Origin of the sequence: uncultured Aquimarina sp. (assembly GCF_947492965.1) — a bacterium.
Classification (GTDB): Bacteria; Bacteroidota; Bacteroidia; order Flavobacteriales; family Flavobacteriaceae; genus Aquimarina.
Genome location: NZ_CANLOZ010000003.1, coordinates 576,717 through 634,387, shown reverse-complemented (window position 1 = coordinate 634,387; position 57,671 = coordinate 576,717). Strand labels below are relative to the sequence as shown.

At 33.5% G+C, this 57,671-nt stretch carries 51 protein-coding genes and 17 tRNA genes (2 of these 68 cut by a window edge); 29 read left to right on the top strand and 39 right to left on the bottom strand.

Going from position 1 to position 57,671, the window contains the following annotated elements; genetic code table 11:
* Positions 1–445: the end of a hypothetical protein gene (locus tag Q1B37_RS10800; protein WP_299898558.1), read on the top strand. Its footprint begins 872 nt before the window's first position; only the last 445 of its 1,317 coding nucleotides appear in the window; its start codon lies off the left edge, out of view; its stop codon occupies positions 443–445.
* A gap of 18 nt (positions 446–463) precedes the next feature.
* Positions 464–1,771: a hypothetical protein gene (locus Q1B37_RS10795; protein WP_299898556.1), complete on the top strand. Its 1,308-nt coding sequence runs from the start codon at positions 464–466 to the stop codon at positions 1,769–1,771.
* On the opposite strand, the gene Q1B37_RS10790 is transcribed toward Q1B37_RS10795, so the two are convergent.
* The 10 genes from Q1B37_RS10790 to Q1B37_RS10745 all read right to left on the bottom strand — a co-directional run bounded on the left by Q1B37_RS10790 (position 1,763) and on the right by Q1B37_RS10745 (position 13,633).
* On the bottom strand, positions 1,763–2,671 hold the full coding sequence (locus Q1B37_RS10790) for a 2OG-Fe dioxygenase family protein (RefSeq protein WP_299898554.1): 909 nt from the start codon (positions 2,669–2,671) through the stop codon (positions 1,763–1,765). The genes Q1B37_RS10795 and Q1B37_RS10790 overlap by 9 nt on opposite strands.
* Positions 2,668–5,385, bottom strand: coding sequence for an AAA domain-containing protein (locus Q1B37_RS10785; RefSeq protein ID WP_299898553.1), 2,718 nt, complete (start codon positions 5,383–5,385; stop codon positions 2,668–2,670). The genes Q1B37_RS10790 and Q1B37_RS10785 overlap by 4 nt, the downstream gene beginning before the upstream one ends.
* An 11-nt stretch (positions 5,386–5,396) precedes the next feature.
* Positions 5,397–7,301 carry an AAA family ATPase gene (locus Q1B37_RS10780; protein ID WP_299898551.1) on the bottom strand — a complete coding sequence of 635 codons (1,905 nt, stop codon included), beginning with the start codon at positions 7,299–7,301 and terminating at the stop codon, positions 5,397–5,399.
* A gap of 23 nt (positions 7,302–7,324) precedes the next feature.
* Complete coding sequence (locus Q1B37_RS10775; RefSeq protein ID WP_299898549.1) at positions 7,325–7,852, bottom strand: hypothetical protein; 528 nt, start codon at positions 7,850–7,852, stop codon at positions 7,325–7,327.
* Between the two features lie 96 nt (positions 7,853–7,948).
* On the bottom strand, positions 7,949–8,758 hold the full coding sequence (locus tag Q1B37_RS10770; protein WP_299898548.1) for an ABC transporter ATP-binding protein: 810 nt from the start codon (positions 8,756–8,758) through the stop codon (positions 7,949–7,951).
* Position 8,759: 1 nt separating this feature from the next.
* Entirely contained in the window at positions 8,760–9,728 is a 969-nt protein-coding gene (locus tag Q1B37_RS10765; RefSeq protein ID WP_299898546.1) for an ABC transporter permease, read from the bottom strand.
* Positions 9,728–11,281, bottom strand: a complete 1,554-nt coding sequence (locus Q1B37_RS10760; protein ID WP_299898544.1) for a phosphate ABC transporter substrate-binding/OmpA family protein — start codon at positions 11,279–11,281, stop codon at positions 9,728–9,730. Before Q1B37_RS10760 ends, Q1B37_RS10765 begins: the two co-directional genes overlap by 1 nt.
* 22 nt (positions 11,282–11,303) lie before the next feature.
* A complete protein-coding gene (locus tag Q1B37_RS10755) occupies positions 11,304–12,317 on the bottom strand; it encodes a hypothetical protein (protein WP_299606275.1) in 1,014 nt (337 codons plus the stop codon).
* Positions 12,318–13,001 carry a hypothetical protein gene (locus tag Q1B37_RS10750; RefSeq protein WP_299898543.1) on the bottom strand — a complete coding sequence of 228 codons (684 nt, stop codon included), beginning with the start codon at positions 12,999–13,001 and terminating at the stop codon, positions 12,318–12,320.
* A gap of 128 nt (positions 13,002–13,129) precedes the next feature.
* Positions 13,130–13,633, bottom strand: a complete 504-nt coding sequence (locus tag Q1B37_RS10745; protein ID WP_299898541.1) for a hypothetical protein — start codon at positions 13,631–13,633, stop codon at positions 13,130–13,132.
* Positions 13,634–14,444: 811 nt separating this feature from the next.
* Here Q1B37_RS10745 and Q1B37_RS10740 point away from each other — a divergent pair.
* From Q1B37_RS10740 to Q1B37_RS10685, 12 genes are all read left to right on the top strand, one after another.
* Positions 14,445–14,517, top strand: a tRNA-Lys gene (locus tag Q1B37_RS10740).
* Between the two features lie 12 nt (positions 14,518–14,529).
* Positions 14,530–14,672, top strand: a tRNA-OTHER gene (locus Q1B37_RS10735).
* A 4-nt stretch (positions 14,673–14,676) separates the two neighbouring features.
* A tRNA-Ser gene (locus Q1B37_RS10730) sits at positions 14,677–14,763 on the top strand.
* Positions 14,764–14,849: 86 nt separating this feature from the next.
* Positions 14,850–14,922: transfer RNA gene (locus Q1B37_RS10725), tRNA-Cys, on the top strand.
* Positions 14,923–14,931: 9 nt separating this feature from the next.
* Positions 14,932–15,014, top strand: a tRNA-Tyr gene (locus Q1B37_RS10720).
* 13 nt (positions 15,015–15,027) lie between these two features.
* A tRNA-Trp gene (locus Q1B37_RS10715) sits at positions 15,028–15,098 on the top strand.
* A gap of 55 nt (positions 15,099–15,153) precedes the next feature.
* Positions 15,154–15,226: transfer RNA gene (locus tag Q1B37_RS10710), tRNA-Asp, on the top strand.
* 223 nt (positions 15,227–15,449) lie between these two features.
* Positions 15,450–15,521, top strand: a tRNA-Pro gene (locus Q1B37_RS10705).
* An 89-nt stretch (positions 15,522–15,610) separates the two neighbouring features.
* A tRNA-Leu gene (locus Q1B37_RS10700) sits at positions 15,611–15,683 on the top strand.
* A gap of 86 nt (positions 15,684–15,769) precedes the next feature.
* Positions 15,770–15,841, top strand: a tRNA-Arg gene (locus tag Q1B37_RS10695).
* A 5-nt stretch (positions 15,842–15,846) separates the two neighbouring features.
* Positions 15,847–15,917, top strand: a tRNA-Gln gene (locus Q1B37_RS10690).
* A gap of 5 nt (positions 15,918–15,922) precedes the next feature.
* A tRNA-Met gene (locus Q1B37_RS10685) sits at positions 15,923–15,994 on the top strand.
* A gap of 114 nt (positions 15,995–16,108) precedes the next feature.
* Here the strand turns inward: Q1B37_RS10685 and Q1B37_RS10680 are convergent.
* On the bottom strand, positions 16,109–16,963 hold the full coding sequence (locus Q1B37_RS10680; protein WP_299898539.1) for a bile acid:sodium symporter family protein: 855 nt from the start codon (positions 16,961–16,963) through the stop codon (positions 16,109–16,111).
* 76 nt (positions 16,964–17,039) lie between these two features.
* On the opposite strand from Q1B37_RS10680, the gene Q1B37_RS10675 reads away from it, so the two are divergent.
* From Q1B37_RS10675 to Q1B37_RS10625, 11 genes are all read left to right on the top strand, one after another.
* A tRNA-His gene (locus Q1B37_RS10675) sits at positions 17,040–17,113 on the top strand.
* Between the two features lie 6 nt (positions 17,114–17,119).
* Positions 17,120–17,192, top strand: a tRNA-Phe gene (locus tag Q1B37_RS10670).
* 22 nt (positions 17,193–17,214) lie between these two features.
* On the top strand, positions 17,215–17,535 hold the full coding sequence (locus Q1B37_RS10665) for a hypothetical protein (protein ID WP_299898537.1): 321 nt from the start codon (positions 17,215–17,217) through the stop codon (positions 17,533–17,535).
* 23 nt (positions 17,536–17,558) lie between these two features.
* A complete protein-coding gene (locus Q1B37_RS10660; RefSeq protein ID WP_299898535.1) occupies positions 17,559–17,711 on the top strand; it encodes a hypothetical protein in 153 nt (50 codons plus the stop codon).
* A gap of 274 nt (positions 17,712–17,985) precedes the next feature.
* Positions 17,986–18,073: transfer RNA gene (locus tag Q1B37_RS10655), tRNA-Asn, on the top strand.
* Between the two features lie 24 nt (positions 18,074–18,097).
* A tRNA-OTHER gene (locus Q1B37_RS10650) sits at positions 18,098–18,159 on the top strand.
* 3 nt (positions 18,160–18,162) lie between these two features.
* Positions 18,163–18,264 (top strand) — tRNA-Pro (locus Q1B37_RS10645).
* A gap of 418 nt (positions 18,265–18,682) precedes the next feature.
* Positions 18,683–19,783 (top strand): slipin family protein, encoded by a 1,101-nt coding sequence (locus Q1B37_RS10640; RefSeq protein WP_299898533.1) that lies wholly within the window; start codon positions 18,683–18,685, stop codon positions 19,781–19,783.
* A gap of 1,008 nt (positions 19,784–20,791) precedes the next feature.
* On the top strand, positions 20,792–20,974 hold the full coding sequence (locus tag Q1B37_RS10635; protein WP_140592049.1) for a hypothetical protein: 183 nt from the start codon (positions 20,792–20,794) through the stop codon (positions 20,972–20,974).
* 41 nt (positions 20,975–21,015) lie between these two features.
* The gene (locus Q1B37_RS10630; RefSeq protein ID WP_299898532.1) at positions 21,016–22,107 is read left to right on the top strand and encodes a DUF1611 domain-containing protein; all 1,092 of its coding nucleotides are present in this window, start codon (positions 21,016–21,018) and stop codon (positions 22,105–22,107) included.
* Entirely contained in the window at positions 22,089–23,882 is a 1,794-nt protein-coding gene (locus Q1B37_RS10625) for an alanine racemase (protein WP_299898531.1), read from the top strand. Before Q1B37_RS10630 ends, Q1B37_RS10625 begins: the two co-directional genes overlap by 19 nt.
* A 76-nt stretch (positions 23,883–23,958) precedes the next feature.
* Here the strand turns inward: Q1B37_RS10625 and Q1B37_RS10620 are convergent, their stop codons facing one another.
* The 7 genes from Q1B37_RS10620 to Q1B37_RS10590 form a co-directional block, all read right to left on the bottom strand.
* Positions 23,959–24,261, bottom strand: a complete 303-nt coding sequence (locus tag Q1B37_RS10620) for a co-chaperone GroES (protein WP_299605912.1) — start codon at positions 24,259–24,261, stop codon at positions 23,959–23,961.
* A 22-nt stretch (positions 24,262–24,283) separates the two neighbouring features.
* Entirely contained in the window at positions 24,284–24,469 is a 186-nt protein-coding gene (locus Q1B37_RS10615; protein ID WP_299898529.1) for a hypothetical protein, read from the bottom strand.
* 17 nt (positions 24,470–24,486) lie between these two features.
* Positions 24,487–25,524 carry a beta-1,6-N-acetylglucosaminyltransferase gene (locus Q1B37_RS10610; protein ID WP_299898527.1) on the bottom strand — a complete coding sequence of 346 codons (1,038 nt, stop codon included), beginning with the start codon at positions 25,522–25,524 and terminating at the stop codon, positions 24,487–24,489.
* Between the two features lie 234 nt (positions 25,525–25,758).
* Positions 25,759–26,109, bottom strand: coding sequence for a cupin (locus tag Q1B37_RS10605; protein WP_299898525.1), 351 nt, complete (start codon positions 26,107–26,109; stop codon positions 25,759–25,761).
* Between the two features lie 366 nt (positions 26,110–26,475).
* Positions 26,476–27,015, bottom strand: coding sequence for an AraC family transcriptional regulator (locus Q1B37_RS10600; RefSeq protein WP_299606361.1), 540 nt, complete (start codon positions 27,013–27,015; stop codon positions 26,476–26,478).
* A gap of 85 nt (positions 27,016–27,100) precedes the next feature.
* Positions 27,101–27,448, bottom strand: coding sequence for a hypothetical protein (locus tag Q1B37_RS10595; RefSeq protein ID WP_299898523.1), 348 nt, complete (start codon positions 27,446–27,448; stop codon positions 27,101–27,103).
* 195 nt (positions 27,449–27,643) lie between these two features.
* The gene (locus Q1B37_RS10590; protein ID WP_343909296.1) at positions 27,644–27,892 is read right to left on the bottom strand and encodes a cold shock domain-containing protein; all 249 of its coding nucleotides are present in this window, start codon (positions 27,890–27,892) and stop codon (positions 27,644–27,646) included.
* A 2,602-nt stretch (positions 27,893–30,494) separates the two neighbouring features.
* Between Q1B37_RS10590 and Q1B37_RS10585 the strand changes: the two genes are divergently transcribed.
* The 3 genes from Q1B37_RS10585 to Q1B37_RS10575 all read left to right on the top strand — a co-directional run bounded on the left by Q1B37_RS10585 (position 30,495) and on the right by Q1B37_RS10575 (position 34,663).
* Positions 30,495–31,007 carry a sigma-70 family RNA polymerase sigma factor gene (locus Q1B37_RS10585; RefSeq protein ID WP_299898521.1) on the top strand — a complete coding sequence of 171 codons (513 nt, stop codon included), beginning with the start codon at positions 30,495–30,497 and terminating at the stop codon, positions 31,005–31,007.
* Between the two features lie 90 nt (positions 31,008–31,097).
* Positions 31,098–32,018, top strand: a complete 921-nt coding sequence (locus Q1B37_RS10580) for a FecR family protein (RefSeq protein ID WP_299898520.1) — start codon at positions 31,098–31,100, stop codon at positions 32,016–32,018.
* Positions 32,015–34,663 (top strand): TonB-dependent receptor plug domain-containing protein, encoded by a 2,649-nt coding sequence (locus Q1B37_RS10575; protein ID WP_299898518.1) that lies wholly within the window; start codon positions 32,015–32,017, stop codon positions 34,661–34,663. The genes Q1B37_RS10580 and Q1B37_RS10575 overlap by 4 nt, the downstream gene beginning before the upstream one ends.
* A 55-nt stretch (positions 34,664–34,718) precedes the next feature.
* Here the strand turns inward: Q1B37_RS10575 and Q1B37_RS10570 are convergent, their stop codons facing one another.
* Complete coding sequence (locus tag Q1B37_RS10570) at positions 34,719–35,150, bottom strand: lipocalin family protein (protein ID WP_299606216.1); 432 nt, start codon at positions 35,148–35,150, stop codon at positions 34,719–34,721.
* Positions 35,151–35,342: 192 nt separating this feature from the next.
* Here Q1B37_RS10570 and Q1B37_RS10565 point away from each other — a divergent pair, with 192 nt between their 5' ends.
* On the top strand, positions 35,343–37,985 hold the full coding sequence (locus Q1B37_RS10565) for a TonB-dependent receptor plug domain-containing protein (RefSeq protein WP_299898516.1): 2,643 nt from the start codon (positions 35,343–35,345) through the stop codon (positions 37,983–37,985).
* Positions 37,986–38,039: 54 nt separating this feature from the next.
* On the opposite strand, the gene Q1B37_RS10560 is transcribed toward Q1B37_RS10565, so the two are convergent.
* From Q1B37_RS10560 to Q1B37_RS10465, 20 genes are all read right to left on the bottom strand, one after another.
* On the bottom strand, positions 38,040–38,459 hold the full coding sequence (locus tag Q1B37_RS10560) for a lipocalin family protein (protein ID WP_299898515.1): 420 nt from the start codon (positions 38,457–38,459) through the stop codon (positions 38,040–38,042).
* A gap of 793 nt (positions 38,460–39,252) precedes the next feature.
* Positions 39,253–41,343, bottom strand: a complete 2,091-nt coding sequence (locus tag Q1B37_RS10555; protein WP_299898513.1) for a thiamine pyrophosphate-dependent enzyme — start codon at positions 41,341–41,343, stop codon at positions 39,253–39,255.
* 86 nt (positions 41,344–41,429) lie between these two features.
* Positions 41,430–42,503, bottom strand: coding sequence for a branched-chain amino acid aminotransferase (locus Q1B37_RS10550; protein WP_299898511.1), 1,074 nt, complete (start codon positions 42,501–42,503; stop codon positions 41,430–41,432).
* A gap of 143 nt (positions 42,504–42,646) precedes the next feature.
* Positions 42,647–43,969 carry a dihydrolipoamide acetyltransferase family protein gene (locus Q1B37_RS10545; RefSeq protein ID WP_299898509.1) on the bottom strand — a complete coding sequence of 441 codons (1,323 nt, stop codon included), beginning with the start codon at positions 43,967–43,969 and terminating at the stop codon, positions 42,647–42,649.
* Positions 43,970–44,015: 46 nt separating this feature from the next.
* Positions 44,016–44,789 carry a DUF3050 domain-containing protein gene (locus Q1B37_RS10540; RefSeq protein ID WP_299898507.1) on the bottom strand — a complete coding sequence of 258 codons (774 nt, stop codon included), beginning with the start codon at positions 44,787–44,789 and terminating at the stop codon, positions 44,016–44,018.
* Positions 44,786–45,385 carry a transferase hexapeptide repeat family protein gene (locus Q1B37_RS10535; RefSeq protein WP_299898505.1) on the bottom strand — a complete coding sequence of 200 codons (600 nt, stop codon included), beginning with the start codon at positions 45,383–45,385 and terminating at the stop codon, positions 44,786–44,788. The genes Q1B37_RS10540 and Q1B37_RS10535 overlap by 4 nt, the downstream gene beginning before the upstream one ends.
* 90 nt (positions 45,386–45,475) lie before the next feature.
* Positions 45,476–46,228: an enoyl-CoA hydratase/isomerase family protein gene (locus tag Q1B37_RS10530; RefSeq protein ID WP_299898503.1), complete on the bottom strand. Its 753-nt coding sequence runs from the start codon at positions 46,226–46,228 to the stop codon at positions 45,476–45,478.
* Between the two features lie 51 nt (positions 46,229–46,279).
* Positions 46,280–48,778 (bottom strand): phenylacetic acid degradation bifunctional protein PaaZ, encoded by a 2,499-nt coding sequence (paaZ, locus tag Q1B37_RS10525; protein WP_299898501.1) that lies wholly within the window; start codon positions 48,776–48,778, stop codon positions 46,280–46,282.
* Between the two features lie 164 nt (positions 48,779–48,942).
* Complete coding sequence (pcaF, locus tag Q1B37_RS10520) at positions 48,943–50,151, bottom strand: 3-oxoadipyl-CoA thiolase (RefSeq protein ID WP_299898498.1); 1,209 nt, start codon at positions 50,149–50,151, stop codon at positions 48,943–48,945.
* A 6-nt stretch (positions 50,152–50,157) separates the two neighbouring features.
* A complete protein-coding gene (locus tag Q1B37_RS10515) occupies positions 50,158–50,709 on the bottom strand; it encodes a hypothetical protein (RefSeq protein ID WP_299898497.1) in 552 nt (183 codons plus the stop codon).
* A gap of 31 nt (positions 50,710–50,740) precedes the next feature.
* Positions 50,741–51,175 (bottom strand): hotdog fold thioesterase, encoded by a 435-nt coding sequence (locus Q1B37_RS10510; RefSeq protein ID WP_299898495.1) that lies wholly within the window; start codon positions 51,173–51,175, stop codon positions 50,741–50,743.
* Between the two features lie 25 nt (positions 51,176–51,200).
* Positions 51,201–52,427, bottom strand: a complete 1,227-nt coding sequence (locus Q1B37_RS10505) for a 3-hydroxyacyl-CoA dehydrogenase NAD-binding domain-containing protein (protein WP_299898493.1) — start codon at positions 52,425–52,427, stop codon at positions 51,201–51,203.
* A complete protein-coding gene (locus tag Q1B37_RS10500) occupies positions 52,428–53,207 on the bottom strand; it encodes an enoyl-CoA hydratase-related protein (RefSeq protein ID WP_299898492.1) in 780 nt (259 codons plus the stop codon).
* Positions 53,208–53,264: 57 nt separating this feature from the next.
* The gene (locus Q1B37_RS10495) at positions 53,265–53,633 is read right to left on the bottom strand and encodes a VOC family protein (protein ID WP_299898490.1); all 369 of its coding nucleotides are present in this window, start codon (positions 53,631–53,633) and stop codon (positions 53,265–53,267) included.
* Positions 53,634–54,137 carry a 1,2-phenylacetyl-CoA epoxidase subunit PaaD gene (gene paaD, locus Q1B37_RS10490; RefSeq protein WP_299898488.1) on the bottom strand — a complete coding sequence of 168 codons (504 nt, stop codon included), beginning with the start codon at positions 54,135–54,137 and terminating at the stop codon, positions 53,634–53,636.
* Positions 54,138–54,201: 64 nt separating this feature from the next.
* Positions 54,202–54,957 (bottom strand): 1,2-phenylacetyl-CoA epoxidase subunit PaaC, encoded by a 756-nt coding sequence (gene paaC, locus Q1B37_RS10485; protein ID WP_299898486.1) that lies wholly within the window; start codon positions 54,955–54,957, stop codon positions 54,202–54,204.
* 73 nt (positions 54,958–55,030) lie between these two features.
* A complete protein-coding gene (gene paaB / locus Q1B37_RS10480; RefSeq protein WP_299606151.1) occupies positions 55,031–55,315 on the bottom strand; it encodes a 1,2-phenylacetyl-CoA epoxidase subunit PaaB in 285 nt (94 codons plus the stop codon).
* Positions 55,316–55,325: 10 nt separating this feature from the next.
* Positions 55,326–56,282, bottom strand: a complete 957-nt coding sequence (paaA, locus tag Q1B37_RS10475) for a 1,2-phenylacetyl-CoA epoxidase subunit PaaA (RefSeq protein WP_299898485.1) — start codon at positions 56,280–56,282, stop codon at positions 55,326–55,328.
* Positions 56,283–56,338: 56 nt separating this feature from the next.
* Positions 56,339–57,412, bottom strand: a complete 1,074-nt coding sequence (locus tag Q1B37_RS10470; protein ID WP_299898484.1) for a 2Fe-2S iron-sulfur cluster-binding protein — start codon at positions 57,410–57,412, stop codon at positions 56,339–56,341.
* A gap of 77 nt (positions 57,413–57,489) precedes the next feature.
* On the bottom strand, positions 57,490–57,671 hold the final stretch of the coding sequence (locus Q1B37_RS10465; protein WP_299606144.1) for a TetR/AcrR family transcriptional regulator. It continues 388 nt past the right edge of the window; only the last 182 of its 570 coding nucleotides appear in the window; the start codon falls outside the window, past its right edge — the gene reads right to left on this strand; it ends in the stop codon at positions 57,490–57,492.

Sequence of the window (57,671 nt, the reverse complement as noted above, 5' to 3'; positions counted from 1 at the left end):
GAATGCTTATAAAATACAAATGTTGCATTTTATTAAAAAAGCCTCTTTATTCAAACCTAAAATGAGCAATCTGAGGGTTGAAAAAGTAACGTATAACACAGGAAAAGAAGTAAGATATAATTGTCAATACATTAAAAAAGAGAACATAACAATTCTCAAAAGTATTATCATTTCATTAGCGGATTTCAAACACAAAAAAAGTGCAATCCCTCATCTTCTTAGAATTACCGAACGTTCTTTTTCTAATGCTAATGCAGTGCGGCTAGGCCAAACCTCTCAGTCATTAGGCAAGCTATGTGTCTATACATTAGCAAATCATTATGAAGAAACCGGAATACAAAAAATTAAAAATCTCTATCAAGAAACTACCTATAAACAGATAAAGCAAACAATAGAAAAAGAGTCAAAAATACTTAAAGAACAAATGGGGATTAGTTTGATTTAAAATTCATAAAGAATAGGTTTGGCTATAAACATTAAGAACATATTATCATTCTTTGGAATCAAAAAAACATTTGAAATATCTAAGGAAGAATTAGAACATTTAAGTTCTGAAACTTCCTCCCAAGAAAAGAACGTCCCCTATATTATAGATCTTGATTTTTCAGTTGAAGACTCTCCTATAGCAGAAGAAATGCTAACGAATATTTATGAAGATGCTACTTCGCTTTTTGATTACAATCATGACAATCTAGAAAAGGTAATTTTCAACTCTTTGGAGCATCATAAAACCTTACTAGGTTCTCATCCCGAAATTAAAAAAGAGGTATTGTATTATCTTTTAAAAGAACGCTCTAAAAACAGAAGATCCTCTTCCAAATCTGAGAGTAAATTAGTTGATAAAATCCCACAAGATTTTAAACACGCCATTGGATATCACTTATTAAATTCTAAAATGCGTCTTACCAGTCAGGACTTTACTTATTTCTTCCATAAATGGAAAGACACCTACGCATACGATTATCCGCTTCGGCCATTATTGAGGCAACTAAAAAAGCATTCCGTTAATTATAAGATAAGTCCTGAGTTAAATGTGAGTTTACATTCTTTCTTACGCTCTAGATCGATACAATATCTTTCTATAAAGCAACATATGGATGCTAAAAGTATTATTCATAGAGTTATTCTGGAAAACAGTAAAATCAATTTAATCCCTTCGGCATATGTTTTTCAGTTATTACCAGATCCGTTTGGAGTTCATGTAAACAAATTGATCTCTAATATGAGTGAGAAATACCAACATAATATTTCGAAAATCCTTAAAATTCTCTCCAAAAACATTCATCAAAAATCCTTTATACAGATTAATGAATGTTTAGAAAAGATACATCAAAAGAAGTTCGATGATTTTAGCTACTCAATACTCCGAAAATTTGCTTATTTACGATTACGAAATGTAACACTTAGGCAAAAAGAGGACAATAACGAAAAAGATATTATCTATGGTGTTTATGAGCATGTTTACCAAGAGAATATAAATCTGATCAAGGGATTGATACAACTACATGGATACAGAAACAATCAAAGCTGTATTAAACTTATATCCAATATTCTAGAACGATGCTATGCTGTTTCCATAGGTTCTAATTACGGTGCCACATCACAATCATTAGGAAAAATTTGTATTCAAACACTTGCGTTTCAGTTTGAAGATGCTGGGAAAGATGAATTAAAAACTGTATATGAGAATACCAGCTTTAGACTCATTAAAAAACAAATTGAAATCATCTCTCATAAATTACAAGAAGAAACAGGAATATCTTTACTCTAAAATATCAATATCAAATCCGATAATATCTCGGATTCCAGGTTTAGAAATATCTTCTGGTTCTATAGGTGTTACATAATGCCATAGATCATTTCCGAAAGTAAATTCTTCTCCCGTATCTGCTTGAAAAATAAGTTCTCCTGGTTGTAGTACTTTTTTAAAGATCAGCTCATTGGTTTCTGCCATTGTCTTTTCGTAAATCTGACTCTCAGCACCAGTTATATTTTGTCTATTGACCACTAAAGCAGACATGATATATTGAGCTCCATCTTCATGAACACCTTCTGGAGCGTTTTCTCCTTTTATTTTTTCATGAGAAATAGTTCTCATAAAATGACTGGTGATTTGAATCTTTCGAACTTCGGGATGTATGTGTTTTACCAATCTTGCCATTCGCTTCAATAACTCAAAAAACATCTCATTTTCTACAGCTGATCTGGATGCTTGTTTGAAAACACGTTTCCAAACACGAAAATCATCTACATCTTGTTCAAAACCTTGCTGTATGATCCGTTCTACAAAATATTGATCATCCCAAATTTCAATCAAAAAACTTGAGATATTGCGTTGTCTGGTAATGGTAGATAATTGCTCGAATTCCCTTTGTTGGTTATCGGTAAGTTGTTGTAACCAATAGGCTAACGCATCCAAGGTCTTAGTCCCTTCAAAATACGCTTTATGTAACTTCTCTATTGATACGGAATCCTCTGGAAAAACTTCTTTTAAAAAGGCGATTTGTTTTCCTCTAACTACATATGCATCGTCTTGTAGCTCTGAAAAGAAAGGTCTAAAAAAATGTAAAAAAGAACTAACATCAATCTTTAAATCAGTAACACTTCCAACTCTGATAGGTGATTTTACTACTCTTCCGATTTGTTTTGATATTTCTTTCTCGGTAATCATTTGGCAATTCTTACTTTCTTAGTAATATGATGTAAACATTCTTTTTTATTATGTAACCAATATACGTAAGGTATCGTAATAATTGGTATTTGTGTTCTAAATAACGTTTTATATTGATCTATTGAAAATGTCTTTTCCAATGCTCCTGGATACCCAACCAAGTCTATACAAATGGTGCGTTGTTTATGTGTTACCAAAATATCCATTACATAACCTGCGATAGGATAATTTACAATAATATCTTCTTGCTTAATTCCCAACTGGATTAGCTCTTCTAATACTTCTTCGGCAAAATTATCCATATATTCCTCCACAGAATTTTGAGGATATTGGATCCTTGTTTCCGATAAATAATCGATTACTAAATGTTTGTTTTTAAAATTCTTAGGATCAAAAGAATAGTATAGAAATTGCTGCTGCTTGGCACGTGTTATACTAACGTTAAAAACATCTTCTCTATCTAGATATTGGAACACCGAAGTACTTGTTTGGTTATCTATAGTGAAGGTAATATACATCTGATCACGTTCTTCTCCCTGAAATTCAAAAGGCGTACCTACAGCAATTTTATGTTTTTTGATAGCAGCAAGATCAAGCTCTTCGATTTTATCTTTCAAGTAATTTACCTGATCTCTAAATGGTGACAGAATTCCAATCGTTGTAGCTACTCCAATAGCTACTTGATGTTCTTCATCGATAACTTTTTGTATATCTTCTAATAATTGTTCTGCCTCCTGTAAATTGGTTCCGTTTTTCAATTTTTCACCTTCACAGAAAACCCAATGTACTGCAGAGGTTTTATGATGGATTTGTAAGTCCGACATCACCTTTAGCTTCTCAAAATAAAATTTTTGATTGCTATATCTTATGATGCTTGGAACACTTCGGTAATGCTCATCTAAAAAATGCACATTGCTCTGAGAAGGCAGTCGCTCCAAAGCATAATCTAGAAAACTAGTTTCTCTGTAATTCATCACTTCTTCGCCTTTCAACAAACCATAAGCATTGGCTGTATCTTGCATAACTTGTTTAGACAAAAATGAAACGTGTCTTAATTGTTTTGTATCTCCAACAACTACTACCTTCTTCGCTCTAGCTAGTACTGGAATCATCGTAGCAATATCACACTGGGAAGCTTCATCTATGATCGCTACATCAAAAAGATCATTTTGTAATGGAAAAACATCGCTAACATCGGTAGATTTTGTTATCCAAATCGGCAAACATTGCAATACAGATTGAAAATCGACTTCCTGAAACAAACGCTCTCGCTCTTCGATATTTCTGGTCTTTACCAATTTTGAAAACTTAGATAGTGTTTGATCCTTTGATAACAAATCAGAAATCTTATCTCTATATTTTAAAGAAATGATTTCTTTAATTAATTTATTTTTTTGATGAATATAATGTTCCAACAATTCTATTAACTGCCAAAATGGATATTCTTTTAAGACTTGCTTAGAAACATATTTACGTTTTAATCTCTTAAAAAAAGAAGGGTTGTAATCTAAAAACAACTCAGCGTTTTTAATTTCTCTCTCCTCTCGATCTCGAATTTCATCACTAATTTCCTTGATCTTATTTACAGCATGATCAATCTCTTTTTGTTTTTTAGGGATGAAGTAATCCTTCCCTCCTTTTTGAAAAACATTAATTGATTCTAGTTTCTTTTTTAATTTCGCTTTATGACTACGGCCAGATCCAGCGCGTATAGAAAGCCCTTTTACGCCCAAGTCTTGTACTATTTTTTCTTGCAGTACATCTACTGCCTGATCAGATTTAGAACATATTAAAACACTTTTGTTATGATATACCTGATCCAATGCTAATGAGGCTATTGTGTACGATTTACCAGTACCTGGAGGTCCTATCACCACTGTTATATCATTGGTCTTTACAGCTTGAATAATCCCAAGTTGTGAACTACTTAAATTAGACGGCACATAAACTCCTTCCTTAGATATTGCATCAGTGTTAATCTCAGTTTTCCTTCTGGAGAAAAACCCACGAAGCATATCATTGAATAAATGACCTTCTTTGATTTCATCAATCTCATGCAAAACGTCACGACTCGATTTTGATTTTTCTACAATCCCTAAAGCTATAGCTGGGAGTAGTTGTAGAGTAAGAGATTTTGAATGTTCCCTAATTTTTTGCCCTTCTAAAAGTACTGGTAAAATTTCTAATTCGCTGGTATGAATAGGTATATATTCTTCTAGCTTTTTTGCAATTCCTTGGATATCTTGTTTAGAAGGTTCCTGATCATTAATTAGTGATTTTATCTCTAGAGAAAAGGAATCATCTAGATTAAAGTTTGATTTTAATACATTTAATAAAGCTTCATTTACTCTATTTTCTTCAAAATTATAGTTGATGTGATAGAGTGCATCACTATTAATCTCTAGGGTAGCAGGAGTTACTATTAATGGAGCACATATTGTTCTTTTTCTCCCTAAAAAAGTGAGTTTCCCTGTTATAAAAAAACTACACGCGACAAAGGTTTTCTCTTTTCGGTAAATTTCTAGATACTTATATAAATCCTCGCCAAAATCGATTTTCATAAACGTAGGATCCTCTTCTCTATATAAGCCTGTGCTATTTTTTAAGAAAAACCGTTTATCGACCTTTGTTCCTAAGAAATTAAGGACATCGTTATCTCTAAATTCTTGTTTGTAACAATCCTGATAATAGGATAAGACTTTTTCAATATGCATTGCGTGCTAATTTAAGCTTCTTCTTCATCTTTTTGAAATCTAAGATAATCGTCCACCGTTTGATTAATTGGTGGAATATCTTCTTCAACAATTGTCTTTAGCAATTGTTCGGTAAGTGGTGTAATAGCTACAATGCGATTCGCTTGATACTCTATAATTTTTTCGAATAAATTACGTGCTACTCTGGCGTTTCCAAAACTTTTATGTCTTTTTTCGTAAAGTTTATCAAAAATAAACTCCAATTTTTCTTTTGCTTCTTCCGCTAACACAAAATCATTTTTGAGACAGAATAGTTCAAAAATACCTATTAACTCTTTGGGTTTATAGTGATCAAAGGTGAAATATCGATTAAATCGTGATTGTAGTCCTGGATTAGATTCAATAAATTCTTCCATCTCATCTGGATATCCTGCTACAATCACTACTAGTTGATCTCTATGATCTTCCATTTTCTTAAGCAATACCTCAACTGCCTCGTTACCAAAGTCTTTTTTGTTATCCTTGGCTAAAGAATAAGCTTCATCAATAAATAAAACTCCGTCCAGTGAAGTTTTGATTACCTCTTCGACCTTCAGGGCAGTTTGACCTACGTAACCGGCTACCATTCCTGTCCTGTCAGTTTCCACCAGATGTCCTTTTTCTAGATATCCTAGGTGTCGGTAGATTTTAGACACCAAACGCGCAACAGTGGTCTTTCCTGTTCCAGGAGGTCCCATAAATACAGAATGTAACGAATTGTTTACATTTTTAAGCCCTTTTTCTTCTCTCAGCTTTTGCACTTTCAAGAAATTAGACAACTCTTTAACAGCCGTTTTTATATTATCTAATCCTATTAGTTCATTGAGCTCATCCATTACATCATCCAAGGTCTCATTTTCATCAATCTCAGTTTGCTTTACACCTTCTAATTTTTCTTTGGGGTGTTGCAACTTATCATTAATCTTCTTTAGCAAGGTTTTTTCCTCTTCAGAAATAGTATCATCTACCTTTGCAATTAACGAAGCAATCCGATATAAAAAAGAGGCTGAATTCGCAAAATGCTGACTATCTAATCGTTTTAATAAAGATGGCAATAAAAATTCGTTCTTATAATCTTCTCCTAAATCAAAAAGACTAGCTGTTTTTATGATTTCGATATTCTCTTCAAACTTTTCTGACTGCACAAATTTGTTGATACGCTCTATAGAAAGTGAAGCTATGATATCATTGCCTTGCAACTTTTCGAACATGAATGCAAGTAAAAATTTCACTTTGGCATCGGCAACTGTATTTTCTTTATCCGTTAAAGGATAAATCATATTAAATACCTTAATAATATCCTGCAAAATCACATGTTCTGCCTGAAACTCTATCGCATCATCGGTCTTATGAACAATAGCATTGATCGTATTCGAAAAACGTTTGTTATTATTTAAATCCTCAGCAAGGTTTTGAATTTTTTCACCTTCGTTTTTTAAGATCTGTAGAAACTCATAATCCACATCATAATCTTTCGCTACATCTTCTTTTTGATTGACAAAATCTTTGAATTTATTTGTGAAATCAGCTAAAGTCTTTTTCTCGTCTTTTTTAGTAAGCAAAAGATCTTCCATCAAAGAATCTAATAATACTATGTGCTCTTTTGGAAAAGCACTAAATTTTACATCCTTAAAAATATCCTTATCTAGAGAAAGTGTTGCACCAGCAATATGAATATGCTGAGTAGTAATGATAAAATCTAATTCATCTATAGATTCCTTTAGAGAATACAATAGTAGTAAGTCTTCATCTTTTATTTTTAAGGAAGGAAACGCTTCAGTGATCGATAGTATTTTTAAAGGATTAATAGACTTTCCTTTAAAAAAAGAAGCTTTGTGTTTTTGATCTAATTTAGAAAAAAACTGGTCTGTGGCTTTATGATATTTTCTGTTGGTCATAAGATTTTTTCAAGAAAAATGAATTATGCTTTTAATTGTTCTTCGGATTTCTTTTTAGCCTTTTTATCGGCTTCTATGGCAATTAGTACGAAACCGATCAACAATGAAAATAAGGCTGTTGTTATCAAAAATCCCCATAACTTATTATCAGGATAAACCGCTAATCCTTTTGGAATTGTCACCTTTGTTTTCTTACCTGTATCCAACAAAGTTTCTCTAAGCTTTATAAGTACATTGGTTCTTTCTAAGGCGCTTTCGGATTTTAAATTCTGTAACTCATTTTGACTTGCTTTTAAGTTTTTATACCAAAATCCAATATCTTCATTTGGAGTTTCCCACATCATTGAAGTATATCCACTTGTTAAATTATTAGCTTCTAAATACGTAATTACCTTAGTCAGTTCTTCATTTGCAATCTCAATTGTACTTGCATCAGCTGCCCTTTTTAAATATCCTGATACATTTTGCTTGAACTGTATTTTTTTAGAAATTCTAACTCCAAATATCACTAATGATACCGTAATCAAAAATATCCCTATTACACTTTTCATTTCCTTGTAATTTTATTTTAATAGGTTAAAAAATACCAAACTTTTAACCCTTATTGAAGTAGGAGTAGAACAAAAAGATTTTGTAAAAAGCAAAAATCAATTACCTGCGTCAATTTGCATCATAGCATCCTCAACTTCATGAACCAATTCATCAAAATGTGCTAATCTTTTCGTTTCACGTGTTCTATTAAAAGGTAAATCAATATCGATATGCTTTACAAAATTCGATGGTGCATGCTTCATAATATAAATATCATCTGCTAAATACACTGCCTCTTGAATATCGTGGGTAACAAATAAGATCGTAGGACTAAACTTTTCCCAAATACCAATTAATAGATCTTGCATTTGCAAGCGAGTTTTAATATCTAAAGCTCCAAAGGGTTCATCCATCAATAAAATCTCTGGGTTAGACATTAGGCTTCTGGCGATAGCTACTCGTTGTAATTGCCCACCAGAAAGGGTTGGATATTGGGCATATTTCCTGTGATGACCTTCCAGGCCAACTAACTGGATCATTTCCATCGCTTTTTCGTCGCGTTCCTTCTTTGAAATTCCTTTAAAACGCAATCCTAACCCTACATTGTCTAATACAGTCATCCAGGGCAAAGAAGAATACTGTTGAAACACCATACTCACTCTATTCTCCTTACTTACTGGTTTCCCATTAACCAATACCGTTCCAGAGGTAGGCTTTTGCAAACCAGCAATATATCTCAATAAAGTAGACTTACCACATCCAGACATACCTAATATAACAGTAAACTGACCTTGCATAGGCTTATCTTCTACCAGCAAATCCAAATTTTCTATAATCTTGGTTTTCCCTCCATCATAAGATTGGGATATCCCTCTAAGTTCAATCACATTATGTGCCTGAGGAGCATCTGTAAACTGTAATGCCATACTAGTGTTTATTTCCTTTATTAATATGCTTGAAAGAGAATAATATTTTATCAATCAATACAAAAAGTCGATCTTGCAGAATTCCAATTACTACGATGATTATAAGAATCGCAAAAGCTTTATCGATTCTACTCTGTCGTTTCGCAGTCCAGATTAATTCTCCAATCCCTCCTCCTTTATTCAACATTTCTACGATAGTTATATAGGTCCAAGATATTGCTGTTAAAACCCGAATATCGTCAATGATCTTAGAAAACACATACGGCATATATACGGTTCTAATGGTTTGCCATGATGTAGCCCCTAACGTAAAAACAGTATTGAGATACACATTCTGTACCTCATCGATCCGCTGAATGACGACAGGTATCAAATAGACAATGATACCAAAAGCTAAAAAGGATACCTTCATATCACTTCCTAATCCCAACCACATTATAAAAATACCAGTTACAGCAGTAAGTGGTATAAATCGATATGAGTTTATGATCTGACTAAACAATCCTCTAAACAATGGGATCAATCCTAATAAAAAACCGATTGGTATTGATACTAAAATAGCTACTAGATACCCTAAAAAGTTTAGTTTTATAGAGTAGAATGTATTCCCAACAACGTCATCATTCTTATGTAAATCAGGAAACGCTTTAATTACCTTTACGGGTGATGGTAGTAAAGGATATACTTTGTTTTTCTTAAGTCCAAAAGAAGTCAATTCTTCTAAACTCATCTTTTCTAGTGCATCATAATTGGCTACCAACAAAGAATCACTTTCGTAATATTTTCGCTCACTCTGCGCTATTTTCGAAATATCAATGGATTCATCTTGAGTAATTACAGATGTGGACAGAAATTCAGCTAAGAGGAACCATAAACCGATAAGGATTATGGCTCCGATTGCTGTTAGTATTGCTTTGTCTTTGGATGCTAAATTTCCTCTAAGCTCAAAAAGTTTTTTGATCCCTGCCATTAGTCTACTACCAATTCAAAGTCTGTTCTTCTGTTCTTAGATTTACAATCTGCATTTTGGTTACGCTCACAACCAGGAACTGGTTTATCTGGACCATTTCCTAAAATGATAAATCGGTTATGAGGCATTTGATGTTCTTTCTCTAAATAATCAGCTACCGACTGTGCTCTTTTCTTAGATAAAGCAATGTTGGATGCACGATTTCCTACATTATCTGTATTTCCTTCAATTCTAATTCTCGCATTGGCAAATGCCTTTGCAATTGGAGTGAACTGTAGGTCTATTAATTGTTTTGAATTTTCATCTAATTGAAATTCTCCTGTTCTAAAACTAATACTTACTTTCTTAGAAGATAAGGACTCTTTTTTCTCTAATGTTTCATCCACAGCGGTAAACTGTTTCTGTTGCTCTGCATTGTGAGAATTACCAGAAAGTGTAGTTCTATTTACTAAGTCTTTTGTAGATAACAATCTCCAACTTTTTGCACCCGCTGTACTATAACCAAGGTTATTATATTTCACTTTCATTTTATTGTATAGATCTTCTCCAGTAACTCCACTATAGCTAGGATTTAATCCAAAGAAATCTTTATTATCTCCATGAGTAGCTAATCTAACATTATTAATGGCATCGTAGCAGAAATCTTCTGGCTGCGATAATCCTTGTGCTAAAATTTTAGCTGCTTTTCTCTTATTGATATCTGAACTATTTAATTCTGAAGCTCCAATCATCCATCCTTCATACAGATCTTGTAGTTGTTCTTTATGAGTTTCTACAAATTCCTTTTTAGACACAAAAACATCTGCAATAATATGGGTAGCATTCTTAGTACTTTCCAACACTTTTGCTCCTGCCACTTTAGCTACACAATCCGCATCGTCTGGACTCCAAACTACTGCAGCATCTACTGTATTACTTTTAAAAGAATCTGCCGCATCAATAGCACTAGGAACTTCTACTAATTGTACATCTTTTGTAGTCATATCACTAGCTTCTAATAACCAGATCAAGAAAGAATGTGAAGGTGTCATTGGTGCCACTGCAATTTTCTTTCCTCTTAAGTCACTTACCTTATTTATACCTCTTGCTGCGACAATAGCATCTCCTCCTCTACTCCAATCTGCCTGAAATACTACTTGAGGTTGATATTGAGATAATCCTTCTACCTCTGTTGGGAACGCATCAATCGTAGCCCACATTAAATCTATGGAACCATTTTTAAAAGCATCTCTAGAAGCATCGAAATCATCGATTACTTCAAAATTTACTTTAAATCCGTAATCTTTATAAAATCTAGAGTTGGTATTTGCCTTAAATCCTTCATTGAAATACTGTCCACCAGCATATCCACCCCAAGTCACGACTCCAACATTGATTACATCTTTATATCCCTCTTTTGTTTTTCCTTCTTTGTCTTTAGAAGTGAGTTTCTCTATTTGTTCTTTAGCATCTGGATTATTGGTTACAAATTTAGTTATAAGAAAATATAGCCCTCCGAGGATAAGTGCTACAATTAAAAGTTTCGAAAATGGAGTTAATTTAGCTCTTGCCATAATATTTGATTAGTTATTACTATTAATCTTCGAAATTGAATAAATCCGAATATTGATTATTTTGTGTTTTAGTTTTTACAATTGGTGCATCTAAATCTACGCTATGCTGATCATGCACTAATAAATCTTTTTGATTTCCTAAGATAAGAGAAACGCCTTCTTTTTCCCATTTCTCCAATAGCTCTAGCCCTTCTTCTTCAAAAATTCCATTTTGCAAATCAATAGAATCCATGAAATTAGTAGACATATCCATAAAACGTTCCATCTCACCTATTTTCATACTCACGTCTTCGGCAATTACCTCAAGAGCGCGATCGAACATTTCTTTTTTATCATTATTACCAGAAATAATATTCATGGCAGATTTCATTGCAGAATGACTGGCTCTTATCGCTTTTCTTTCCTGCTCTTTCACCATTACTTGATCTTCGATATCTTCTAATAGAATTTCAGAATTCTCATACATTTTAATAAGAACTCTATATAGAACTTCCATTTTTTTGTAGAGCCCATCTAGCTTAAGATTAGATTCTTGTAAACGTCCTGCTTTTCTAGATTTAAGGATCATAATTCCTTTTTTATCTTTTTCTTTTGCAGCACTTGCTAGTTTTAGATTGCTATTGATACTTTTCTTATTGTCATAGATGATTTGCTGTAATCGCTTCATTTGTCCTTTTAACACAGCGATCTGCTTATTCATCTTTCTAAGATTATTCTTTAAATCATCTATATAACTTTTTAGAATACCTATTGGATCTATTTGAATAAAAATACCTGTAATCCAGCGCATAAAAGATTTATACATATAGAAAATTAGGTTTCGCATCTTAGGATCTAATACCATATAGATTAAAGCTCCCAAAACAGCTAAAAGCACCCCTAAATACAGAGTGTTTTCTGCAATTTGTATCAAAAAGGGCAGCACTTTATACAAACCATATAATCCTCCGGCTCCTAAAAGCCCCATAAATAACATCCCTGTTTTACCTTCGGGTTTTTTCCAAAATGATTTTGGTTTTAATGAGTTGTCGTCCATTTACTTTAAATATTTCTGCATTTTAACAATATCTTCCTCAAACTGTTTCTTCAAATGACTGTAAGATACTTTAAAATCGTTCTGTGTTTTATTGATTTTATTATTACTCTCCTCTACTTTGGCTTTTAAATCACTAATCTGTTGCTGATGCTTCGTAATTTCTTCAGTCAATTTTTTAATCTGCTCTGACTTCTCTTTAATGATAGATTCGAACTGAGCAATTTCTCGTTCTCTACCGGATACCTTACTATCAAATTGATTTTTAAATGCCCCTAAAAACTGCTCATTTTCTTTATCTAAAACACCAATATAAAAATTAGTCGTTTGCAAAAGCTTATCTAGCGTTACTCCCATAGTAGATGCTGTAGCAAAAGCAGAGCGATACTTTGTAGCTTCGTCCATTGGCATTTTTTCTAATGCTTTTAGCGATTTCTTATATTCTAAATAGTCAAAGCCGTCTAGATTATTTTTTTCTATCGCTTGCAATAATTTTTCAACTATTTTATTATCAAGTGTTCCTTCAGAAGAAACAGGCACAGGATTATTTGGAAGCGGCGGTGGAGTCGAAGCCGCTGGAGCTGCTTTTTTTTCATTGGTACCCGTATTATTCGCTTTGGGTTCTGAAGCCTGCTTATTCTCTGCTTCATCTTCTACTATAAATAAAGACTTTAAGTTTTTTAGCATGGTTAGTGAATTTAAACAAATTTATAAAAATAAGTGTTCGGTAAGGTTTTAAAATATGTATTTCCTACTTCCCCTATATTATATTGGTATCATTTGACTCTAAAATGTTACAGTTATTACAGCATCTGCTATCTTACAATACGATCCCAAGCAATTTTTATACCTATTAATAATAACAAGAAGAATCCTATTAAATACTGGAATCTACCGACAAAGAAAACTCCAAAAAACATTCTTTGTAATATGTAGGTGATCACAAAGGTTATCATAATCAACATAAAAAGTCCAGACAATTTACCAAAACCTGGTATCTGAGACATGGCTACCGTTTTATTAATGATTATTAAACTAGCTATCATTCCGATTAAAGGAACAAAATACGTAACCAAATCTAACTGAAGTAGATTCGTTTTTAGAAAGAAAAAACTATAGAGAAGTAAAATTAATGCTAATAATCCAGGAATGGTAACTGCGTAAATAAGAACCCCATAAAAATAATTAATAGGGGCTTTGAAGTTTGAGGGTTTTACAAAGAGTAAACCTATTAGAGAAATTATGATCACTATCGCAAAATATCCTAATACTAAATTAGGATGGTTACCGAACCAATTAATAAAATCTTGAACTGTCATTTATAAGAGAATAAATAGATTTTCGTATATATTTTGGTAATATAGAGAATAAATTCAGAAAAAATAATACTCATAAGTCTGAAAAATGCAAGTAAAATTTGGATTATCTAACAAGATTATATAATATTTGTGATAGAAATGATGAAAAACAAAGCACATATTACGCCGAGATCACTGTTTAGTCAGTGTGATTATCGATGGATAGGAGAATTATCCCATCGAAAACGGACGTTGTGTAGCTAATTTTAATCCTTATATATGAAGTGATTTAAATAAAAACTATATAAAACCACAAGCGTCCAAGAAATTGGGCGCTTTTTTTATTGAAATTTTTTAGAAAAAATGAATAGAGCTTAATTAAGACATAAAGAATAGCATTTGGAAAGTAAGCATCAGGGAGACAGACAGTTGCCAAAAAATCCAAAATTCGTTGAGAAACGAACAGGCATTCTTATGCTTAAATTTTAACATAACTAACTGATAATCAATAAAATAAATTGAAAAAATATTTGGAGATTAAAAAAAAGTTTTGATCTTTGCACCGTAATCATAACGAAACAACGAAGCGATTGCCTAATTTACAAGAATATAAAAATTAAGAAATGATACCGAATAATTTAAAACATAGTTTAATCCAACTCTTTAGCGAACAAAGAGGATATTGTTCCGATTGGAATAGTAGTGGTGTCTATTATATAGAAAAGAAGTGTATGCGAACATAATTCGACATACCATCAAGATATATAAAAGGCGCCTGAATCAGGCGCCTTTTTTTATTCAAATAGTTCATTGACATACTGAAAGCCAAAATTGACACGTAGCTTAATTGGAAAAGCACTCGACTTTTAATCGAGGTGATGTGGGTTCAAGTCCCTCTGTGTCAACTATAATGATAAGGAAGAGCAAGCCAATTGGCGGTGGCCGCAGTCTTGACCCGAGCCGGGCAGGCAAACAGATGAACTCTTAAACAGATAAAACTGATGTGAATAAAACTGTTAGGAGTTAATGACTCGTGTGGGTTCGACTCCCACTTCTTCCGCTATGGAGGATAGGCAAATATTGGTTTGTTGCGCCTGTCTGCTAAACAGGTCTGCATAATTGCAGTGAAGGTTCAATTCCTTTGTCCTCCGCAATATTGATACTGTAGGGTAATGGTCACTTATTTATAGTGTTGTTAACTCTCGAGATGTAAGTTCGAGTCACTGGTATCGCAAAAGACAAGATGGCTGAAGGGTTAAGGCTACGGACTGCAACTCCGTTTTTTACAGGTTCGAATCCTGTTCTTGTCTCTAATATCTGGAAGTATTGAGCAATTGGTTGGCTCCCCAGACTGTAAATCTGGTCTCTTCGGAGCTTGTAGGTTCGAGTCCTACTACTTCCACTAACTCATGCTTGCGCTTTTAGTGTAAAGGTAGCACGAAGGTCTCCAACACCTTTAGTCTGGGTTCAAATCCTGGTGAGCGCGCAAAATTCAATATTGAATTTGTTTAAAATATTCCCTCTTTTCCAAGGGAATTTATAGTATCGTAGCACAACGGCTAGTGCATCCGACTGTCTCTCGGAAGGTTGCGGGTTCGAATCCCGTCGGTACTGCAAAGAAGAATGAAGGAATTGGACTTTATTCAACAAATGTTGTCAATCATTTCTCATTGACAATAAAAATACGGAAGAGCAAGCCAATTGGCGGTGGCCGCAGTCTTGACCCGAGCCGGGCAGGCGAACAGATCAACTCTTAAACAGATAAAACTGATGTGAATAAAACTGTTAGGAGCTAATGACTCGTTTGGCTTCGACTCCTACTTCTTCCGCTTTTATTCTAGAGATATAACAATGGTAGTTTACCCGCCTTGGACGCGGGAGGTTGTAGGTTCGAGTCCTGCTCTCTAGACAAACTGCTCTGTTCGTATAATGGTTTAGTACACCTCACTTTCTATGAGGAAATAGGAGTTCGATTCTCCTACAGAGTACAATTTTAATGCAGGAATGGCGGAATGGCATACGCGCTTGACTTAGAATCAAGATCCTGAGAGTTCGAATCTCTCTTCCTGTACAAACGCTCCGCTAGCCCAAATGGCAGAGGTATCCGGTTTAAGCCCGGTTCAGTCTTGGTTCGAATCCAAGGTGGAGTACAAATTTAGGCTCATGGTGTAAATGGAAGCACCCAAGGTTACGACCCTTGAAGTATAGGTTCAAGTCCTATTGAGCTTACAAACTGACCTGTGATGTAAAGGTAGCATCCAAGACTTTGACTCTTGGTGTAAAGGTTCGAATCCTTTCGGGTCATCAAACTAAGGTATAACTCAGTGGTAGAGTACCGCGGCCATATCGCGGGAGTCTTGGGTTCGATTCCCAATGCCTTTGAAATAACTCTAGAATAGTGGAACTGGCAGTCACTCTCTACCAAGATTTAAGGTTTTGAGAGTGTACTGTCCAAGTTAAGTTTACATCTATTCTTAGTGTAAATATGAAGTATTTTTATTTATTACCTCTAATCCCTAAAAAAATTGCTAATCCACCAGTAAAGAACATTAATAAACTATAAACAGCTGGAGCAATTGCATACGAAGTATTATGTAGTATAGCAATGGCAATTGATATCGCAAGAGTTCCATTTTGAATACCTGACTCAATTCCTATGGAAATAGCACCTTTATGATGAACTTTGAAAAGCTTTGCGGAATAATATCCAATAGCCATTGTGAGAATATTTAATAAAAAGGCCACTAAGCCTGCTTCTTGTAAATAAGAAACGAAATTATCTTTTTCTTTTACCAAAATACCAACAATCACCAAGGCTAATACAACAGCTGAAGCAATTCTTACTGGTTTTGCCATTTTAAGAGCGAAAACCTCATTATATTTTCTGATTATCATCCCTACTGCAACTGGTATAATTATAATCACAAAAATTTGAATAATTGTTTCTACAACATTCAGTTGGATTGTTTGATTCTCAGACAAAAAATGAAGTAATGAAAAATTGACAATAAAGGGTATGGTAATAATAGTAATCAAACTACTAAAAGCAGTAAGTGTAACAGATAATGCAGTATCACCATGTGCCAAATGAGAGATCAAATTAGAAGTTGCTCCACCCGGACAAGCAGCTAATATCATAATCCCAATTGCAATTTCTGGTTCTAGCGATAGTATAGATACCAAAGTAAAACCTACTAAAGGTAAAATAATAAGTTGATTTATAAGTCCAACTAAAATAGCCTTGGGGTAGATCAATATCCTTTTGAAATCAGATATAACTAAAGATAATCCCATCCCCAGCATAATAATGATTAGGGATGCTGCCAATATAATAGTTGAAATGTTATCCATTTAGGTTGTTTTCGAATGTATAGCCTAATATAAAGATTTATTATCAATATCCTGAAAATCAAACAATCGTATATATGGTGTCTCTAGCTTATCAGGTAAAGCGTCTCACTGTGAATGAGAGGAACAGGGTTCGAGTCCCGGAGTACACCCAAAAAAGGAATAGTAGCAAAGTTGGTCAATGCAACGGATTGAAGATCCGAAGATACAGGTTCGATTCCTGTCTATTCCACTAACAATTAAATTTTACAACTATGAAAAATCAATTATTACAAAGGTTTTTATGCAAAACTGAAGACACAGGCAGATTCATAGTTCAATCCAAAATTACTGGTATTACCTATTTCGTAGAACCAATAGATCATGGTAAACCAGATAAACTTTGGGGTGATCTGGATCCTGCAACAAAAAAACTTACTGGTGATTACGGAAACACCAGAAGAGGTGCCATTAAAGAGGAAGATTCTTTAATCTCCAAAGAAAATGGATTTCGCAACATCTCCACTTTTAAAGGAAGCCCTTTGGGAGAAATTGACAGACGTGATCGCGAATATGAAACATTATATAATCCGTGAGACATTTTTAAAAATTTAAAATCATGAAAAAACAACTAACAACTACCATAAAACAAACCAAAAACAACTTACTTAATAAGTTGATCATTAATTATATCAATAATATAACAACAACACTGTTTTATGAAACCGATTATCCTATTAAGAATAATAGAAATCGAATTTTTTACAAATAAATAATTACTACGCAAATACATTGCGCTAATACATTACACATTTGCATAGTAATTAAAACAAACCCTTTTACATGGGGGAAACAATTGGGGTTTGAAGTTGTGCCCTGCTATAAAGTGAGGATGAAAAATAGCAGGGCTTTTGATAAAAATAAAGCCGAAAAGCGTAATTGATTAATAAGATTCCAGCCTTCGCTGGAATGACAGTATCAATCAGGTCTTGTTGAGTGTTTCTGTATAGCACTACTGTATGAAGAATTGCAGTTTTTGTATGATTGCTTCATATGCAACTTGATTTGAAGGTTTGGCTATTAACCAAATAATAGTCTCTCTATAGGTCGTGGGTTCGAATCCCACCGGGACCACTACATCATATTAATCATGGTCCCGTAGCTTAGTGGTTAGAGCGATAGATTTTTTGTTCATGTGGGTTCGAGTCCCACTATCTCCAAGAGATATGGCGGAATTGGTAAACGCACTAGATTAGGGATCTAGCGAACAAGGCACTGAAAATGCCTTTTACGTTGCACGGGTTCGAATCCCGTCGAGATCACCAACTTAGGTTTCGTAGCTCAGTTAGGTAGAGCACTACACTCATAATGTAGGATAAAAGCTAATCATCTTGTAAAACTGATTCACAAAAACCGTGATTGCAGATCTGTTTTTATAATACTCTTGCTATAAAAACAATCTTAAAAGTACTTTGAGATTTTAGCCATGTTACTATTAAACATGGGTACTTTTTTGAATCCAAATATTAGGTGATGATATAATTTAGAATATCTAGTCTTCTATTTCGATACTAAAAACTACTTATCAATAATATAGCATCCTACAATTTCCGTATTGGAAAGATGATTTGCTTTCACTGTTTTTTATAAAATAAACTGAAATCGATAATACCTCCGTTACAGGGTTATCATCCAATTAATGTTAAATCTGTCTGTATAGTTACGGACACAAAAATTAAGAAAATGAAACGAGTACGAATCAATGCTGGTACAATAGGCTTGGTTTTCAGAAAAGGTGACTACAATCGTGTAATTACACAAGGAACACATTGGTTAGGATGGAATGAACGTATTACAATATACGATCTTTCCAAACCATTTACAGCTCCTGTAGCACTAGAAATCTTATTGAAAGATAAAACATTGGAAGATATGTTACATGTGATTGAAGTAAAAGATAACGAGATTGTTTTAGTATATGAAAATGGTAACTTTAAAAATGTATTCTCTGCGGGAAGATATACGCTATGGAATGGTTTATATACTTATGAATTTACAAGAATAGATCTTAGCAAAATCTATATTACTGAAAAAATTGAAAAGTCTTTGTTTAGTAATTATGCTTTAAGAAACTATATCAGAACGTTTGAAGTAGCTGCTTACGAAAAAGCAGTACTTATAGTCGATGATGTATATAGCAAAACATTAGATAGTGGTACCTATCGTTTTTGGAAAAATGACACTACTATTAAAATTGCGAAGGTAGATCTGCGTCAACTACAACTTGAAGTAGCTGGTCAGGAACTACTAACAAAAGATAAAGCTGCTATTCGTATTAATTTCGATGTTCAGTATAAAGTGATAGATATAGAAAAAGCATTATTGGATAATAAAGACTATTCGAGACAATTATATATCGCGATGCAATTAGCACTAAGAGCTTTCGTAGGAAATTATACCTTAGATGAATTGCTGGAACGTAAGGAAAATATGGCTACTGCTATATTAGAATCTACTAAAAACCAAGCAAATAAACTAGGTGTAAAAGTATTGAATTGTGGTATCAGAGATATCATTCTTACTGGTGAGATGAAAGAAATCATGAACCAGGTTTTGATAGCACAAAAGAAAGCTCAAGCTAATACTATTACTCGACGCGAAGAAACTGCATCAACCAGAAGTCTGCTAAATACAGCAAAACTTATGGAAGAAAACACTATGCTCTACAAACTAAAAGAAATGGAGTATGTAGAGAAAATCGCAGATAAAATTGGTGAAATTACAGTTTCTGGAAATGATGGAGTTTTAGGACAGCTGAAGGATATATTCTCTACGAATAAGTAATTAAAAAAATGTGTGGATATGTATTATCTGCACATTTTATTTCTATGGGAACGGTATATCAGTTTATCTTGCAAATTATAAAAATAAAAAAGAGCGTCTCCACGCTCTTTTTCTTCACACAAATCATCTTAATTTTTGTGAAATTATATAACTACTTGATTTCAAGCATTTAGAGAATTAAAGTTTAAAAATAACTATCAATATCTAGTAAAAACCCCTCTTCAAAACCCCGCTTAATTTTAAATAAAATTTAGATAATTTAAGTAGAATTTAGAACTATGATATTACAAAAAGAATTATGTGTCTATTTAAAATATTGGGTTTTCGTATATAAAAAATAACTATTTCCATAAATGGCTTTAATAGTAGCGGGAGCAGGACTCGAACCTGCGACCTTCGGGTTATGAGGACAGATCAAAAAAACCACAACACTTTGTATCAGAGTTTTTTATATTTTTTGGAGCATGCAAACCGATACATTTAACAACAATTCCGTACTAAAAAACCATGCTCCAAAACGGAGCATGGTTTATATTTCTTTCTAGAAGCAAAAAACGCAGTACTGAAATGCTTATAATTCCAAATATTATGTTAATAAATCAATAGGTTTTTAAACATTTTAGACAAAAACGTAGTAAATAAAACATATAAGTGATTATAAACCATGTTCTGAAATCTTAAATTTTATTACTTTTCCTATAATAATATCAAATAGTACCAAAACTGTGATTTATGTAACATTCAACTCTTATTATACAACCTTTAATTAATTAATTATAAAGATATTTACATTTTGAATTATGATTCTTTTTTAAAGAAAGACTATTCTCTTACAACCATTTTTCTGTTTCTTTTTATTAGTAATTTACTAATAAAACTTTAGGTTCCGGCGATTATGATCCTCCAAGTATGATCTCCGGAATTTAAAGAAACTTAACAACTCTAAGAATAAGATTAGAAGGATCAAATTTTATTAAGGAGGTATTAAAAAATTATAATATAGTAGATATGAAACTTGATAATAAGGTAATTGGTAAATACAAAATAGGAGATACAGTATTCACTAAAATCAATCCCAATATTTCCCTTATCGTTCGAAGATATATTAATGGAGTTTATTACTGTGGATTTCAAAATGACCCCGATAGATGGGAATTAGGTTTGACCGCCAGAGCATTGGTGGGAAGTTAAACTATTCCAAGATCTATTTTTTATCTTAAATCGCACAAATTATGAAAACATCAGCAATAGTTTATTGCGAAAATGAATTTGGCAAATTAGATGGTAAAGTCGCAAATGGTCTTGTCAGGCATTCTGGAAAGTATAAAATCGTTGGGATTATAGATAGCACTAAATCAGGTCTTGATGCCGGAGAGTATTTGGATGGAATTAAAAATGAGATACCAATATTCCAAAATTTTAATAAAGCGATTGAGATATTAGATAGCGTTCCAAAATACTTTATCTATGGGATTTCTCCACTCTCACCATTACTTAATAATGAAGAGAAAAAAGTTATTTACACAGCCATTAAATCTGGAATGCATATTGTAAATGGACTACCAGAGTTTCTTTCGGATGATCCAGTTTGTATAGAGCTTGCAAATAAATACAATGTATCTATTTTTGATGTAAGAAAACCACCTTCAAAAGAAAACCTTCATAATTTTACAGGGCAAATCAGAGACGTTCAAACTCCTGTCATAACAGTATTTGGTACAGATTGTGCGGTTGGTAAGCGAACTACGACACTTAAGCTAGTAGAAGCCCTAAAGAAAATAGGTTTAAATGCGATCTTCATAACTACAGGTCAGACAGGAATACTTCAAGGTTCCAAATATGGTGTTGCCATAGATGTACTAAGCTCTGGTTTTGCAACCGGAGAAGTTGAAAATGCTATTCTGGAAGCAATCAAGGAACAACCCGATATTATTGTAGTAGAAGGACAAGGAGCACTGAGCCATCTGGCATTTACCTCTTCAAGTGCGATCCTAAGAGGTGCTATGCCTAAGGCTATTGTCCTTCAACATCCACCAAAAAGGCGCAACAGGTGTGATTTTTCAGATATTCTAATGCCAACACTTGAGAGTGAAATAAAAATGTTAGAAACCTTCACTGGGTCTAAGGTAATTGCAATCACAATCAATCACGAAGATATGAATGACGAAGAAGTTGAAAATATAATAAAGGCTTATGAAGTAAAATATCAATTACCTGTTACTGATGTCCTAAAAAACGACTGTGGTAAGTTGGTAGAAAAACTTCAAGAAATATTTCCTGATTTAAATCGTATCAATCCACTACTATGCCAACCCCAAGAATAGATATTAATCTTAACAAAATTGCTAATAACGCTAAGGGTTTAAGTTCCCTTTTTCGGTCAAAAGGTATAGATATCATTGCTGTTACTAAAGGAGTTTGTGCGGATCCTCATATTGCTAATATTTTGGTAAAGAGCGGGATTAAAATTCTTGCTGACTCCAGAATATCAAATATCAAAAAAATGCGTATTGCTGGAGTCAAAGCAAATTTCCTGTTGATTAGAACTCCAATGATCAGTCAAACGGAATCAGTAGTATTAGATACTGATATGAGTTTAAACTCGAAATTATCTGTAATAAAAAAACTTTCAGAATATGCTATCCTACACCGTAAGATCCATAAAATTATACTAATGGTAGAATTAGGAGATTTACGTGAAGGAATATTACCGTTACAATTGGAAAACACTATCAAAAAGGTACTAACTCTAAAAGGTATTAAACTTGAAGGTATAGGTACAAATCTTGCCTGCTTTTCTGGAGTTAAACCCACCGCGGAAAAAATGGACATACTATCCTCTATTGCTAATAGTATTGAGAAGAAGTTCAACATAAAGCTATCTATAATCTCAGGAGGGAACTCAGCTAATTATAATTGGTTTAATACTACAAAAGATTTAGGCAAGATTAATAATTTGAGACTTGGAGAGTCTATATTTTTAGGTTATGAACCTTTAACCGGAAAGCCGATTCCAAAACTTTATCAAGACGCCTTTATGTTGACAGCCAAGGTTATCGAACTGAAAAACAAATCATCAGTACCAGATGGCGAAATTGGTCTTAACGCTTTTGGTAACAAACCAAATTTAAAAGACCAAGGCATGATAAAACGAGCTATCTTAGCCATGGGGGTTCAAGATGTAATGGTGACTGGATTAACCCCAAAATTAGATATTGAAATCCTAGGAGCGGGTGGGGATCACATTATAATCAATGCCAAAAAAGAAGATTTAAAAGTTGGAGACGAGGTGTCATTTACATTAAAATATGGAGCATTAGTTACCGCTATGAATTCACCCTATATTTTTAAAAACATCAAGACTCCAATAAGCGCAAAAGATTATTGTCTTGTAGTCGAAGAGAAAAATAGGTCGCACAAAAAGAAAGCAGCCATTATGACTATCAAAGATGATCTAAGCCCATTGATAAGTCTTCAGGATTCTAATTTTAATTTAATATTCGAAAAGTCCATTCAAAAAAACTATCGTTATTTAGTTAGAAAAGAGGTCTACGAAAAAATAGGTCGAATAAGTAAGCTTCTGGATGATCAGGACAAAAGGTTAATTATTAGATCTGCCTGGAGATCATTTGAGCATCAGCAGAAACTATGGGAGCAAAAAGCAAGTTTTATGAAAAAGAAATATCCAAAAAAAAACGCAGAAGAAATTAATGAGCTAGTATCAAGGTTTATCGCCCCAAGAAAACAATCTACCCATTCAACTGGAGGCGCGGTTGATGCTTTGATTTATGATTTGCGAAAGAAATGTGTCCTGGATTTCGGAACTAACGATGGCCTACATATAGATTTAAATGAAAAATGTTACCCCAAACATCCTAGCATTAGTGAGGAAGCAAGGAAAAACCGTAAGCTACTTATGAAACTTTTCGAGAATGAAGATTTTGTGTGTGATCATAAAGAATATTGGCATTTTGACTATGGCAATATTGGTTGGGCAGTAGAAAAAAATAAAAAATATGCTCACTATGCCATTTTAGAAGAGTCTTATGTACAATCAACTGTTTTTAAATACCCTGACAAAACTCCCTTTTATCTTTAGGATATACTGATTTGTTAATCTTCATATCTATACATAACTCATCATCTTAGTTTCAACATATATTTGTTAAATCTTTTTATATGAGTTCTAATCTGACTGGCCGAATAATGCCAAAGATATCTGACTCTTTCATAATAAGTGCATCAATTCCTTCAACCGTAATTTCTGTGCCCGAATATTTATCATATAATACGGCATCACCAATTTTTACGGTCATGGGTTCATCTTTCTTTCCCTTTCCGACGGCTAGTACTATACCTTTTTGAGATTTCTCCTTAGCAGTATCCGGTATAATGATACCTCCTTTTGATTTTTCTTCTGCGATGTCTGCTTTTACAAGCACCCTATCAGAAAGAGGTTGTATTTTAAATTTATGCATGATTATTTTTGTTAAGTATAATTCAATAGGTTTGTAATTCAGCAAAAAGTACTTCTAGCTCTGTTCTTGTTTTTTTAAGTTTAACAGCAAGATTATCAAGCATTGCTTCTTTTTGTCCATCTTTAAAATCAAAATCCCCGTCCGATAGAAAAGAAAACCTTCGTTTTAGCATCACCTTTTGCTCCTTCCAACTTCTCGTAATATTCATTTTAGCCATTTTACTATTTATTTATTGCCATTAAGTTTTCTTAATTGAGTAGGAGGATTTATAATTGTTTCTGGGCTTAATACGACACTTTTTTTTGTATCCATATTATGAGTTGGAATAAGATTAAAATCTATATTAATAGCATTATTTAGTATTGGATCTGCTTTTATAGATTCTTCCAAAAAATCCAATACCAACACATCAATATTCTCATCAAATTCTCGGGCGAATAAGTTGTCTCCTTGCATCAAAAAGTCAATATCTGATCCAGTCAAAGTTTTAGGTTTCAATTTCATCCCTTCGTCAGACATCCATATAATAGCTCTTTTATCATCATTTACGATTGTTTCTTTGAATGAAGTATTCATTAGTACTGTTTGAAAAAATGATTCATCTGCCAACCATATATTGTGATAGAAATCTTCAAATTTTTTTACTTCAGGGTTATAGCAGATAAATTCACAGCAAGTCCTAGTCAAGATCATCCATTGCCCTCCTATATATGGGGTTACATTTTTCATGAAGGATCTTTGATAAGGTATGCCCGAAAAACCAATATCAGTTTCGTGAAAATAGTTTTCAATTCGATTCATCGTATCTGGGCGATCTCTAATCTGATTAGCAATCTTCATGAAGTTTTTACCGATGTTCTTGCCCAAAAAATCAAATATAAAATTGTTAGATTTCAAAGGAAAATCCTGATCGCTTAGATTAATAAAAAAATCCCATTTGAGGCAACGTTTTAAGAGATACTTCATTCCATTAATTTCAGACTGTACTCGACTGTATCCTCCACACACTACATTCTCACTTCTTAAAATATAAGCATTAGAATAATCTTCTAAAAAAGTTTTAATACCCTTTTTAGTAGAAGCATCGGATTCTTGATCAATATGGATTAAGTAGTGATTTCCTGGGTGATAAATTGTCTTAAATAATCGTCTGAATTGTTTAGGGAAACGATGTGCCAATATGAAGTAAGCAATCTTCGGTTTACTTTTCGGGATATTGAAATGAAAACTTTGCTTTTTTGCTATGTGTATTTTTTTTGTCATTTATATGTATGTCATTTAATTCTTAATTTTTATTATTTTTAACATTCATTGAACAAGCTCTCTTTCAAAAAATACTACTTCCTTTTTCTTAGGATCTTCAGCAAACGTACAATAGTATATTCGCCGGTAATATAACCGTACGACCAATTTGACTTCAGGGTTTACTTTGGCATAAACGGTATCGCCCGGTTTGAATTTACTTTCTTGCCTTTCCATATACTTTATTTTCAAATTTTAGATACTTACATCTTCATAACCACTTTTAATGATAATCGATATCATTTTAAATCGTTTATTTGCCATCATTATATTTATTGCATGAGCAGGGATAATAATTGCGTGACCTGTTTCAACAATATTTGATTCTTCATTAATAATAATCTCAGCTTCCCCATCAATAATTTGAATAAAATTGTCAAAAGGAGAAGTTGTAAAAGTCAAGGCTTCTCCCTTATCAAATGATGATATGGCTACTATTCCCGTGTTTTTCTTTAGAATTGTTTTCATCACCACAGATCCAGGCACATAATCAATGGTATCAACCAATTTATACTTATAGGATTTTTCTAATTCTTTATTCTTCATAAAAGATATTATGGATGATTAATGTTAAATTAGAATACGTCAGCAACGATTTGTATTTACTAATTATTCCTCGCTCCGTTTCTCCTTTCTTTTTGCAGCTTTTGCAGCTCTCTTTTCTTTCAAACTTTTTACAGGTGCTTTTTTACCTAACTTAGATTTACCTTCTTTTCCTTTTGCCATGGTTTTTGTTTTTAGATAATGAATACCTCTTCATCTATAAAAAAGAGTTCGTTATGGATACGAAATTCAGTTAATTAATACTTTAATGTGTTACACTAGTTTAAGCCTACATTACATATATCACACTTTTCTGCAGTATCAAACATTTTGAACATCGAACAAGCTATATGAATTTATGTTTATTTATCATAAATCCTCTAGACTTTGTTTACGTTTTTCCTTCAGTTTTTTATAAAAAGTGGGTGTTAAACCTGTGATTTTTTTAAATTGATTAGATAAGTGAGCAACACTGCTATAATGAAGTTTATAAGCTATTTCTGTAAGATTTAGTTCATCATAAATAAGTAATTCTTTAACTTTTTCTATTTTGTGGATAATGATGAATTGCTGAATAGTAATTCCCTTCACTTCTGAAAATATATTTGCTAGATATGTGTAATTATAACCAACTTTTTCACTTATATAATCAGAATAATTAACTTTGGGAATTTCATTTGTATAATGAATCATTTCAACGATAACATTTCTTATCTTTTCAATTAGAATGCTTTTTTTATTTTCCATCAGTTCTAAGCCAGATTTACTTAGATTTTTCTTCAGTTCAAGGCGTTGGTCTTTAGTTATATCTTCCAAGAGCTCAACAACACCTAATTCTAAAACCAAATAATGCAATCCAAGTTTTTTTAACTCTTCTTTGACCATCAGTTTGCATCGTAAACTAACCATGTATTTTATGAATAGTTTTGTACTCATATTTGTAATCGTTTATATGTAAGGTATTTATTTATACGTTAGGAATTAGGATTTTATATCATTCTAGAAGATATTGTCCAGGTACAAGCTTTTGTAAGCGTAATATGGTTGACACTTCTATACTCTTTTTTTTCTCAATAATTATATCCTTAGTAAACGAGATGATAAAATTTTCTCCAATATTTTTATCCGTATGTAATGGATATTTTTCAAGTATAACAGACAAAATTTCATTAAAAACCAATATCTCATCAAATCCAGATACGGTTTTATAACAAAACGAATAACCTCCTTTAATACGTCCTTGATACACTCCCTCTAGTTGTTCTATTCGATTTATTTCTTGGGAATAGCCAATCGTAAAAAAAATCAGTGCTATTAAGGAAAGTTTTATCTGTATTGTCATTTTTTTGTTTTTTGTATGGAGTTTTACTTTGGGAACATATTTTTAAGCATTCTCATACGATCACAACACCTCTATTATATTTGAGATTAGATATTAGATACTCAAAATTTAAGTGTATTGTCAGTATAGGATATAAGACATAAAAAGCCATCTTCAATAGATGGCTTTTCAACATTTTTAGAGAGGTAGGACTTGTTATTTAATCAATTCAACATTGACTGCGTTCATTCCCTTTTGACCTCTTTCCATCGTAAATTTTACGTTATCGTTCTCACGAATTTCATCTATAATACCGCTTTGGTGTACAAAAATATCTTCATCAGAATCTTTGAGTTTAATAAAGCCAAATCCTTTGGCAGTATTGAAAAATTTTACTGTTCCTTCTTTCATTACTTTGTAATTATTATTTATTATTCTATTTAATGTTTGTTTTATAATATTCATTGTTCTTTAATTTATTATCTTAAAATTGTATCTGGATTCTATGTATGACTTGCATTTTTCCCAACTTTCGCAAAATTCTAATATGGTCCATAATCGCTGAAAAAAATGTTCTTTTTGTATGATAGGGTATTTCATATTCATTAGCTGTATCGGAAGCAATACCAATATTAATGCTAAAAAACCGCAAGTATTACGATATTTTTAAAGATCATGCTGTTATTTGTATGCTTGTCGATTTAATCTGTTTTGAAATAATTGTTAACCTTGTTTCTCAATGTTTTTGAAAACTCAGAGTTTGTTCTTTTTGAAAATTTTAGATTTTTGATACTATCAACTTTTTGTTTTAAGCCTATCCCCTTATAATTCGGAGATAACATATTAACGTAATATGGATGGAGAAACAAACAGGAATATTCAATTATGAAAACTTGTTCTACGTTGGAAACAATACTAAAATCTACGTTGTTATCCTTAAAATTGTTTTTTGCACTATTGCCGAGAAAAAAAGAGAGCAATAAAAGAATAGTGAATCTGAAAAAACAAGATTAATTTGAAGCTTTACGAATTTTATCACTCTAAAGATACTTTTAATTTAGTTATTATCTCCAAATCATATGTTAAATATTGATACTTTAAAAAGTGGTATCATATTGTAAGACATTATAAATGCATCCCAATATATCTGTTGACTTATCAAATTTCAGTAATATAATTTGATCATTTAAACTCAAAACCTTACTTCATATAAAGTTAAAAAAAATAATCTAAGTTTATCTGTAGAAGAAGAATTCCAAAAATAAGAATAGTGAAATATTACACATGTAAAGTTCAAACACTCTTGAGACACCTATTAATTTACACTGCTTATTTTCCTGTACAATATTCAAATTACTCCTTTTCCAAATTGAAAAAACAGACATCAATCGGTTTTAACCATTTTTCAGAAACATCATCTTAGATTTTTATTCCAATATTATTTCAGCAAACCGAATACTAAATTATTAGAGTAAAAACTAATCTTTGCAAAATTTTATATCTCATAAAAAGTATAAAGTTCTCACATTTCGATTAACAAGAATATTTATGTTGTATTCAACTTTTGACCTTGATCCTTCTTGACCTTACAAACCATAATTTCAAACAATTTACATATTCTCAAGCAGTACTCTAATGAATACCTCCCCGAAGTTCGCAAAAAAACCATGTCCTATTGAAAAACAAAAATCTTAATCAGGAATAAAGAAACAGAACAACAAAACAAACTGATAAACAACAACTTAAATCATCAACTGAAAAAGCACATAAAATAAATCAACAGTACCCCACTTTAAAATGAGATCAATTTTAGATCTAAAAAGTAACACAAACCATGCTCCATAACCATGCTCTATTGTTAAAAAATAGTTTTTACAACTCAAAAAAAGTCTAAAAATAAAAATAACCACTTCAAAATGAAGCGGTTACTAGTAGCGGGAGCAGGACTTGAACCTGCTACTTTAGTAAGGATAGAATTACAAGTTAAAAATTAATAGAATATTTTAAATCGGATACTCCTTCACAAACTTTTCAATATCAATCAAATCTTGAATCAAAAAGTTTGGCCTCTGAGAATTTGGGGTTACTGAACATAGCGAAAGAGGCTGTCTGAAAAGACAGTTTTTTTATTTGATCGTAAAGCAGTAAAAAATCTTAGAAAACCCCGCTTAAAAACCCCGCTCTATATTAAAAAACCAGATTTGTAATCCAATTAAACCACTTACATAAGAAAACATAAACCCATGAATTACAAATAATTAAATTAAAAAAGAGCCTCTATTTTATCTTTGATTCACACAAATTGTAATGATTAGGGTATTGCCTTAATATCAATAATTATATTTTTAATTACCTGAAAAATAAGGCAATAAATTAAGTTAGTTTTTTAAGCTTCTTAGAAATGGCTTATGCACTTTATCATACAAAAAAAGTATATTGTAGATCAAAAATAGCTTAGGCACAAATAAAAGAGGTTTTTTCTTACAATTATGTTTTAGTTAATTTTACTTAAAGATTATGTCATAAATAAAAAAGAGCGTCTCCACGCTCTTTTTCTTCACACAAATCATCTTAATTTAGGGGCTTATTCTAAAATTAAAACTCACTTTTTTAAAATTGCTTTCACCTTGGGGAAAATGAAAGCACTAACTCATTAACTCTGGTGTAAAGATACCATCATTTTTTAATTCTCCAAACAAAATTGTGTATTTTATCTAAAAAAAATGCTTTTTAACATATTTAAATATTATAAATATGCTATTCTGTAGGTTTTTTCTTTCACTTTAAAAAATATTTAAATAAAACCATTTTTTTGGTAGGGTATATGTATTCTATTTTGTTTTAGGGTTGTGAATTTTAAGATATTACAGAGTGAAAATTAAAAATATATAACCGAAACCATTCTATTATAACCTGACCACAATAGAAAATGAAAATTTTTTACGTTAAACCAACAAACCTTTAGAATAAGATGTAGAGTATTAGAACAGGTAGATTGATTATTATAACTATTTACTACCTGAATATTAAATAATCTATTAACTTATGCCAACTAAACAAAATAAAAATGCCTGAACAGCAAGTAAGCGTATGTGATGAAAGCATATACGATCAATTATATAGAGAACATGCAGAAAAGATATGCTATTATCTTTATTACAAATATGGTGATATGGAAAAAGCTCAGGATATAGTACAAGATAGTTTTGCCAAACTATGGATGAATTGTTCCAAAATTATTTTTGGTGCTGCTAAGAGTTTTCTTTATAAGATAGCCAATAATGCTTCCATAAACGAAGCCATACATCAAAAAACCGTCTTAAAATACAAATCGACACCACAAAAAACATATACCAATGAGTCTCCTGAATTTCAGATGGAAGAAAAGGAATTCATGGACAAGTTAAACCAAGCGATTAGCGGATTAAAAGAAGGACAAAGAGAAGTTTTTCTTTTGAATAGAATCGAAAAGAAAACCTACAAAGAAATTGCTGAAATGCTAGGAATTTCGGTAAAAGCAGTAGAAAAAAGAATGCATTTAGCCTTGGTAACGTTAAGAAAAAAAATAGGGAAAATTTAAAGTTCCACTTATATAGTAAAGAAGTGAAATTTAGACATGTAAATAGACACCTGTTTATAAACAGGATTTAAAATATAAAAACATTCTTAGATGAATAAAAGTGATAATAATTTCTTAGGGAGATGGTTGGCTAATGACCTCTCTGAAAAAGAAAAAAAAGAGTTTGAGAATACTCCAGAATATCTGGCTTATAAGGATATTCTAAAAGGCGTTGATAAATTTGAACGTCCTGTATTTGATATTGAAGCAAATCTGCAAAAGCAGAAGGAATATAACCAAACATATCTAAAGAACGTATCTAAAGGTTCTAAAGTAATAAAATTACGTCCTTGGTTATATGCGGCAGCAGCTGTTTTCCTTGTGTTAATTGGTCTACGAACCGTATTTTTTAATACTACAACGATCAATACCAATTTTGCAGAAACAAAAACCTGGACATTACCAGATAACTCTATAGTAACGCTTAATGCTAAATCTACTATTGAATACAATGACCGTTCCTTTACAAATGATCGGTCTATTACGCTAGATGGGGAAGCATTTTTTGATGTTGCCAAAGGATCTCAGTTTACAGTAAAAACTAAAAATGGAGCTATTAAAGTATTAGGGACTGAGTTTAATGTATATTCTAGAAATACCACTATAGAAGTACAATGTTATGAAGGTAAAGTCTCTGTAAATAACGGAAAGAATCAAGCTATACTAACTCCTGGTAAAGGTGTTACTTCTATAGATAAAAGCGCACTAAATTCGGTTGAAATTAAAGAGTCTGAGCCTGGATGGATGCAACAAAAAAGTACTTTTAATCAAGTATCGCTAGGCAGACTTATTGCAGAACTCGAAAGACAATACGACATTACTATAGAAAAAGGAGATGTAGATACAGACCGTTTGTTTTCTGGTTTCTTTACACACACAGATCTTAATACCGCATTAAAGACTTGTTTTGAACCAATGAATATTAATTATATATTTAAATCCTCTAAAACTATTGAATTAAAAAACAGGTGAGGTTTTTATCACTAATACTATTTTTATTTTTTTTCTGGCATATTGATATTTATTCTCAAGAAATTACAGTAGTACGTTCTTCTGAAAAACAATCGCTTAGAATAATTTTAGAAGCGTTTAAAGATCAGTATCAATTCAGTTTTTCTTACGATGCTGATACTATCAAAGATATAACACTATCTATTGATAGCGAACTAATTACCATTGATTCTCTACAAAAAATAATAGAGTCTCAAACCTCTTATCTGCTTCAAAAAGTAAGCAATACGGATTTTATTCTTGTTAAAAATGATAAAATAGTAAATGTCTGTGGTGTTATTATTGATGCAGTTTCTAAATTCGAACTACCGCAAGCAGATATACTTCTATATAATAAAACTGTTGATCTTACAGATAACAAAGGTTTTTTCGAATTACAGCTTCATCCTTGGGACTCCATCTCTATATCTTACCTTGGATATAAAAACAAAATTATAAAAATTTCCAATCTTACTAATAGCTGTGATACTATTCGTTTACAACCTGAAATTCAAAATTTAGGACAGGTTTTAGTTAAAGAATACCTTACAGGAGGTATTCAAAAAAATCAAGATGCTTCTGTTAATATATCTACTAAAAAACTTCGAATTCTTCCAGGGCTTGTAGAACCCGACGTATTACAAAGTTTACAATTACTACCTGGAATTAGTAGTCCTACAGAGGATCCTGCAGGACTATATATTAGAGGCGGAACACCTGGTCAAAACTTGGTGCTTTGGGATGGAATAAAAATGTATCACAACGGTCATTTTTTTAATCAAATCTCTACTTTTAATCCGTTTATTACTAAAAACGTAACCGTTTATCGAGGTGGAACCAGTGTTCGGTATGGTGATAGAATATCTGGAGTGGTAGCTATAGAATCCGATGATGATCTCACTGATAAGTTTCAAGCTGGAGGTGGTTTAAATTTTACTCATGTAGATGCATATATTAAAGTACCATTATCAAAAAAAGTAGGTTTTATGCTTGCAGGCAGAAGATCCACCACGGATATCTATCAAAATATTGCTTACAACAATCTAGTTCGAAAAGTATTTCAGAATACCAGATCGAATATTCCTGACAATGATGAAGAAGAAACTCCTGAGGGGCGCACCAGAACAGATAATTTTTCTTTTTCTGATAGTAATTTTAAATTTCTTTGGGAACCTAACAAAAAAAATACGATTAAACTCAGTTCTATCTTTGCAGAAAATAGACTCGACAATGATAAAACCGTAAGAGTTCCCGCAGCCAATATCGAGGCCGATGTAAAAGATGTTTTAAAAATTAGAAACTTTGGTCTTAGTTTACATTGGGATAAAAAATATACAACTGACATCTATCAAAATATTAATTTTTACTTCTCGTCTTTTGATCAAAGATATAATAACATTGATGTAAGGTCATTTAATAATTCTTCGGAAAACCTAATTATTAATAATACTGTTAAAGATATAGGAGCAGAATATACAGTACATTTTCCCGTTACTAAAAAACAATCTATAGACTTAGGGTATCAGTTTACCTACAATGAAACGGGATATGAAACTACAACTATTTTATCGGATGATTTTGGAACAGATGAGTTTGGTGCTAGTATTAATGGAAATGGAACCAATCATACCTTATATTCCGAATATAAATATAAAACTCCTAAAACATATATAAATATTGGGTTAAGAGGATCACAATTAAGTAATACGAATTCCTTTTTCCTTGAACCCCGTATGTTTTCTTCTTATAAAATATTGGACAACTTTACTCTGAATACCTCTGCAGAGCTAAAAAACCAACAATTAAATAACTTTAATACATATAACAGTGTGTTCGGAACAATTCCATCACTTCCTGTTGCAGATAATATTTGGATTCTTTCTAATAATAATTTCGATGGAGAATTTCTGGAAGAAGTTCCTATACGTGTGGTAAAAAGTATGCAATTTACGTTAGGAGGCTTATATACTTATCAAGGATGGAATTTTGATGTAGAGGGATATTATAAAAAAATAAAGGATGTATCTTCATTAACCGATCTAATTCTTGATTTAGCATTGCCTGATGATGATGATTCATTAATATTTTATGGAGAGGAAGAGCGAATAGGTTTTGATGTATTGATCAAGAAAAGGGTTCAGAACTATAGATTTTGGGCAGGATATTCCTTAAGTAAAACCATATCTTCTTTCCCACTAGTTCAAGGCACTTATTTTGATGGGAATTTTGATCAACGTCATACATTCAATTTTTCTCAAACATTGAAAGTAAAGGATTTCGAGTTTGCTCTTGGCTGGAATTACGCAACCGGCAGACCTTTTACACAAATAATTCGGGATGATAATGATCTCGATGGCGGAGTGATCGACCCCAGAGGTATAAACTCCAGTAGATTTAAGTCTTACCACAGACTGGACGCATCTGTTACTTACAGATTTAAAATTGATACGTCAAAAGAAACAAATGGAATGATTGGAATTTCACTGAGAAACATCTACAACCGAAAAAATACTATTAGTCAAGGTTTCAGAAATGTTCAGGATGAAGATTTCAACTTTTATCTTCAAGGTTTCGAAAATAAATCTTTACGCTTTACTCCAGATTTTGTTTTGAGATTTAATTTTTAATCAAAAAAGACAACAACTATAAATAAGTCATTGTCTTTTTTATCTCTTTTGTAATTTACACTCTGGTTAATACCTGTCTAAATTCTCCATCTTCATCATTCCTTACAATGGTCATAGTATTTCCTGAAAATGTAACTGTTGCTTCAATTTCTAAAGTACCTTCACCTTCTGTATCATCAAAAGTAGTTTTGTACTTGTTGTCTCCAAGATTCTCCCAAGTCCCGGAATAAGTTCCTCCTACCTCACAACTAGAAGCTCCCATCATATAATAGGTTCCACTATATGTCATATCGCTTTTGACAGTTATAGTTTCTTCTAAATCGCAAGCTTCTTGCATCACTTCTACTCCATTTTCGAATTCTTGTGTTATTTTCCAAGTACCAACAAACGGATCTTGCATATCTACAGGTCCAGCAGCATCATCATCGGATTTACAAGAAATTACAATTGTAGAGATTACGGCTAATAATAAAATGATTTTTTTCATGGTCGTTTTTATCTTTTTACGTTTATGTTTTACGACTCCTAAAACATACGAAAATCAAAACACCCTACTTTTTTTTTATTTTTTTTAAAATATTATTTAATCTCTTTTGTTTTCATACAGAGTAATGATTCCTTTGGGAATCGTTTATAATAGTTATCTTTAAAAATTTTAAAACATAGCACTAAGAAATAGGTGAAATTATCCAGATTTATTCCAGCCCTACTACTCTTTTGTACTGTTATTTCTTATTCTCAAGAAATAAATTTACCAACTACTACCGAAAGACAATCTTTAGTTTCTATACTGGAAACTTTTGAAGATCAATTAAAGTTTAATTTTTCATATGATGTAAAAGCTATCGAAGATATAGCACTGAAGCTTACGAATACACATCTATCTATTACCAATCTTCAGAACATTATAGCACTTCAAACCTCTTACCTATTGCAAAAAGTAAGTGAGACTGACTACATTTTAGTAAAAAATACTAAAAAAATTACTATCTGCGGAGTTCTCATAGATGCTATTTCCAAATTTGAGTTACCACAAGCAGATATCATTCAAAATAGTAAAACCATTGACCTTACGGACAACATGGGGAATTTCGAGTTACAAGTTCATCCATGGGATTCAATTTCGATAGGATATTTTGGTTATCAAAACAAAACTATTAAAGTTTCAGAACTAACTATAACATCTTGTGATACTATTAGCTTACGGCCAGAAATTCAGAGTTTAGGTCAGGTATTAGTAAAGGAATATCTAACTGGAGGAATTCAAAAAAATCAAGACGCTTCGGTAAATATATCAACTAAAAAACTGCGTGTGTTACCAGGTCTTGTAGAACCTGACGTATTGCAAAGCCTTCAATTATTACCAGGCATTAGTAGCCCGACAGAAGATCCTGCAGGGTTATATATAAGAGGAGGAACACCCGGACAAAACCTAGTGCTTTGGGATGGTATCAAAATGTATCAAAGTGGTCATTTTTTTAATCAAATATCTTCATTTAATCCCTTTATCACCGAAAATGTTCAGGTGTACAGAGGTGGTACAAGTGTTCGCTATGGAGATCGTATTTCTGGAGTTGTTGTCATTGAATCAGACAATGATCTTACTGATAAGCTACAAGTTGGTGGTGGTTTAAATTTTACTCACGGAGATGTTTACTTAAAACTACCGCTATCTGACAAACTGGGAATAATGCTTGCTGGACGAAGATCTACAACGGATATTTATCAAAATATTACGTATAACAATCTGGTAAGAAAAGTATTTCAGAATACTAGAGCGAATATTCCTGATGCTAATGAAGATCCAACACCTCTCGAAACTTCCAGAGAAGATGATTTTTCTTTTTCTGATAGCAACTTCAAAATGCTTTGGAAACCAAATGAATATAATACGATAAAGCTGAGTGCTATTTTTGCAGAAAATCGTTTAGACAACAATAAGAATTTACAAATCCCAGCAACCACTACGCAAACCAATATTAAAGACATTCTTAAAATCCGGAATTCGGGATTTAGCCTCAATTGGGATAAAAAGTATCGCAATGATATATCACAAAATATTAACTTCTATTTTTCTTCTTACGATCAACGCTATAACTTTATAAATAGTCCTTTAGTCTCTGATACTGATAATGAACAAAGTTTAGCTATTAACAATGAAGTTAATGATATTGGTGGTGAATATGCTCTTCATCTTCCTATAGCAAAAAAGCATAGTCTTAATGTTGGTTATCAATTTACATATAACAGAACTGAATATGAACTTTTTGAGAGTTCATTTCCTGAGGATGTTGTTGCCTTAAAAGGGAATGGAACAAATCACACTCTTTATTCTGAGTATAAATATAAAACTCCAAGAACCTTTATAAATATTGGTTTAAGAGGTTCGCAATTAAGTAATGTAAATGCTTTTTTTATAGAACCTAGAATGTTTTCATCGTATCAATTATCTGATAATTTTACATTAAATACTTCTGCAGAATTAAAGAATCAACAACTCAATAATTATCTTACTTATAATAGTACAGGTGGTATATTTCCAACCCTACCGGTATCCGACAACGTCTGGATATTATCCAGTAACTCCACAGAGGGCTTGGACAATGAGGATGTTTTTGTTCGAGTTGTAAAAAGCATGCAATTTACTTTGGGAGGTTTATATACTTACAAAGGATGGAATTTTGATATCGAAGGATATTATAAAAAAATAACTGATGTATCTTCATTAAGCGATCTCATACTTGATTTGGCACAACCAGATACTGATGATAGCACTGTTTTTTATGGAGAAGAAGAACGAATTGGAGTTGACATACTTCTTAAAAAAAGAATTCGTAATTATAGATTTTGGACAGGATACTCCTACAGCAAGACCATCAGTTCATTTCCACTTGTTCAGGATTCTTATTTTCCAGGAAACTTTGATCAACGACATGTATTCAATTTTTCGCAAACACTAACAGTAAATAATTTTGAATTTGCAATGGGTTGGAATTACGCCACAGGACGACCTTTTACCAAATTATTTAGAGATGATAATGATTTGGATGGTACGATTACCGATCCTACAGGAATTAACTCGAGTAGGTATAAAGATTATCATCGATTAGATATTTCAGCTTTATATCGTTTTAAACTTGACAGAGATAAAGATTGGAAAGGTATGGTAGGTGTATCTATTAGGAATCTATATAATAGAAAAAATGTGATTAGTCAGGGATATCGTGAAAATGTTGATGAAAACTTCAATTTCTTCATAGAAAGTTTTGACAATGAATCTCTTCGTTTTACTCCAGATTTGGTTTTACGTTTTGATTTTTAGTATATAAACTAGAAGACTGCATATTATTGCAGTCTTCTCGGTATATAAATAATTTTAAGATCTTGTTAGTACCTCCTTCAATTCTCCATCTTCATCGTTTGTTACGATCGTCATAGTATTACCAGAAAAAGTAATAGTAGCTTCTATCTCTTCTGCTTCTGGTAGATCTGGTGTAATTTTGTAGATATTATTACCAAGATTTTCCCAACCACCGGTTAACGTTCCCTGCAATGTACAGGTGCCATTTTGCACATCATGTGAAGTGCCACTAAATTTCTGATCATCAGTTACAGTCAATGTATCTTCAAGATCACAGGCATCCAGGGTTACTTCTACTCCATCCTCGAATTCTTGTATAATCTTCCAAACACCAATAAATTTATCCTGTGTATCAGACGGACCTGCATCATCATCGGATTGACAGGAGACTAGCACTGTTGAAATTGCTGCGAATAATAAAATGATTTTTTTCATAATTACTTTTATATCTTTTTAGTTTATGTTTTACATCTCCTAAAACATACAAAAGCAAAAACACCCTACTTTTTTATTTTTTGATAAAACTATGTAAGTTGAATAAGTGAACAGGAAAATATATAAAAATAAAAAAGAGCGTCTCCACGCTCTTTTTCTTCACACAAATCATCTTAATTTAGGGGCTTATTCTAAAATTAAAACTCACTTTTTTAAAATTGCTTTCACCTTGGGGAAAATGAAAGCGCTAACTCATTAACTCTGGTGTAAAGATACAATCATTTTTTAATTCTTCAAACAAAATTGCGCATTTTATCTAAAAAAAATGCTTTTTAACATATTTAACCATTATAAATATTTTGTTTTGTAGTAATTTTATTACAAATGTTAATAGCATTTTTATCAAGGTGAAGTAATCCACAATTTATATTCACCTCACAGAAGGGATAGAAAAAAACATAAAAACAAAAAAGAGCGTCTCCACGCTCTTTTTCTTCACACAAATCATCTTAATTTAGGGGCTTATTCTAAAATTAAAACTCACTTTTTAAAATGCTTTCATCTTGGGGGGAATGAAAGCGCTAACTCATTAACTCTGGTATAAAGATACGATCATTTTTTAATTCTCCAAACAAAATTGTGTATTTTGTCTAAAAAAAATGCTTTTTAACATATTTAATATTCAAAAATGTATTATTTTGTAAGTATTTTCTTTCTTTTACTTGTTTTTACTAGTAAAAAAATCCCTAGCTATATAAATAACTAGGGATGAAACAATTATATTTTACACCTACTAATACTTCAACAATTCATGTATTTTGTTTTTTACTTTTTCTGTTGAAGGAATCATGGTCTGTTCTAATGTGCTATTTAATGGAATCGCTGGCATATTTTCGGACCCAATAGTCATCACAGGAGCATCTAAAGATCTGAAGCATTCTTCCTGAATTTTTCCTGCTAGTGCTCTGGCAAATGAGTTATTCGAAGGCTCTTCTGTAACTACTAAACATTTTTTAGTTTTTCTTACAGATTCCATGATTGTATCTTCATCTATTGGATGTAGCGTTCTTAAATCAATAATTTCTACAACATCTGCTATGTCTTTCGAAGCATTCAATGCCCAATGCACTCCCATACCATACGTAACAATAGTTATGGTTTCTTTTTCATCTTGTGCCCAAATACGTTGTATTACACTCGCTTTTCCAAATGGTAATACATAATCTTCTGATGGTTCTATAGTTCTTGCTGCATCAGTACCTTTTACTTTGGACCAATACAATCCTTTATGTTCAAAAATCACTACTGGATTAGGATCATAATACGCTGCCTTCATTAATCCTTTAAGATCTGCTCCATTACTAGGGTATGCAATCTTTAATCCTCTAATATTTGTCACTACAGATTCTACCGAAGATGAATGATAAGGACCTCCACTTCCATATGCCCCTATAGGAACTCTCAATATCATAGATACCGGCCATTTACCATTAGACAAATAGCAAGAGCGACTCACTTCTGTAAATAACTGGTTTAATCCTGGCCAAATATAATCTGCGAATTGAACCTCCACTATTGGTTTTAAACCAACCGCAGACATCCCTACTGTTGATCCGACAATAAACGCCTCTTGGATAGGTGTATTAAATACACGTTCATCTCCAAATTTCTGTGCTAAAGTAGCGGCCTCTCTAAAAACACCTCCTAATCTTCCTCCAACATCCTGACCATATAACAGACACTCTTTGTGTTTTTTCATCAGCTCTTCTACTGCAAATAAGGCGCAATCTACCATAACCACCTCATCCTTATCATCAGGTGCGCGTTCACCAGACTCTTCAAGAATTGGCGTAGGTGCAAAATCATGAGTAAACAAATCCTCAGGAGTTGGATCTTCAGCTTTCATAGCTTCTTCCAAATCTTTCTTTACAGCTATTTGCGCTTCTGCTTCAATTTTTTGAACTTCTTCTTCTGTAAATCCATTTTCTAATAGTTGATTCCTAAGTACTGGATATGGATCTCTAGATCGAGCTTCTTCCAAATCATCACGATACCACTCCATTCGTACACCAGAAGTATGATGGTTTAATAACGGAACCTTGGCATGTACCAACATTGGTCTTCGCTCTTCCCGAATTGTTTTAATCACTTCCTGAATAGCCAGGTAGCTTTCCATAAAATTAGCCCCATCAATAGTAATAGCTTCTAATCCATGAAAACCTGCCGCATATTCATAAGCACTTTGCGCTCTGGTTTCTTCTTCGTTGGCAGAAATATCCCATCCGTTATCTTGTACCAAATATAATATTGGTAACTGTTTCAAAGCTGCCATTTGAAAAGCCTCTGCTATTTCTCCTTCAGTAACCGAAGCATCTCCCAATGAGCACAGCACCAAAGGTGCAGCCATAAGCTGTTCAGATATCTTACTCTTGCTGGAATCGTTATGTGGAATATCTACTAACTCTTTATACTGCATTCCTAACGCTACACCAGTAGCTGGAATGGCTTGCATTCCCGTTGCGGATGATTGATGCGGAATCTTTGGTTTATCAGCATCTTTTAAACTTGGATGCGAATAATAGGTACGACCGCCAGAAAAAGGATCCTCTCTTTTTGCTAATAATTGCAACATCAGATCATAAGGACGCATTCCTATACCCAATAACATAGCATCATCTCTATAATAAGGAAATGCATAATCTTGTGGCAACAGCTGCATTGCTACAGCTATTTGAATAGCTTCATGACCACGAGAGGTGGCATGTACATACTTTGATACTACTTTGAAATTATCTTCATACAGCTCTGCCATAGATTTGGCTGTGCATAATAGCGAAAATGCTTTTTGTAAAACTTCCTTTGCTACCGTTGTTGATACTATCATATCCTCTAGATTTTTGATGTAGGATTTACGAGATACGATTACTTTTTATGCCTTTCCGTCGTAAATCTTAAATCATAATTCGTAAATTAACTTACCTCCTCTTCTACTTGTACAGGAATAATCCAACCATGATTATCTGCTTGTTTTTGGGTCTTGATCTCATCCATGGTCTTTTTCATATCCTGACTCACCGGATTTTCTGATGGTAATGTAATTACTTCATCATTATACCCTATCGCCTCTACCATAGCGATAGCAACTGCGGTACCTGTACCAAAAGCTTCTTCTAATTTTCCTTGTTTTGAAAACTCAATAACCTCGTCGATTGTGATTGGCCTTTCTGTAACTTCAAAACCTTTATCTTTCAACAAAGTAATCACACTATCTCTGGTAATTCCTTTCAGAATAGATCCATCTGTACTAGGAGTAATAAACTTACCTTCTACTTTAAAGAAGATATTCATGGTTCCTACCTCTTGTACATATTTATGTTCATTGGCATCTAGCCATAACACCTGATCGTATCCTTTTGCTTTTGCTTTCTCAGTAGGCAGAATAGCTGCTGCATAATTACCCGCAGCTTTTGCCTCTCCTGTGCCTCCATCGGCAGCTCTGATATATTCTGTTTCGGCATATAACCTAATCTTTTTGGTAAAAAATGGTCCCGCTGGAGAACAAATCACAATAAACTTATAACTTGTGGCTGCACGCATCCCGATAAAAGGCTCATCTGCATACATAAATGGTCTTAGATATAGTGCGCTACCTTCCATTGGCGGAATCCAAGAGTGTTCCACTCCTACAATTTTTGCAACTGCTTCCACAAATAGTGATTCTGGAACGGTTGGCATTCCCATTCTTCTTGCACTATGATTAAAACGCTTTGCATTTTCTTCGGGTCTAAATAGTAATGGAGTATTATCATTTCCTACAGTCGCTTTCATTCCTTCAAAAATAGCTTGCCCATAATGCAATGCCATGGCTGCCGGATGCGTAGGAATTAATTTTAAAGGTTCTATTCTTGGATTGTTCCAGCTTCCATTTTCATATTCACATATAAACATATGATCCGTAAAAACTGTTCCTAAAGGAATATTATCAAAATCTACGTCTTTTAATCTTGAATCTGAAGTTCTTGTAATTTTGATTTGTTGTTCCATAATTATATTTTTTTGGCGCATCCCTTCTTCAGTCGGGTCGGGCTATTCACTATATCTTTTTTACTTGTTCTCGATACATCCTTCATAAGAAGGATACTCGAACTGACGCAAAAAAAGGATGCCGTTGCTATCCCTTGCGTATATTATATTTCTCTATTTATATCAAAAGCTTCTAACTCATCTCCTACTTTTCTTAAGAAGGATCCTCCCAAGAAACCGTCTACTACCCTATGATCAAATGATAAGGATAAATACATCATACTTCTTATGGCAATTTCATCTCCTTTATTTGTAGTAATAACTTCTGGACGTTTTTTGATAATTCCTAAAGCCAGAATCGCAACTTCCGGTTGATTAATAATAGGTGTACCCATTAAACTACCGAATGTTCCTACATTAGAAATAGTGAATGTACTACCTTGAATCTCTTCTGGTTTCAAACTATTAGTTCTTGCATTATTGGCAAGGTGATTTACTTGTTTTGCCAATCCTAATAGATTTTTTTCATCCGCTTGTTTTACCACAGGCACAATCAAATTACCACTAGGCAGTGCTGTTGCCATTCCTATATTAATATCTTTATGCACAACGATTTTGTTTTCATCAACAGAAACATTGATCATAGGATATTCTTGAATAGCTTTTGCAACTGCTTCAACAAAAATTGGTGTAAAGGTTAGTTTCTCTCCATACTTTTCCTGAAACTTTACTTTATGATTATTTCTCCATTCAACCAAGTTGGTCACATCAACTTCTATATAACTGGTTACGTGAGGAGAGGTATGTTTTGAGTATACCATATGATCAGCGATCATCTTACGCATACGATCCATCTCAACAATTCGATCCTTTCCTTCAACAAAAGAAATTGGCGGTGCTTTATAGGTTGATTTTGAAACCTGAGGTTGTTGAGGTCTACTAGGCAATGGATATTTTCTGTTTTTCAAATACCCAATAATATCACTCTTACGGATACGTCCTCCTTCTCCTGTTCCAGCTATATTTTGAACTTCTTCTATGCTTAAATTCTCCTTTTTAGCTATACTAATGACTAAAGGCGAAAGGAAACCATCATTCTCAGAAGAACCTATTGCTTTAAATTGCCCTCTCTGTCCACTTGAAGTGGACATCTCTCCCAAAGGGAGAGAAGCTGAACTTGATTCCTTTTCTTGAACTCTTTCTATAGATGTTTCTTCTTTTTTGGTTTCTTTTTGTGCTACTTCACCATCTACATCTATAATGGCTATAACGCTTCCTATTGTTACTACTTCATTCGGTTCAAAAAGGATTTTAGAAATAACGCCATTACATGGAGCAGGTACTTCAGAATCTACTTTATCTGTAGCTACTTCTAGAATAGTTTCATCTTCTTCCACAGGATCCCCAACCTTTTTTAACCAATTTAAAATGGTTGCTTCGGAAATACTTTCACCCATTTTGGGCATTTTTAATTCTATAGTCGACATTTGGTTAACTAATGTTTGTTAGTTTTAAATCTAAAATTAAAATTTCTTATGTTACTGTACTATTTTGTAACACTTCCGAGATATTATCCCATAGTGCTATTCGGTTGGCTAGAGCCATTTTACTATATAACAATGCCTCTTCCCAATGCTCTTTAGTTTCGCAAAGAGACGCTATCATTTCTAAACTAAGTGGTCCATGTTCCTCACCATCTAATTCTATATGTCTTTCTAAATAGTACACTAATTTTTCCAGAGTAACATCCGAATTATCTTGAATTCCTTTTACTATTTCGATAAACATATCAGGAATCAGGTCTTCTCTTCCAAATGTAAATACAGCAGCTATAATATGAGGTTTACCAGTTGCGATAACCTCGAATGTAAACTTCATAAACATTTTTACTTGTTCAGAAATAGGTAAGCTATCTATTGCATTTTGGACATTTTCTCCTGCAGCGATATTCTTAACCAAAGCACTTACCTGATCAGTATTTGCTCCCACTTCTTCCATTGCATCCAGATACATTTCAAAATGGCTAACTGATTTACCCGATCGATCAATATCACTTTCTTCTCCTAATACAATTTCATTAATAAATCTTCTCACTTTTGGATTACTAGAGGGTATCCAAGGTAGTGATACAGTTGTTAAATGTATTTGCAAGCTTTTTAATAATGACATAAAATCCCAAACTGCAAAAACATGACTTTCCATAAAAACTCTTACATCCTGTACTTCCTTCATTTGATTATACAAAGGATGTTTTGCAAGCTGTAATCGCAATGGTTCTAATTCTTGTATCAGTTGATCTATATTCATCTTTTTTCTTTAAATTCTTCTAGTGTTTTATAAAAAGCTTCTTGAGTTGGTCTATCCTTAGGAATTTTTCTTAAGGGCTCTACTTCTTGTAATGACTCAAAACAATCTGTCGGTAACTGCTGATATAATTGGGTTCCTTTGGTTTTCCAATGAATCATTTCATCAGTAACCTCTTTAATAACTTTTGCCGGATTACCAACAATAAGACTTCTTTTGGGAACAATTGTTTTTGCTTTTACAAACGACATCGCTCCGACGATACACTCATCTCCAATTTCTGCATCATCCATAATTACTGTATTCATACCTATAAGGCAATTACGTCCTAAATTAGCTCCATGAATTACCGCTCCATGACCTACATGTGCACTTTCCTTAAGCACAATGGATTTACCCGGAAACATATGTACGGTACAATTTTCTTGTACATTTACTCCATCTTCTAAAACGATCTCTCCCCAATCTCCTCTAATAGCAGCTCCAGGACCGATATAACAGTTTTCACCAATAATCACATTACCGGTTACTGCTGCTAGTGGATGTACAAAGCTGCTTTCGTGTACTACGGGTATATATCCTTTGAAGCTATAAATCATATTTATTTTTGTCAGTCTGAGCCCGTCGAAGACTCTTTTCCTATTCACTAATTGTTACACTTCGACAAGCTCAGTGTAACAACCAGGTTTTTATTTGAATCTTTTTAATGTTTCTTTTGTAAAATCACTTAGTACTAATCTACCGCTTATCACTGCTCTTTCTGCCAGTAAAGTATCCCATTGTTCTGTACCTGTCCAAAATGCTTTTTTCATTTCTGACATGGCTTCAGGATTGTAAGTGCATAGATGCGCTGCAAATGCTTTTACCTCTGCATCCAAGGCCTCCGTATCTTCAAAAACTTTGGTAAACAAACCTTTATCACGAGCCCATTCTGCTTCATAAAAAGAATTCGCGTCAATAGCTATTTGTGACATAGCAGACAATCCAATTTTCCTCTCTACCGCAGGACCTACTACAAAAGGTCCAATCCCAACATTTAGTTCACTTAATTTAATCGAGGCGAATTTACTAGCCATACAATAATCTGTAGCAGACGCAAGTCCTACACCTCCTCCAACTGTTTTACCTTGTATACGACCAATAATGAATTTTGGACATTTACGCATAGCGTTTATGACATTGGCAAAACCAGAGAAAAAGATTTTACCTGTCTCTGCATCATTGATATTGATCAACTCTTTAAAACTAGCTCCAGCACAAAAGGTCCTGTTACCTCCACTCTTTAAAATAATTACTTTTATCTGGTCATTCTCACCAGCTTCAGTAATTGTTTGTGCTAGTTTAGCCAGAATATCTCCTGGTAATGAATTATGCGCTGGATGAAAGAACTCTATTGTTCCTATCCCATTTTCTATATCTATATGTACGTAAGGTGCTGTCATAGTTTCTTCCCGCGTAGGCGGGAATCTTATTTTCGGTTTCTAAATATTTATTCAATCCAATAGATTGAACTGCTCAAAATGATGATTCATATGCTTCACATTCAATAGATCCCACTCAAACTTATTCATCTCTCCAAAAACTGCATTTTTGGTCACTGCTTCTGGATTTTCTTTAAAAAATATCTCCAGGTTATCCAATGCTTCTAACAATTTGGTTTTAGCAGTAGCAAGGTTTTCATGTTTTAAAACTTCTAGGTCTCCTTTTTTCATCAAAGGATGTTGATGTTCTCTTGGCATGGGTTTATGATTATAAACCATCTCTTGTACTTTTTCTAAATACTCCTCTGGAGTGGCGATCTCAAAATCCTGAATTTCACCAGCTCCAATGCGTACCGTATATTCTAGATGTTCTATCATATGTTGTGGTGTCATGATGCCCCACTTCGGTTTCATATCATCAGTAAGCTTTGCTAAATATCTTTCAATATTTGAACGATTCACTTGTACAAATGGTGATTTTTTTTGTACCATCGTTAAAATTGTAGCTATTGCGGCTAATTCATCTTCTTGATCAAATACCTCTACGAACCACTTTACAATTCCACTCGGTAACTCTTTTCCTCTATGATCACGATCAATCTTTTGCTTACAAGTAAGCCTTACATATACCGTATCATTATGGTAGATGGGTCTCAGGAACCTACATTCCTCTAAACCATAATTTGCCGCTACTGGACCTTTATTAGGATATACAAAAAGACCTGCCGCCGCTGCTAATATAAAATATCCGTGTGCTGTTCTTTTTTCGAAAATACTTCCTTCTAGCGATGTGATATCTGTATGAGCATAAAAGTGATCCCAAGTAAGATTAGCGAAGTTTATGATATCAGTATCCGTAACTGTCCTTTTATGTGTTTTTAAAGACATTCCTGGTTCGATATCTTCCCAGTGATATGCAAATGGATGCTTATCTGTTTCTTTGTATTTTGAATTGGCCTGGTAAATCCCGGTTACTTCAGTGAGAGTTGTTGGAGTACCTTGTACGGCACATCGTTGCATATAATGTTTAATTCCTCTCATGCCACCCATCTCTTCACCACCACCAGCTCGACCCGGACCACCATGGGTTAACATTGGCAATGGAGAACCATGACCAGTACTTTGCTTAGCGTTTTCACGATTTCCAACTAAAATACGTCCGTGATGTGAAGCTGCTCCAACTACAAACTCTTTAGCTATTTGATCATCATAGGTAAAAATAGAAGATACCAAAGATCCTTTACCCATATGCGCAAGAGTGATGGCATCATCCAATGTATCATATGGCATGATGGTCGAAACTGGTCCAAATGCTTCTATGATATGTGCTTCTGTATTTTTGAAGGGATCATCTTGTCTCATCAAGATTGGGCTTACAAAAGCTCCTTTTTCTGCATCTGCACCAACCGTTTCTATGGTATCTAAACTACCATATACCATTTGTGCAGTTTTTGCTATTTCGGATACATTATTACGGAAACTTTCTACTTGTTGTTTGCTCGCCAAAGCTCCCATTCTTACTTCTTTCAACCTTGGATCACCGATAGTAACCTTATCTAATTGTTGTCCTAATGCAATTTGAACATCTTCTACTAAATTAGATGGAACAATAATTCTTCTGATTGCGGTACATTTCTGACCTGTTTTAACGGTCATTTCTTTCCTAACTTCTTTTATAAAAAGATTAAACTCAGGAGTTCCTGGCACTGCATCTTTTCCTAAAACTGAAGCATTCAAAGAATCTGCTTCCATTGTAAAAGGAACTGATTCCTCAATTAATCTAGGATGTGCTTTTAACAATTTACCTGTATGTGCAGATCCTGTAAAAGTCACTACATCCTGAGATTCTACTGTGTCCAAAATATTTTTGGTCATCCCACTAAGTAGTTGTAAAGAGCCTTCTGGCAGAATTCCAGAATCGATTATCACACGTACTAGTGCTTCAGTCAAATAAGCTGTCTGAGGAGCAGGTAATACTACCGATGGCATACCAGCCATCCAATTGACTGCACATTTTTCTAACATCCCCCAAATAGGAAAGTTAAATGCGTTAATATGCACTGCTACTCCACGTTTTGGCACCAAAATATGGTGCGCCATAAATCTTCCGCCTCTGGATAAATCTATTGGATCTCCTTCTACATGATACGATTGATTAGGAAACAACTTTCTAAGAGATGCATTGGCAAATAAGTTTCCGAATCCTCCTTCTATATCTATCCAACTATCAATACGAGTTGCTCCGGTACGATAACTTATCTCGTAAAACTGTTCTTTTCTCTTAGTTAAGAACAATGCTAATTTTTTAAGCATATTTCCTCTCTCCTGAAAGGTCATTTTTCTTAATACCTCACCTCCTTTGGTTCTGCCGTATTGTAATACCGATGGAATATCTAATCCATCAGTTGTAGAACGACCAATTACTTCTCCGGTTACGGCATCATGCATAATGATACCATCACCATCTCCTTCTGCCCACGTTCCATTGATATAGCTTTGTAGTATTTTCATGCTTTCGCTTTTTATTTTTCTTTTTTTATTTCCTTTTTGTGTAATGTAAAAAAGAAACAAAAAAGTCTAATCTTATATAGATTCCTGCCTCCGCAGGAATGACAATTTTTCTAATATTCTCAAACCTCACAGCGAGTGAAGCGAGTGTACTCAACACTCATCGACTAACTCACTCGTTCAATTACACAGGCATATCCTTGACCAACTCCTACACACATCGTAATAAGGGCATATCGTTTATTTTGCTCTTGTAATTCGAGTGCTGCGGAATAGGCAATTCTAGTTCCTGTTACTCCAAGAGGGTGACCTATTGCAATAGATCCTCCGTTTGGGTTAATTCTAGGATCATCATCTTTTAATCCCCATGCTCTTATACAAGCCAGTGCTTGTGAAGCGAAAGCCTCGTTTAATTCTATAATATCAATATCATCCATCGTAATCCCTGCTTTTTCTAGCGCCTTATTAGATGCTTGTACAGGGCCTATTCCCATAATTCTCGGCTCCACTCCAACTACGGCAGAACTTACTATTCTTGCAATAGGACTCAACCCATATTGCTTTACTGCATCCTCTGAAGCAATAATGGTTGCTGCTGCCCCATCATTAAGACCTGAAGAGTTACCCGCAGTAACACTACCTTCTTTCTTAAAAGCAGGGCGTAGCTTTGCAAGCACCTCTTTTGTTGTAGTTGGCTTTATAAACTCATCCTCAGAAAACAGGATTGGATCTTTTTTACGTTGTGGAATTTCTACTGTCGTAATCTCTTTTGCTAACCTTCCAGATTCTTTTGCTTTTGTAGCTTTCATTTGACTCCAATAAGCAAATGCATCCTGATCTTCTCGAGAGATATTATATTTCTCCACCAAGTTCTCTGCCGTAGTCCCCATACCATCAGTACCATACAATTCGTGCATTTTTTGGTTCACGAATCGCCATCCAAAGCTCGAATCATACATTTTAGAGTCATTACCAAAGGCCGAAGATGGCTTTGCGATTACATAAGGACCACGAGTCATATTTTCTACTCCTCCAGAGATAAAGAGATCTCCATCTCCTGCTTTAATTGCTCTATTAGCATGAATAATTGCTGACAATCCAGAACTACATAAACGATTTACAGTTTCTCCAGGAACGGTAAAAGGTAGGCCTGCCAACAAAGAACACATTCTCGCAACGTTCCTATTATCCTCTCCAGCCTGATTAGCACATCCCATAATTACATCGTCATAGGCTTCTTTTGGGATATTAGGATTGTTTTCTACCAGTTTTTGAATAACCAAAGCACCTAAATCATCCGTACGAACAGCTGATAACGTTCCTTTGTAATTACCGATCGGAGTTCTTACTCCATCTATGATATATGCTTCTTTCATTGTTTTTTATTCTTTCAATTTTGCTGATAGTACTGATTTTTCTATTAGCGGTAAATATTTGGATTCTTCCTCTTTCATAAAGTAGGAAGAAATCATGATCGTTTTGTTCTCTCCTGCATCAAAAGCATGCATGATCATCATCATTTCTCCTCCAGCATCATCCAAGGTTTTTGACTTTTGGACTAAAACAGTTTTCCCTCCTAAATCCACTTCTTCTATTCCTAAAGAAGTGACTCCATTTTGATCTTCGGGTTCTTCCATCATTCTCTTTTTAAACGCTTCATAGGGTTGTGGTGCTAACATTTTCATGATACCTGCCGACATATCTTCATTTGCTCTATTCGTTCCATTATCAATTACGAAAACGGATTCATCAACTTCCATATCAATTTGATCATTAAACAACCCTCCCAAAGCACTTTCTACCTCTTCGGATCTTTGTTCTGCAGTTTCAGTGGTAACTGGTTCCGTACCTTCTAGTGTTTCTTTTTTAGACTTTGTTTCTTTCCCGCAGGAAAGAAATGATAACAGGATTACTGTTGTTAATAATACTCTCATTTGTTTGTATAAATAATAGTTAGTTAAAAAGCTATTCCCAGTTTTTATTTGTTCTGTAAACAACTCCTTTAAAAAGCGCTACAATTTGTTCTCCTCTTTTTACCTCTACGATATTAAACCCAACTTTTGTTTTTGCTATATCGGTAACAGCTTCTGCAGTTAGGTAATCTCCTTCTTCTAGAGCTTCGATATGATTGATAGATGTTTCTATAGAGACAGCGTGCTTACCATGAGTATTGGCGGAAAAACCGAAAGCTGTATCTGCTAAACTATAGGATATGCCTCCGTGGGCTTTACCCATACTATTCAACATTTCTTTTCTAACCGTCATTCCTACTTTGCATCTACCTTTTTCTACTTCTAAAACTTCGATACCTAACCATTGACTAAACGGATCAATGCTTAGCATTTTTTCAGGAATAGTCTGAGAGTTTTTAAGTATGCGGGAATTTGTGGTATTATTCATTGTAAATTCTGAATTATGACTAGTATCAATTATTACTATCTACTGCGTGTTCTTGTTTCGCAAAAAAGGTTCTATTTTCTCTATCCATTTTTCTAAGTAATGGACTACATCTATATCGATCTTCATGATATTCGTTATAGAGCTTATCTAGTTTATTTACACACCAATCTATACCTTTTTGATCTGCCCATGCCAATAAACCTTTAGGATAATTTACTCCTTTGGTCATAGCATTATCTATATCTTCTGCTGAAGCAACATTCCAAAACAATGCATCTGCAGCTTCATTAATCAACATCACCAATACTCGGTTGAAAATATATTGTGGAAGTTCTTCTTTGGATAATTTCTCCACTTTACTTGAGCTTTTAGGACTTACTATATTTTGTGAATCTATTTTCCCCTCATCATTATAATTGTAGTATCCTTTTCCAGATTTTCTACCCAAATATCCTGCTTCGGACAGTCTTTTTTGTGTAAAAGATGGTTTGTATCTCGGATCATAATAAAAGGCCGTAAACACGGTTTCAGTTACTGTATAATTGACATCATTACCAATAAAATCCATCAATTCGAAGGGGCCCATTCTGAAACCTCCTAACTCTTTTAAACTTTTATCAATAGTACTTATATCTGCTAAACCTTCTTCAAAAATTCGCAGTGACTCACCGTAAAAGGGTCTAGCTACTCGATTCACTATAAATCCAGGAGTATCTTTTGCTAATGCAACTACCTTTTTCCAGTTAGAAATAATTTCTATAACTTTTTGAGTAACACCTCCTGAAGTCTGTACTGCTGGAATAACTTCGACCAGCTTCATTAATGGTGCCGGATTAAAAAAGTGAATTCCTATACATCTTTCTGGCTTTTGTAATGAAGCGGCAATAGATGCAATTGATAAAGAAGATGTATTCGAAGCAATAATGGTATTTTCTGAAACATATGATTCTAGTTCAGAAAAAACCTTCTGTTTAATATCTAAGTCCTCTACAATAGCTTCGATTACCAAATCGGTATTATCCAAATTTTTTAAGGAATCGACATACTGAATATTACCTTGAATACGATCTTTATCAGCTTCTGTTATTCTTCCCTTTACTATGAGACGTGATAATATTTTTTCTAAAGCGAGTTTACTTTTCTCCAGTGCTTCTTTTCTAGTATCAAATACTTTTACAGTATTACCAGCTGTGGCTGCCACTTGTGCAATACCGCTACCCATTGTTCCTGATCCTATAATACCTACTATCATTTACTTTCCTTTAAAAACAGGTTTTCTTTTTTCTATAAAGGCATTAACACCTTCTGAATAATCTTCGGTCTCAGCAGCTTCTATTTGAAGATCTGACTCTAATGAGAGTTGTTGATCTAAATTATTAACCATAGATTGATTCAGTAATCTTTTTGTCAACCCTAAAGCTTTTGTTGGCATCATAGCCATCTTATTTGCTATTTTCCCAACTTCTTCAATGAAACTTTCTATCGGGACTACTTTGTAAACCATACCTAAGGATTCTGCTTCATTGGCTGAAACCTTATCTCCCAGCATCATTAATGCTGACGCTTTTTGAAAACCAATAAGTCTTGGTAAAAAGAATGTTCCAGCGCTATCTGGGATCAACCCTATTTTACTAAATGCCTGAATAAAACTTGATGCCTCTGACCCAATAACAATATCGCAAGCTAAAGCAATGTTTGCTCCAGCTCCCGCAGCAACTCCATTGACTCCAGCTATGATAGGTTTTTCAATTTTTCGGATACGTTGAACAATAGGATTGTAATGTTCTTCTAGAATTTTTCTAAAACCAGGATTTAGTTCTGGAGATGTAACTTCATTTAAATCTTGTCCTGCACAAAATGCTTTTCCATTACCAGTTAACACAATAGCTCTTACCTCATTATTACTTTCACAATCATCTAGTGTACTTTGAAGTGAAAGTGCCATTTCTCTATTAAAACTATTAAATGTTTCTGGACGGTTTAAGGTAATCCAGGCAACTCCGTTTTCTATTTTTATTTGTATTGAGCTCATAAACTATGTATCCTAATTTTTTTCAAGAAGAAAAATTTTTAAGGATTATTTTTTTGATTATTGTGTTTCTATTTTAAAGTATGGGTTATAAATAATTCCGATAACATTATCCCAAGGACATTTCACTGTTGCCACCATGAGTTCTCCTCCTACATTAGTTGGTTTTTCATGAGATATAGCTCCTAAATCAATAAGTCTTTGAAATTCTTTTTCAACATCACTAACTCCCCAATAGGATAGCACATTTTCAGTTTTTTTTGCAGGAGTTTCTTCTTCTTGTTGTAGACCTAATTCGAAGCCACCAACATTAAACCCCACATAGTAAGGTTCATCAAAATAAGGTGCAACTTCAAAAGCCTTTGTATACCATTTTTTGGCTTTTTCAAGATCGCTTACTTTGTATATTGTAGTTCTAAGTCCTAACATTCATTTTAAGCATTTAAAATAATCAAATGGTTCTAGACAATCTTCGCATTGAAACAATGCTTTGCATGCTGTAGAACCAAATTGACTGATCATTTTCGTATTTGTAGAACCACAATTGGTGCATTTTACAATCCTCTTTCCTTCTAATAAAACAGCCTTATCAGCTTCTTCTCCTAGTGGAGCTGCTACACCATACTCCTCTAATGCTTTCCTTCCGTTTGGAGTTATCCAATCGGTAGTCCAAGCTGGCGAAAGTACTAATTGCACCTTGGCTGTAATGTTTTCTTCAGCAAATGCGCTTACAATATCATCACCAATAACATCCATCGCTGGACATCCACTATATGTTGGAGTAATTTTAATTTGAGCTACATTGTCTTTCATTATTGCGGAACGAACTACACCCATATCTAAAATTCCCAACACGGGAATTTCAGGATCGTGAACCTTTTCCAGAATTGGAATCAGTTTTGGATCGATATGAGGTTGCAATTCTATAGTCAATGTATACTTGTTTTATATTAAAGATGAGAATCTATTGGTTTTCTTTCACACTTAAAAACATTCCTTACCACTTCATGTTAGGGTAAGTTCTCTGCATATATTGCAAATCGGATAACAAATACCCCATATGCTCACCATGAATTCCTTGCTTGCCTCCTTTTTGAAAATATTTTATTTCAGGAACTGTTAAGGTCGCTTCTTCGAGAACTTCTTTTACAATCCTATAATAATCCTCTCTTAGTTGTTTCACGTCTATTCCTACTCCTTCATCGGCAACTATCATATCATTCTCTGTCATATGGAATAATTCATCTGTGAATCTCCATAAATCATTAATCGCTTCTTGAACTTTTTGATGACTTTCTTCTGTTCCATCACCCAATCTTTTTATCCAATCAGAGGAAAATCTTCTATGATAGCTTACTTCCTTGATCCCTTTTTTAGCAATTGCTGCTAAGGTTTCATCTTCGCTTCGTTGCAATTCCTGAAGTAGTAAAAGGTGAAAAACATCGAATAGAAATTGTCTTGCGATTACATATCCAAAATGTCTATTAGGTTGTTCCACTAACAGTACATTTTTATATTGTCTTTCTGTTCTTAGAAAAGCTATATCATCTTCCGTTTTTCCTTCACCTACTAGGCTGGCTACATATTGATAATAACTGCGTGTTTGACCTAAAAGATCAAGAGCCATATTAGTACCTGCAATATCAGTTTCTAAACTAGGACCATGACCGCATAGTTCTGATAAGCGTTGTCCTAAGATCAAGGCGTTATCAGCTATACCATATATATATTGGACTAAATTTTCGTTTTTCATGATACTGTCCCGCCAAAGCGGGTATCTTTTAATTAACTTTTAGTTTACCTAAAAACTTCCTTTTATAGAAGAATTACATATGCTTTACCTCATCAGGTAGATCATAAAACGTTGGATGTCTGTATATTTTATCCTGCGCGGGTTCAAAAAGTTCTCCATTATTATCGGGATTTGAAGCTGTAATATTCTTTGACTCCACAACCCATATACTAACTCCTTCACTTCTCCTGGTGTATACATCTCTGGCATTTTCTAAAGCCATTTCTGCATCTGCAGCATGCAAGCTTCCAAAATGTCTATGTTCTAAGCCGTTTTTACTTCTAACAAACACTTCCCAAAGTGGCCAATTATTTTTCATTTCTTATATTTTAGATTGCTTCTCTCAGCTTTTTATCTTCTTGTTTCTTTGCATAGGCCATAGCTGCATCTCTTACCCATTCTCCTTTTTCCCAAGCATTTACTCTAGCGTTCATACGCTCTTTATTACAAGGACCATGTCCTTTGACAACTTGCCAGAATTCTTCCCAATCAATTTCTCCAAAATCATAATGACCAGTTTCTTCGTTCCATTTTAGATCAGGGTCTGGCACCGTTAGTCCAATTAAATCAGCTTGCGGCACTGTTTGATCAATAAACTGCTGACGTAATTCGTCGTTCGTTTTACGTTTTAGCTTCCATTTCATAGATTGTGCTGTATGCACTGACTCGGCATCTGTAGGACCTAACATCATCAAAGATGGCCACCACCAGCGATTTAAAGCGTCCTGTGCCATTTCTTTCTGTTCTGGAGTTCCATTAGCTAAAGTCATCATAATTTCAAAACCTTGTCTTTGGTGGAAACTCTCCTCTTTACATACTCTGATCATAGCTCTTGCATAAGGACCGTAAGAAGTACTGCATAATGGTACCTGATTAATAATAGCCGCACCATCTACTAACCAACCAATAGCTCCAATATCTGCCCAAGTTATTGTTGGATAGTTGAAGATACTCGAATATTTAGCTTTTCCTGTATGTAATTGATTATATAATTCGTCTCTAGAAATACCTAGGGTTTCACAAGCACTATATAAGTATAGTCCATGTCCTGCCTCATCTTGTACTTTTGCTAATAACGCTACTTTTCGTCTTAGAGAAGGTGCTCTTGTAATCCAATTACCTTCTGGTAACATTCCTACGATCTCAGAATGTGCATGCTGAGATATCTGACGAATATGAGTCTTTCTATATTTTTCCGGCATCCAATCCTTTGGCTCAATCTTTTCATCTCTGGCAATCTTTTGTTCAAAGATTTCTTCTAGATTTTTTATTTCTTTTTCACTCATAACAATAGTTTTTATTATGACTCAAATCCTAGCAACGAAGCGAGTCATTAAGAATGTTAAACATCAAAATCTACTACCACTCTTTCGGCAGTAGGAACAGCTTGACAAGAAAGTACCAAACCTTTGGCTACCTCATCTTCTTCGAGAGCATAATTAATTTTCATTTCCACACTTCCTTCTACAACCTTACATTTACAGGTACTACAAACACCTCCTTTACAAGCAAAAGGAAGATCTGCTCCCGCAGCAAGTGCTCCATCTAGTATATTATCGTAATCATCATCCATGGCAAAGTGAAATTCTTTTCCTCCATCGATAATTGTTATTTCAGTTCCATCAACTTTGTTATCAAGTACCTCAGCTATCTTTTTCTGATTCTCTTCAGAACCTCCAGAAAAAAACAGCTCATAATGAATTTTTTCTTTAGGCATTCCTGCCTTTACCAGCTCGTCTCTTATTAGAAATATCATTTCTTCAGGACCACAAATAAAACAGTCATCTATGTTATTTACATCAAAAACTTTTGTAGTTAAATCCTCTAACTTTTCGGAAGTAAATCTTCCATTTAGCAATGGAATATCTCTATGCTCTTTAGTTAGGAAATAAAATATCTCTAATCGACCAAAATATTTATTTCGTAAGGCTTCTATCTCTTCTTTAAAGATAATGGATTTCGCATTTCTGTTCAAATAAAACAACTTAAACGTACAATCAGGTTCTAGCGCGAGATGTGTTTTAATAATAGAAAGTATGGGAGTTATTCCACTTCCTCCAGCAAAAACAATATAATTTTTGGCGCTATTATGATCTACTGGAGTAAAAAAACTACCTGTAGGAGGTAGCACTTCTAATTCATCACCAGCTTTTAGAACGTCACAAGCGTAATTAGAAAAAACACCTCCCGTTATTCTTTTAACCGCTACCTTCCAAACATCTTCAACAGGGCTAGAACATAAGGAATAACTACGTCTTATTTCTTCTCCATCAATGTTAGTTTTTAGCGTAAGATATTGTCCTTGTGTGAAGGCAAAGACGTTTTTTAACTTTTGAGGAATCTCGAAAGTAATAGAGGTACAATCTTTTGTTTCTTCCTGAACCTCAGCTATTTTAACTGTGTAAAAATCACTCATACATGCTACACTATAACGTTATAGTATAACAAAACTAACAATTGTTAGTTTTATACACAACTAATTAATTGTTAATTTTAAACCAAGCCTTTTAACAGTACTGAAATCATATCTTTTTTTAGGATATCTGCTTCTATATTTTTCTGCTTAGGATACCATAAATAAAGTGTTCTAAGAGTAGATAAAGTTGAAAATACTATGATCTCTATATTATTGGGTTTTATTTCATTTGTATTTACCCCAGAAATCACAATCTGTC

Bases quoted from the DNA above. Each gene is read 5' to 3' on its own strand.
- Q1B37_RS10770 (WP_299898548.1), bottom strand. From the start codon at position 8,758: ATGGCATTACAGTTTACAGATGCTCCTCAGGCACATAATGTGATTGAA.
- Q1B37_RS10590 (WP_343909296.1), bottom strand. From the start codon at position 27,892: ATGAATATTATAAAACAAACATTAAATAGAATAATAAATAATAATTAC.
- Q1B37_RS10570 (WP_299606216.1), bottom strand. From the start codon at position 35,150: ATGAAAAAAATCATTTTATTATTAGCCGTAATCTCTACAATTGTAATT.
- Q1B37_RS10580 (WP_299898520.1), top strand. From the start codon at position 31,098: ATGAATAAAAGTGATAATAATTTCTTAGGGAGATGGTTGGCTAATGAC.
- Q1B37_RS10470 (WP_299898484.1), bottom strand. From the start codon at position 57,412: ATGAGTGATTTTTACACAGTTAAAATAGCTGAGGTTCAGGAAGAAACA.
- Q1B37_RS10610 (WP_299898527.1), bottom strand. From the start codon at position 25,524: ATGACAAAAAAAATACACATAGCAAAAAAGCAAAGTTTTCATTTCAAT.
- Q1B37_RS10600 (WP_299606361.1), bottom strand. From the start codon at position 27,015: ATGGTTAGTTTACGATGCAAACTGATGGTCAAAGAAGAGTTAAAAAAA.
- paaC (WP_299898486.1), bottom strand. From the start codon at position 54,957: ATGAAAAACGAAAATTTAGTCCAATATATATATGGTATAGCTGATAAC.
- Q1B37_RS10550 (WP_299898511.1), bottom strand. From the start codon at position 42,503: ATGGAACAACAAATCAAAATTACAAGAACTTCAGATTCAAGATTAAAA.
- Q1B37_RS10560 (WP_299898515.1), bottom strand. From the start codon at position 38,459: ATGAAAAAAATCATTTTATTATTCGCAGCAATTTCAACAGTGCTAGTC.
- paaB (WP_299606151.1), bottom strand. From the start codon at position 55,315: ATGAAAAATAATTGGCCACTTTGGGAAGTGTTTGTTAGAAGTAAAAAC.
- Q1B37_RS10510 (WP_299898495.1), bottom strand. From the start codon at position 51,175: ATGAATAATACCACAAATTCCCGCATACTTAAAAACTCTCAGACTATT.
- Q1B37_RS10635 (WP_140592049.1), top strand. From the start codon at position 20,792: ATGAAACTTGATAATAAGGTAATTGGTAAATACAAAATAGGAGATACA.
- Q1B37_RS10495 (WP_299898490.1), bottom strand. From the start codon at position 53,633: ATGTTAGGACTTAGAACTACAATATACAAAGTAAGCGATCTTGAAAAA.
- Q1B37_RS10680 (WP_299898539.1), bottom strand. From the start codon at position 16,963: ATGGATAACATTTCAACTATTATATTGGCAGCATCCCTAATCATTATT.
- paaA (WP_299898485.1), bottom strand. From the start codon at position 56,282: ATGAGTGAAAAAGAAATAAAAAATCTAGAAGAAATCTTTGAACAAAAG.
- Q1B37_RS10660 (WP_299898535.1), top strand. From the start codon at position 17,559: ATGAAAAAACAACTAACAACTACCATAAAACAAACCAAAAACAACTTA.
- Q1B37_RS10790 (WP_299898554.1), bottom strand. From the start codon at position 2,671: ATGATTACCGAGAAAGAAATATCAAAACAAATCGGAAGAGTAGTAAAA.
- Q1B37_RS10595 (WP_299898523.1), bottom strand. From the start codon at position 27,448: ATGACAATACAGATAAAACTTTCCTTAATAGCACTGATTTTTTTTACG.
- Q1B37_RS10630 (WP_299898532.1), top strand. From the start codon at position 21,016: ATGAAAACATCAGCAATAGTTTATTGCGAAAATGAATTTGGCAAATTA.
- Q1B37_RS10780 (WP_299898551.1), bottom strand. From the start codon at position 7,301: ATGACCAACAGAAAATATCATAAAGCCACAGACCAGTTTTTTTCTAAA.
- Q1B37_RS10775 (WP_299898549.1), bottom strand. From the start codon at position 7,852: ATGAAAAGTGTAATAGGGATATTTTTGATTACGGTATCATTAGTGATA.
- Q1B37_RS10620 (WP_299605912.1), bottom strand. From the start codon at position 24,261: ATGCATAAATTTAAAATACAACCTCTTTCTGATAGGGTGCTTGTAAAA.
- Q1B37_RS10540 (WP_299898507.1), bottom strand. From the start codon at position 44,789: ATGAATATAGATCAACTGATACAAGAATTAGAACCATTGCGATTACAG.
- Q1B37_RS10535 (WP_299898505.1), bottom strand. From the start codon at position 45,385: ATGATTTATAGCTTCAAAGGATATATACCCGTAGTACACGAAAGCAGC.
- Q1B37_RS10515 (WP_299898497.1), bottom strand. From the start codon at position 50,709: ATGAGAGTATTATTAACAACAGTAATCCTGTTATCATTTCTTTCCTGC.
- Q1B37_RS10615 (WP_299898529.1), bottom strand. From the start codon at position 24,469: ATGAATATTACGAGAAGTTGGAAGGAGCAAAAGGTGATGCTAAAACGA.
- pcaF (WP_299898498.1), bottom strand. From the start codon at position 50,151: ATGAAAGAAGCATATATCATAGATGGAGTAAGAACTCCGATCGGTAAT.
- Q1B37_RS10665 (WP_299898537.1), top strand. From the start codon at position 17,215: ATGAAAAATCAATTATTACAAAGGTTTTTATGCAAAACTGAAGACACA.
- Q1B37_RS10765 (WP_299898546.1), bottom strand. From the start codon at position 9,728: ATGGCAGGGATCAAAAAACTTTTTGAGCTTAGAGGAAATTTAGCATCC.
- Q1B37_RS10530 (WP_299898503.1), bottom strand. From the start codon at position 46,228: ATGACAGCACCTTACGTACATATAGATATAGAAAATGGGATAGGAACA.
- Q1B37_RS10640 (WP_299898533.1), top strand. From the start codon at position 18,683: ATGAAACGAGTACGAATCAATGCTGGTACAATAGGCTTGGTTTTCAGA.
- paaZ (WP_299898501.1), bottom strand. From the start codon at position 48,778: ATGAAAATACTACAAAGCTATATCAATGGAACGTGGGCAGAAGGAGAT.
- Q1B37_RS10785 (WP_299898553.1), bottom strand. From the start codon at position 5,385: ATGCATATTGAAAAAGTCTTATCCTATTATCAGGATTGTTACAAACAA.
- Q1B37_RS10755 (WP_299606275.1), bottom strand. From the start codon at position 12,317: ATGGACGACAACTCATTAAAACCAAAATCATTTTGGAAAAAACCCGAA.
- Q1B37_RS10555 (WP_299898513.1), bottom strand. From the start codon at position 41,343: ATGATAGTATCAACAACGGTAGCAAAGGAAGTTTTACAAAAAGCATTT.
- Q1B37_RS10625 (WP_299898531.1), top strand. From the start codon at position 22,089: ATGCCAACCCCAAGAATAGATATTAATCTTAACAAAATTGCTAATAAC.
- Q1B37_RS10545 (WP_299898509.1), bottom strand. From the start codon at position 43,969: ATGTCGACTATAGAATTAAAAATGCCCAAAATGGGTGAAAGTATTTCC.
- Q1B37_RS10745 (WP_299898541.1), bottom strand. From the start codon at position 13,633: ATGACAGTTCAAGATTTTATTAATTGGTTCGGTAACCATCCTAATTTA.
- Q1B37_RS10750 (WP_299898543.1), bottom strand. From the start codon at position 13,001: ATGCTAAAAAACTTAAAGTCTTTATTTATAGTAGAAGATGAAGCAGAG.
- Q1B37_RS10505 (WP_299898493.1), bottom strand. From the start codon at position 52,427: ATGATAGTAGGTATTATAGGATCAGGAACAATGGGTAGCGGTATTGCA.
- Q1B37_RS10500 (WP_299898492.1), bottom strand. From the start codon at position 53,207: ATGAGCTCAATACAAATAAAAATAGAAAACGGAGTTGCCTGGATTACC.
- Q1B37_RS10605 (WP_299898525.1), bottom strand. From the start codon at position 26,109: ATGAAGAATAAAGAATTAGAAAAATCCTATAAGTATAAATTGGTTGAT.
- Q1B37_RS10760 (WP_299898544.1), bottom strand. From the start codon at position 11,281: ATGGCAAGAGCTAAATTAACTCCATTTTCGAAACTTTTAATTGTAGCA.
- Q1B37_RS10585 (WP_299898521.1), top strand. From the start codon at position 30,495: ATGCCTGAACAGCAAGTAAGCGTATGTGATGAAAGCATATACGATCAA.